Here is a 57,671-nt window from a genome sequence, read left to right as displayed (position 1 = left end):
ATGAAGCAGATTTTAAGTAATGAATTTGAAACGCATATTTCGACAACCAGCCCGGGAGAATTAGGCGTTATTGAGCGCGGATGCGCTCACTTGCAAAAGCAATATCTGAATACGGTTCATGATCTTAACCAGCATATTGAAGTTGCTACCGCGGATCTGCAACAAAGCCTTGAACTGCTGGAAGAAAAAAATATCCAGTTATCGCTTGAGAAAAAGAAAGCCGAAGAAAAAAGCCGTCAGAAATCCGAGTTTATTGCCAACATGAGCCATGAAATCCGCACTCCGATGAATGGCGTTATTGGTTTTACCAACGTGTTGCTGGAAAGTAAACTTGATCCGCTGCAGCTTGATTATGTTAAAACCATTAAATCATCGGCTCAGGATTTATTGACAATAATCAGCGATATTCTGGATTATTCCAAAATGGACGCCGGCAAATTGCATCTTGACTGCATACCGCTTGATTTACGTGCCTGTATTGACGAGGTACTGGCGCTGGCGGCTCCAAACGCGCATAAGAAAGGTGTGGATTTGATCCCTTCAACCAATATCAAAGTTCCCAAAACCGTACTTGGCGACCCGCTGCGGATTAAACAGGTCCTGACTAATCTGGTCAGTAACGCGATTAAATTTACTGATCATGGTTATGTGTCTGTCCGTACTGAAGTTGAACAGGAAACTGATAAAGATTATCTGCTTTGTATTTCAGTCACAGATACCGGAATTGGTATTTCAAGCGACGATCAGACCAAATTATTTAATGCTTTTAACCAGGCTGATACCTCCATTACCCGTCGTTTCGGCGGAACAGGGCTGGGGCTTGTGATTTGTAAAAAGCTTGCTGAAGCAATGGACGGGCGAATTAATCTGACCAGCGAACTGCATAAAGGCTCTACCTTTACTGTCCGCGTCCGGCTTGAAAAACTTGCCGCTTATGAGGTGGAAAAAAATCAGACTCATCGTTTTGAAGGGCTGAAAGCGTTGTGTTTTGATGACAATCCGTTACAGATGGAAGCAATGTGCAATGGCATTGGCTGCCTCGGTATTGAGTGTGTGCGAATCAGTGCCTTTAATCAGCTGGAAGAGGCCTTTGACCAGCATCCGGAGTGTTCTATTGCTTTTATTAACGTCAATGAGGGCTGTGAAAAACAGGTAGCTCAAGTTATCAGCAAGCAAACCATACCTTGTGTATTGGTTTCCAAATGGCTCATAAACGATCCGGAAGCCCTTGGCGCCAAAGCGTTTCTATACAAGCCTATTGGTATTCAGAAGCTGCATGACACCATAGAAACACAGGTCAATAAAGCCGCTCAGACTGTTACTGTAAATCCAGAAATCGATATGCTCCGAAAGCAGCTTCGCCTGATTTATCCCGATATTCTGATTGCTGAAGACAACCCGGTTAATCGGATGCTGTTAAATTCTCTGCTGAGAGATCATGCTAATATCGAAGCGGTCAATGACGGCGATGAAGCCGTGACAGCCTGCCATGACAAGCGATATCATGCCCTGCTGCTTGATTTACAGATGCCGCGCTTAAACGGTCTGGAGGCTGCACGCCAGATTCGCCAGGAGTCAATGTTGAACAAACGGACGCCGATTATAGTAATTAGCGCAAATACCAGTGATTTAAGCCAGGAGCGGATGCAGAAATCAGGTATTGATTTAAGCCTGCAAAAACCAATCGATGAAAAGCAGCTGTTAACACATCTATTAAGGATTTTGAACAAGGCCAAAACTGGCGCTATTGACTGGCCGTTATGCGTACAGAAAGTCTCTGGCAATCAGGCTTTGGCCGAAGAGTTTCTGAGTAAATTTGTCGAGGAGCTTCATATCAGCCGTAAAGATTTGGCACAATTATTTCAGGATGGCGCGCTGAGCGGCCTGGAAAGCGCTGCTCACAAACTTCATGGCGCGTGCTGCTTTTGCGGCGTACCGCGCTTACAGGTTCAGGTAACACGCCTTGAAAAACTGGCACGGGAAGCGTCATCCGTTGATGAGTTGAAAACCAGTTTTGCTGAACTGATTCAAAGTATTGATGAAGTCATTGATGAATTTGATAATGTATACCGGAAAAAAACGCCGGTTTGATAAGATTTTTGTTTTTTTGGAGAAATTATGTCGGTAAAAAATGCAATTTATGCACAATCAGGCGGCGTAACCGCTGTTATTAATGCGTCGGCATGCGGCGTTATCCAGACAGCGCGTCAGTATCCTGAGCAAATCGGGAAAGTGTATGCGGCCGAAAATGGTATTATCGGAGCTCTCGAAGAGCGTTTGATTGATACTTCACTGGAAAGCGATGAAGCGATTGCTGCATTGATGCACACGCCTTCTGGCGCGTTTGGCTCTTGCCGATATAAACTGAAAGACAGCGGCACTGAATACCAGCGTCTGATTGAAGTTTTCAAAGCGCATAATATCGGCTATTTCTTTTATAATGGCGGTGGAGATTCACAGGATACAGCCCATAAAGTTTCGAAAATCGGCAGTGAAATGGGTTATCCTATTACTTGTATTGGTATTCCAAAAACTGTAGATAACGACCTGCCTTTCACTGATAATTGCCCGGGTTTTGGCTCTGTTGCCAAATACGTTGCTGTTTCTACCCGTGAAGCGGGCTTTGATGTTGCGTCTATGGCTGCGTCTTCTACCAAAGTTTTTATTCTGGAAGTAATGGGCCGTCATGCCGGCTGGATTGCCGCTGCCAGTGGTTTGGCCAGTGAGCAAGCGGATCAGCCGCCGCATGTCATTTTGTTGCCGGAAGTGACTTTTGAACCAAGCCGTTTTCTGACTAAAGTGAAACACTGCGTTGAACAATACGGTTATTGTGTTGTGGTAGTATCCGAGGGAATACGTAACAGCGACGGCAAGTTTTTAAGTGATGCCGGCTTACGTGATGCGTTTGGCCATGCTCAGCTAGGCGGTGTAGCCCCTGTTCTCGCTCAACTGGTTAAAACTGAACTGGGTTATAAATATCATTGGGCAGTAGCAGACTACCTGCAACGCGCAGCGCGTCATATCGCCTCTCAGGTCGATCTGGACCAAGCGTATGCACTGGGCAAAGCGGCCGTTGAGCTGGCAATCACTGGACATAATGCAATAATGCCGATTGTTAAACGTGAGCAAGATAGCCCATACCGCTGGTCTATCGGCCATGTGCCTTTAAAGGACGTTGCCAATCAGGAGAAAGCCATGCCAGCTGAATATATCAGTGAAGATGGCATGGGAATTACAGAGGCATGCCGCAGGTATCTTTCGCCCCTGATTCAGGGTGAAGCATATCCTCCTTACCGTAATGGCTTACCTGACTATGTAAGGCTTAAAAACCAATTGGTAGAGCAAAAACTGTAGGTTGATACTCTATCAAGCTCCCGATTCCTACGCGCCGCGGCTTGTCCGCGGCATCCATTGGATACTGAATAAAGAAAAAAATCCGGGGGAGTATGAAAAAGATCGATGGTACTCCTACTGCAGTTCTGATCTTAACGGTGGATGCCTCGTGAGATGCTTCAGGCTTCTTAATCATCAATAAGCTTGCACACCACATCTACAATCCCAGCTTCCTAAGCAAGTAGTGTTAGCCGAGTAAAAATACCATCATTGATAAAACGATAGTACAATTATTAATCAATTGCAAATTAAAATACCCGCCAAGCCTTGCCTATACTGGATCGTATACCAATAAGCCATTCATAATTCAGTCAATTTATTTTTGTTATTTTTGGTAAATATTTTGTAAGTAGCCTTGATGCAACGTAGTGTAATCAAGGTTTTTTTACAGCCCGTAGCCGACAGGTTTAAAGAAATTAAATTCCCGCATTCACTACATCGTTCGGGCTGAGGAAGCGCTCTAGCGCTGTCTCGAAGCCTTGGTACAGTGCCAAGCCTTCGAAACAAATGCTTTGCATTTCCTCAGGGCCGAACGGTTATGGACTGTAAAGTCCAATCTACACTTTTTAATCAACAATTTCTTCTTGTCTTAACGCTTCTTCAATCCAGGCTTTATGGCGTTTCTCATCATGCAGGCCGCGTAACAGGATATCCTCAGCGTCTATCCATTTATCCTGGCGGTTATTAAGGCGCTCATAGGCGATATTGGTATCAATTTCGTTAGAAAGCATGGCTTTCAGGATTGCGCTGTCGCCAAAAATATTGGCAAAAACAACTTTTCCTTCAGTCAGAATTTGCTTGGGACCTGGTCCTGCCGGAGCTTTTAGATTGTGCCTTTCCAGTAAATTGGTAATCTCTTCGATATGACGTAAATGATCTTGCTTAAAGGCAGCCAAACGGGTTTTATAATATTCATTATTAATGCGATTTATCGCTGCTTCATACGCCTCAGCCGCATCGTAATCTAACTCACAAAGCTCATAAAGTGCATCATGAAATTGTTCTTGATTTCCAACAAATGTAGTCATTTTATTCCTCCTGGAGGTTTGTGAAATTTTAGAATACATCATGTTTTTATAACACGCAATAAAATACTTTTGTTATACTTAAAAAAAGAGAAAAATATTTGGTAAATTTAAAGGAGAATTATCATGAAAAACAGAGATAAAAAATTAAGAAATAAATCAATGAAAAATAAAAAGGAAAATGAAAGCGTTTCCAGCAAGGAAAAGAAAATTGATGACACATTAAAAGATAGCTTCCCTGCAAGCGATCCACCAGCAAATTATTAATAGCAATCAATTGAGATCGAAGGTTTTATTTCCTTTTTTTCCAGTTCAAAAAGCAAGGACAATCCAAATGAACTGGAAATTTTATTTGCCAGTGCTTCAATTGTAACTGTTGACTGTTGCAAATCTTCTGACTGAATTTCGGAACGAATGACAAACTTGCCTTGCTTATCAAAATACTCATTTAATCGTTGATCAAAAAGTTCAGCAGCTTCTAAATTAATATAACGGTTTACTGGCAAGCCTATTGAAGACACGAAAGCTTTCAGCGTTTCGGGATTATGTGCGTTGCAAGGCGATGACTCACAACATGAATAAGCCCTGCTCTTAAGATCCCAGCATACCACCTGATTGTTACAGAAAATAATTTGTCCGCCTCCTACCGGTTTTTCCATATCAGCAATTTTTTTTCTGATATTATTTTCCTCAAAAAAAGCGGATCCCTCACCTTCTGTATATTTTTTCAGATAATTCTTTTTAAACGTTAAAAATAACTGACTTAAACCAGAGTGATTACTATAATAATCAACAAACGGTTGCAGTGCTAATTTTGTTTCCTTTTGAAAAGAATTTTGATACAAAATAAAAGCATAAATTCCAGAAAAATTTTGCACAGGTTTGAAGTGGTCATCCAAGATTAACAGTGGCAGCGAAGATAACGATGTTGGAGCAAACCAAAAATACAACTTACACATAAATATACTCCTTACTCATAGTCAAGAAATATAACAATTTGTAAGTTTTATCAATAGATTTTTAAATTATTTTTTAGAATAAAGTAGCCTTGATGCAGCGCAGCGTAATCAAGGTTTTTTCACCAAAAATTTTAATAACCAGCGTAGGTTGGGCTGTAAAGCCCAACACTCTATTTCTACACAGGAATAACCTTGATTACGCTGCGCTGCATCAAGGCTACTTTGTGTTTAATTTATTGATGGGATTGTCGATAACCGAGTGAGGGCCCGTATTCCATCTGACAGAATACTGCTGACGCTGCTACCGCCAAGAAAATAAGCTGAGAGATAAGAGACTGGTAACGATGAAGTTATGGCCGCAGGATAAGACCAGGTTGTTCCACCATCCTGACTTAACGCTAGCAACGGTAATTCGGTCAAGCCATTACTATAATAGCCACTTGCGGTACAAATCAATCCTTGGCATTGTGCGCCGCCTATCAGATAACCGTAATTAAAAGGCGATGGTAACGCACCTGAGCTAATAGCCGCTGGATAACTCCAGCTCACGCCGCCATCCTGACTGAGCGCCAGCAACGGCCTGTTCTGAATGCCGTCATTGTATGTGCCGCCTGCAATGCAGACACTCCCACTGCAACTTGCTCCCTTACCAAAAAAGCCATAATTAAACGGTGACGGCAATGCAGTACGAATATCCGTTGGGTAAGTCCAGGTAACACCCCCATCCTGGCTTAATGCCAGTAATGGCAAGATCACTGTACCATCATCATAATAGCCTGTGGCGATACAGGTATTTCCACTGCAACTGGCTCCGCCGTTAAAACCGCCATAAACGAAAGGTACAGGCAATGACGTTGAAGAAACATCAGCCGCATAACTCCAGGTATTTCCACTATCCTGGCTTGCTGCCAATAATGGATAAGTTGATATGCCATCGCTGTACATTCCTGCAGCAATACAATTACTGCCAGAACAATCTGCCCCACCGGAAAAATAGCCGTAAGAGAATGGGGCAGGCAAGCCGCTGGACGTGATCGAAGCTGGATAGCTCCAGTTGCTGCCGCTATCAAGGCTAACTGCTAATAACGGATACGAAGTTAAACCATTATCAAAATAACCTGCTGCAATGCAGGTATTACCGCTGCAACCTGCTCCACCGCTTAAGTTACCCGCTGTCATTGCAGGCGGTAAATTGGCTGGTGTATAGATAGCTGCCGGATAACTCCAGGTCGCTCCGCTATCCTGTGTTAAAGCCAATAATGGATAAGAAGACATCGTAGTATTTGAAATATAGTAACCTGTCGCAATACAAGCACTGCCGCTACAAGCAGACGGACCACTGAAATACCCGGAATCAAAATCAGCCGGTAATGCCGAGCTTGTAATATCGCCTGGGTAACTCCAGGTAATTCCTTTATCCAGGCTAAGCGCCATTAAAGGCCGCTCTACAGTTCCATCGCTATAATAGCCAGTCGCTACAAAGGTATTACCTGTACTGGCAGTGCCATTATTGAGATAACCATAACTAAAATTAACGGGTAACGCCGAACTGTAAACATCCGAGGGATAACTCCAGGTAGTACCATCATCAGAGCTTACGACGATCAACGGAACCAGGCTGAACATGGTATTAACAAAATAGCCGGAAGTAATTAAAGTAGCCGGAGCAATAAAGGATTCAGGCGTATTACTAGCAGCCCAAACACTACTGGCGTTTATTCCGGTACAAACAAGAATTGAAAATGGAAGGATCCGATCTATACGCATATAAATTCCCTTTTTGTTGTATAATCAGAAATATAGCATAAAAATCCGATTTTTGATGTAGGTTGGGCTTTTTATAGCCCATGGCCGTCAAGCTAAGGAGTTTTGTGTATTTTTATACTAAACCAATTCACTACGTACCGCGGCTTGTCCGCGGTATCCATGATACAGAGTGCGCGATTTAGTATCCAATGGATGCCGCGGACAAGCCGCGGCACGTAGGAATCGGGGCTTAGCTTGATGGTTATGGGCTTTTTATAGCCCAACATATGTTTATTGAGGCGCTACCAGGTTTTGTTGAATTGGTAATTCGTTTAAGAATTCAATAAGCGATTTATTACCTAAATAGGGTTTGATAGTAATCCCTAAATCACCCTCTAACGCGATAGCCTTGTCTAAATATGTAAACCCAACCGCTTCACCGTTACAGCGTTTGATAATTTTATCTACCACAGCAAATTTTTCTGTTTTACTATAACCGCCAAAAAATCGGCTGAATGGCGCACAGTAATATTCTTTCGATGTACGCTGTTCTCTATTTACCTTATAAGCTTCTAAATCAGCCATGAGCTGCTCTTTAGAATTACTCAAACCCGCAACTGCTTTGGGCAGTAATTCTGGATCAACGGCTTCAATAACCTTCCGCACATGATCGGCATTAATGAGAGTGTTTATACCAGCCAATTTTTTCATTATTTCATGAAATTGATTCTTGTCTGCCCTTTGTGACACATTTTTTAGCATTTGTATTGAACGCTGATAAGGCGCCTTGGCAGCCAGAACCCCTAAGTTCATTTTTGCCGTATCAAAATCCTTACACATACCTTTTCGCATGATTAATATCGTGTCTGGCGTTAAAACAGGCGGCAAATAGGCAATGGCATGTTGTGGAAGACGAGCAGATAAGGTTGTCTCATAGGTGCAGTCGTATGCTCTATAGGGTTGATTTACAAAATTTACTATTGATTTCCGGGGTAACAGTTCGGCAATTTGCTTAAAAAAAGCCTCACCGCTGCTACCTACTGTCTGAAGAAGCTGGGGATTTTCAGCAAAAACAGGATAACGCTCATCAACAGGCAGTAACTTGAACAATTCAACCACACATTGAGGATCAGTGTCCATAAGATTGTTCTGTGATAATATTGAGTCAAGGCCAGCTTTGACCTTGGAATTAACATCCCATTGCTGCTCTTGCTCCAATTCGGGCAAGCGTTTAGTGAACAGAGGCAGATAACGCAGAGAACGCGGTCGTTTTGCTAAAATATCCAATAAGCACTCACTATTCCTATCTTTAAAGAACACAATCCATTTTAACACTTCTGGCTCCGTAATTTGTTCCAGATAAAAAGCTAGCGCTGCCGCAGGAAGTTGTCGATACTGAGGCAGTTCCAGGTTTGCCGGCAAGAACAAGTCGGCAAATGGCAGGCTTTCAAAGATGCGGCGTGTATGGCTATCTAATCGGTTTGTAGCTTCCAAAGTGAATAAAAAAATATCATTTGTTGGGAAGTGCTTTAAAAGGGCAATAAGAGCATCACTATAATTTTTAGAATAATGACCATAGTTATTCTTAAGATGTGTGAAAATTTGTTGTTTAACATGTTCACGATTATCTGGCGGCATTAACCCAACTACCTTCTCCAGCTCAACAATAATATTCCTATTGCGGTCATTTATTATCATAATAGAAATTAATGTTTTATAATCAAAAACTTTTTTCTCGTCCTCATTAAGTAATGAAAGCAATTGGGCTGCATTGTTACCGTCTATTAATAAATGGATAATATAGAGTTTATTTTTTTGCTCAAGAGCTTGTAAGAACGCTATAAAGTCTTCCGACTTCACAAGAACGTTTTTCTTGCTCTGAAGATAATCCTTCACACTGTTATGAATGAAGCCGTGTGTTTGAGCAATAAGCTGAGTAAATTGCGTGATGTTAATAATTTTATAAATATAATCAAAGAATTGATTAAACAGACCAGAACCTTTCAAACCCTGTTTAAAAAGATTATGTTCAAAGAGCTTATTTAATTTGTCTGCCGGATAAAGCTTAAAAAAAGGAAGAAACTCTTCGGCGCACGTAGAAGAGGATAATATGGTTACCAGTTGCTCAGCAAATATATGAGTAGCATTCTCGGCCAGTTCATTTTGTAACAAACTTTTTAATACCCTATCATCAGCATGAGTTGCTTCTGGCTTACTTTTTAATAGCTCCTCAGCCTGATCCTGATATTTACATGGTGCCTTCGCCGCTTTTAAAAGCGTTAACAATTGCTGAATATCTGCTTTAACCTGGGACATATACCACCTCTGATTATGAAATCTTTACGGCATATTGTATCATAAAAGAACAAAAAAGAGTATTATTTAATTTTATCCATGCGTTAAAATCAGAGCAAGCACATTACCAGTCTCTCAGTAAACTCTTTCCTTTAAAGACTTTTGCAAACCCTCAGATGCCAAGGGATGGCATCTGGGAGCGTCAGGATGACTTCATGCGTGTTTGCAAAAAGACTTTAAAGGAAAGGGTTTACCCGCTCTGAACTTGCAAGGCATCAGTGCCTAAAAGCGCAATAGATACTTTGATTACAATTCGCTGCATCAAGACTACTTTAAATTCTATAACCAAAAATAGAGTACAAATAGATAAAGAAGAAGCATGCCAACGACCGGAATAACCAGAAAAGCCAGAAATACATGAGTCTGGATTCTGTTTTCTGCAGAGGAACGATAAAATTTTTTAAATTTTTCAAACATAGACATCTGGCACTCCCCTTTCAGAAACTCATTCCATATCAAAATCATGCGCCAGAAGACGCCTGTGAGCACGGAAATAAGAAATCGGCGACTGCTCGAGCAAATCGGACAGCTTTTCCATGTAAATACAGGCAAAGCGATCAACCTGATAAGCAAAATAGCTCTCTTCCGCCCCAGCGCGGAAAACCCTTCCCCAACGATGATTATAATAATCTCTTTCTTCCTGCAGCAAACCAGCAATCTGGGCATCAATCATCTTGATTTGCTGCTGGTAATTACTGATTTCATCAGAGTACTCATCGCTCTGTTCATCAAGCGATTTGGTGCATAAATCAATATACTGCTGTTCCAGTACTTTTTTGATATCCATTGCCGCGATAATTTTCTTTTCAGCAGGCAGCGCCTTTTTCTGCGATGCAACCTCTTCTCCCAGCTCTTCCACAACCAGCGCAGTACGCCAGTTACAATCTTTTTTCAAACGCAGGATATCGCCATAGATATGGTCGCCAATATAAAGGATCTGGTCACCGCTAATCAGCAAGTCTTCAGTAAATTTCCGCGCGCAGCCGCCCTGATAAACACCAGGCGTAATCGCACCTGTCGTATTTGTCATGGTGCCGGTTTCAGGATCAATTGACAGAAAACGCGGTGTATCATAGAAAAAGCGCGGTTTACTTGCCAGAGTGATGACATATTCAAACAGATCAAGCCAGCTTTCTCCCTCTTTGAGAAACGGGTTAATTGCATAATCCAATAGCAGTCGGGTGTAGTAAAACTCCGAGTTTGTCAGAACAAATATTTTTTTGCCATGACGGATATAACGCTTCAATCCCTCAACAACTGCTTTATCTTTGATGACAAAGTGATCCAGATTCTCGGCGATATGGCTCTTTAAACTACCATCAGAATGCACTGTGTCCACGCAATTTAATACATCAACCGCAATTTCCGAGTAAGAAGGCAAATCATTAGGATTTGAATCTTTTAAATCAACCAATTGGCTGTATAAAACGCAAAAAGCAATTGAGAACGAGGTATCAATCACCATGTAATTCGGGTCTTTTAAATCAACATAAATACTGCGGTAAAACTTTTTCTGTTCGGCATAACTAATCAATCGGGTACCGTGATAGCTAATTCGGATAGCGCCATACCGGCTTAATTTCAGGATATTGCCATTCTTGCTGTCAATAATTAATCCGCGGATTGCATCATTAAAATTAAAATGCAACGCTTTCAGTTCAGCTGGATAATTTTTTGTTGTAATCAGCCTGTCTATAACCAGCTGATAAACCAGGCTTTCAAAATTTTTAGTGTGATAACGAATAAGGGTATGATCCATATCCAGGCCGATATACTGTATTTTTTTCATATTCAGAATACGGTTCACAAATACTGTTTGATTAGCCATGTTGTCCCTTTAAATGCTGTAGGTTTTCTGTAAATAACGGGCTATTGCCCTGATAGCCATTGCTTCGCCGCCCTCCGGTTTACCCGGTTTGCTGCTGACATTCCAGGCCATGATATCAAAATGCGCCCAGGAAGTATCTACAGGAACAAATCGTTTTAAAAACAACGCTGCTGTTATCGCGCCAGCATAGGATGAGGCGCTTGAGTTAACCATATCAGCGATTGGTGAATCAAGCATGGAATCATAGCCGGCAAATAAGGGCAGGCGCCAGATTGGATCATCACACTCATGCGCTGATTTTGCCAGTTTTTCCGCGAGTTTTTCATCATTGGTGAACAGAGCCGCTATTTCAGTACCGACAGCTATGCGAGCCGCGCCAGTAAGGGTAGCAAAATCAATGATTAAATCCGGTTTGCTTTCAGCGGCTTTAGTAATCGCATCCGCCAACACTAACCGGCCCTCCGCGTCAGTGTTGTCGATTTCAACGGTCATCCCATTGCGCATGGTCAAAATATCGCCTGGACGAAAGGCATCAGGCCCCACCGCATTTTCAACCGCAGGAATCAGGACTTCAAGGCGGACTGGCAGTTTATTCGCCATAATCCAGCTTGCCAGCCCAAGGGCATGCGCAGCCCCGCCCATGTCTTTTTTCATTAAACGCATAGCGCTGGACGGTTTAATATCCAGGCCGCCGCTGTCAAAACACACCCCCTTTCCAACCAAAGTAACAATTGGGTGTTTTTTCTCGCCCCAAGTCATTTTAATCAGACGCGGCGCACTGGCAGAAGCCCTGCCAACAGCATGGATTGCGGGATAATTCGCGGTTAATAATTCATCCCCTACCCACTGTTCATACTGGGCATCGTATTGACCAGCAAGCGTTTTGGCAGCTGCTGCCAGTTGTTCCGGCCCCATGGCGTTTGTTGGGGCGTTAATCAAATCGCGAACCAGAAAAACCGCTTCAACCTGCGATTCAATCTGCTGTTGCTCTTTCTCTTTAAGTACCAGAACACGCGGTTGGGAGTCATTTTTCTTATAGTGATCGTAACGATATTGAGCAAGCGCCCAGTTTAACAGAGCAGACTCTGGTACAGCCTGCTTAAGCCTATAGCTGCCGGGAGGTAATTTATTGGCCGCATTGGCCAACGCCAGGGCGTAGTTATCGTTACCAATACCCAAATAAACCTGACTGATTATACCTTGACTATTGGCGATCACACCCAGGTCGCCTGGTTTTGCTTTAAATTGTTGATTGGCAAGCTGATTGCGCTCATTATCTTTCAGCGCTGCCGACGTTTTCTCCCAGTGGCTTGCGCTGATCAGATTAATGGCAACCGTATCCTGGCTGGCTGCTGATTGATAATATAATTTGCTCCGCATTGCTTACTCCCTGACTAAACCGCGAAAATCACTGACCCGGATTCCTGCTAACCACAAACCGGCAAAATAAATAATTACCGCAACGATAATATGTCCAGCCAATTGCAGCAACCTTGGTAATGGCGTCAATGCAACCCAGTCGCTGGCATTGCCTGCCATAAAATACAAATAAACAGCAACTCCAGCATTGGCCAATAGTAGCCTGATTAAAAATCCCCACCAGCCGCTTGACGGTTGATAAATAGACCGCCTTTTCAGCAAAAACCACAAGATACCGCAATTGAGATAACCGGCCAGCGAGGATGCCAGAGTAAGACCGGCATGCGCTAACCAGCCAATAAATATAGCGCACAGCACACTGTTTACCACCATTGCCGCAGCACCAACCTTGACGGGTGTTTTTATATTTTGTCGGGCATAAAATCCTGAAGCCAGAACTTTTACCATCATAAAAGCAGGCACTCCGGCAGCAAGTGCAATCAAGCTTTTTTGAGTCTGCAGCAAATCACTTAAGGTAAATTTACCATAAGCAAAACTACAGGCGATAATCGGCGCGGAAAAAAAGGCCAGGCCAACAGCCGATGGCACACCTATCAGCAGCAATGACTTAAGCCCCCAATCCAGAGCCTGCGAATATTTTGTCATGCTCTGCTCAGCATGACGGCGGGACAAATGGGGCAAAATCACCGTTGAAATGGCAACTCCGAAAATTCCCAGTGGAAAATCAGTTAATCGATCGGTGAAATAAAGCCAGGTCACACTACCAACTTGTAAAAACGACGCAAAAATAGAATCGACCATTAAATTGATTTGGGCGATTGAAACCCCGAAAAGGGCCGGGATCATTAATTTCAACACCCGTTTTACTCCTTCATCGCCACGCGCAAACTGTGGTTTAACCAGTAGATTGCGTTGGTAAAGAAAAGGCAGTTGAAACAGAAATTGCGCAATTCCGGCAATTAATACTCCCCAGGCCAATGCCTTGACTGGCGGTTGACTGAGAGGCCCTAAATAAAGCGCTGCCGCTATCATACACAGATTCAGCATCACTGGCGTAATAGCAGGCACGCCAAAATAACCATAAGTATTCAGTACCGCTCCGGCCATTGCAGTCAGAGAAATAAGCATCAAATAGGGAAAAGTAATCCGCAGCATTTCAGTAGCCAGGACTGAACGGGTACTTCCCTCGCCAAAGCCGGGAGCAAAAAGCAATACAATAAGCGGTGTTGCGATCATGCCGACAGCAGTCACCATAGACAATACCGCAGACAAACGCCCGGCCACCCGGGCAACAAACGTGCGCACATCTTCCACGCTTCTGGTTTGCTGGTATTCAGCCAATACAGGAACAAACGCCTGGGAAAATGCGCCTTCGGCAAACAAGCGGCGCATAAAATTTGGTATTCTGAATGCAACCAGAAACGCATCCATACCGGCCCCCGCTCCAAATAGCTGCGCAACCACCATGTCGCGGGCAAACCCGGTCAGGCGCGACAAAAAGGTCATCAGCGAAACTAAAGAAGTGGATCGGAGCAGACTTTGGCGTTTGGGTATCATGGCTTCTGTTACAGACATAAGTGTATTAAATAACATTAAGGAGCATTAATCATATTTGGTTTAGAACTATTATGCACGTAAATCTTTTTTTAAATCGCTATAGATATTGACAAAAATCGATGCATTGTGCATGATCGCAGTCTTTTGTAGTTCACTGAAAGAGTGGAGATTCCAAGTGGCAAATATTAAATCAGCGATCAAACGCGCCCGTCAAAACGTTAAACTGCGTAAGCACAATGCCAGCGCGCGTTCAATGTATCGTACTTATATCAAAAATGTTGTTAAAGCAATTGAAGCAGGCGATCAGGAAGCAGCTCGTGCAGCTTATAACAAAGCGCAACCAGTTATCGATAAAGCGGCTGGTAAAGGCCTGATCCACAAGAATAAAGCTGCCCGTATTAAAAGCCGGTTAGTTGCTAATCTTAAATCAATGGCTTCTTAAAATAACCATTTTCCAAACGCTCTAACCGTTATAAATATCAACGAACCGTATTTTATATACGGTTCGTTTTTTTTAGGTTTGAATAATATCTTAAGCGTAGGTTGGGCTAAACGAAGTGCAGCCCAATCTACGCTTTTTGATCCTGCTTTTCCTGAGCGTTTTGTCCCAGCAAATCTTTACCCATATGCTGGTTAAGCTGCTCATAAGCGCGTTTTGCCGGAGCGAATTGCGGGTACTGGGTTCTGAGTTTGTCGAGAATCATTCTTGACATGGTTTCATCACCGCGGTTCCATTCATTCAACGCATCCATGTATATCAAGTCAGCTGGCTGATTGGCAAGCACAGGCGCCTGATTGACAACCACTGATTCGATAAAGCTTGCGCGCGGCTCTTGTAGAGCAGTCAGGCGTTGTACCAGTTTTTGGGCCTGGGGACTACCGTTTACACTGGCACGTTGTAATAATGTCTTACCTTGCTCTGGTTGTCGCTGACCTAACGAACCATCAAGGTAAATCATTGCCAGTTGGTATTGGGCGTAGGCATTATGATTCTCTGCCAATTGCTTGTAGATGTCAGCGGCATGCTGCATATCCTGAGGTACGCCAAGACCATACTGATACATCCTTGCCAGCGCCATTTTGGCTTTTTCATTACCCTGTTCTGACGCACGCTGATAGAAATTAACTGCACCAGGGTAATCAAGCTGGGTTGCAACCCCGGTTTCTGACAACAGGCCAAGCTGGTACAAGGCGTCATTATCATTCAGGCTGGCCGCTTTCTTATACCAGGCTAGAGCCAGTTCCTGATCGCGCTTGCCGTTGATACCATAGAACAATAGATTTGCCAATTGGCTCATCGCCTTGGCATAACCCTGCTCTGCCGCTTTCTGGTAGTAAAGTTTGGCTTTTTCACGATCAACCGATTGTCCTTTACCATTTTCATAAATCAGCCCCAGGTCGTACTGGCCAATTGCATCACCGGAATTGGCAGCCAGAATGTAGTTTTTGGCAGCATTGGCGTAATCAGCATCTACCGTATCATAGATATACCCCAGTGCGACAGACGCGGGTGTATAGCTTGCCTGGGCAGCTGCATACCATCTTTTAGCCTGAGCATAATCAGGCTCTTTATCTATTCTGCCCATTTGATACATCTGGCCAAGCAAATATTGGGCAATCGGTTGTCCTTGACCTGCCGATAAATTGTACCAGTAAGCTGCCTGAGCGACATTACTTTCACCGCCAAGGCCGCGATCATACAGAAACGCCAGTTTAAGTTGTCCGTCCTTGTCGCCTTTGTCAGCAAAGAACTGATAGATATCTCTGGCCTGTTTCATTTTGTCCGGATTATTAGCCTGTTGCAGATAGTAGTCCGCCAGCAACAATCCGGCTTTGCTATTGCCCAGTTGCCTTGCCTTATCAAGCTCAGCCAGGAAATCCTGCCCTGTTTGCTGCTGCAGCACCGCCAGATTGAGGTTAGCATAGGAGAAATTGGCATTGGCTGCCTGCTGTAAAAGCTGTTTCCCTTTGGCTACATCTTTAGGCAAGCTGATCCCTTCACTGTAATAAGTACCTAAAATAAAATTGCTTACCGGGTTACTGCCTGATTGCTTATACCAACGTAACGCTTCGGTTTTATTGGCGGCCACACCCAGACCGCGCTCATACATCATACCAGTCAATAAAGCAGCCTCCTGATTTCCCTGTTCTGCCTGTTTTTTGGCTACAGCGAATGCCTGAGCCTGTTTGGCCGGATTAGTATCCATGGCATTATAAAACGCCAGCGGCAGCACCGCTTCGGCAATGCCTTCTTTACTTGCCCCTTCATACAGACGTTTAATAAGATTATTACGGTTTTGGCGTGCAGCGACGCTTAAGCCAGCCCATTTCTCTTTAACCAGATAATCAGCCAAGCGGTATTCTGCCGGCCCAAAATGGTTAGACGATGCGAGATAATACATGGCCATTGCCTGCTGGTGATCAGGATTAACCACGACAGCGCCAGCCGGATCTTTAAGCCCTTTTTCAAAAATATTGGCCAATGCGTATTGGGCGTAAGGGTTGCCTTTAAAAGCTGCATCAGTCATCCATTCAATACCACGCTGATAATCAACCGGATTTGTCTGCCCTTCGAGGTAAATAATCCCGAGATTGTATTCAGCGCGTACGTCTTGCTGCAGCGCGGCCAATTGATAATAGGCAATGGCCTGTTGCGGATTTTTAGCCACAATTACACCATATTGATACAATTGACCTAGCTCAAATTGTGCTGCTGAATCGCCAAGGATCGCCTGGCCATAAAGCCTGCTTAATGCAGTCTGATAATTTGAATACTGCTTCCATCCTGCGGTTTTTTCTTTGATATAATCAAATGGCTTTACCGTATTTTCCTGTGGCTGCGTTTTGTCTTTATCAAGCAGGGAAGTATTCGTATCATGCCTTAATACCAATGAATCGTTTTTCAGCAGCGTCATTATCTGGTCATCTAATGAATACCGGGGGAATGACCAGTCATTCGATTCTGCACCGCTTAAGGTAGGCGCAAGAATATCAAAATATTCATTAACAGGAATATCGCCAGGTTGAGTCATCACAAACTGGGGCTTATACAGAACCTTGCGAGTGATTACATCCATTTGCGGCGGTTGATTATAATTGTTTTCTTTTAAAGCTGATGGATTAGTCCAGGCAGTATAAATTCCGCCAAGCTTATAAGCGTCTTCAAAATTATCATCTTTGCCATTGCTCAACCACCTTGCCACGTTAACGCTTGCGATGACATCAGTTGGCTTGGCTTGTCTGGCCTGCGCCATTAATTGCCAATGGGCCGCCTGTTTTTCATCGGCAGTAACACCTAGTCCATCTTTATACATTGCTGAAACCGCGAGTTGGGCTTTTGTTGAGCCCTGTTCGGCCGCTTTAAGCATTAAGTCAAAACCGTTCCTGGCATTATAAAACGGACTGTTTTTATCGGCATAAAGATTTGCCAGAGCCACTTGCGCATCAAGATTCTTTTTCTCAACTGCCTTGCTAAACCAATCTTTAGCCTGTTGCAGGTTATTCTCTTTCTGGGCGATATCACCAAGCGCAATCATTGCTGGTACATAATCCTGATTAGTAGCGGCAAGGAGTAGTTCTTGCGCTTTGGCTGGATCTTTGGCAACCAGTGTTCCAGTCGTGTAAAGTTCAGCCAGTTTGGTTAGCGCCATTGGATTACTCTGTGCGGCAGATTTGCCCAGCCAGATAACACCAAGTTTCTTGCTGCGGTTGTCTCGACTATCCAGAAAATTACGGGCAAGGGCATATTGGGCAATCGCGTTACCGTTTTTTGCCGCTTCAATATAATAGGCTCTTGCCGCGTCGGAATTTGCCCTGGTACCGTAACCAAACAAATAGGCTGCAGCACAGTACATTTGCGCTGTAGTATCATCTTTGGCGGCTGCTTTTTTGTACCAGTAAAGCGCTTGTTCAGGGTTCACGGCTTTAGTCAGATAATAACTGGCTAATAACTTTTGCGCCGGCAAAAACCCTTTCTCTGCTGACTTGGTAAAGTAACGGAGCGCCAACTGGTTGTTTTTTAATTCGCCGTAGCCGTAAAGGCGCATCATCCCCAAATAGTAATTGACTACCGGATCCTGACTTTCCGAAGCCAGGCTTTGCGCAGCCAGAGTAAAATTTCCTTGTCGATAAGCATCGATACCCTCAGCAGCAAATGCCTGACTACCAGCCGCTGCAACCAGACAAAACCATGGCGCAATTGTTTTCATGGCGATTTCCTTTATTATTTTGTTAACGGCAGCGAATTCTTATTTATACGCCAGGAATAATGCCATAATGCACTACTTCCCGTATCGCACCATTTTTTGTATTACTGTTTACCAGCCAGTAATTCCCTCGATTATTCAAGCCATATTTAACATTAATATACTCGCAAACCCGCAACATTTCGGAACAATCGGTAATTTTACCGTAGCGTGATTTTGAATCAGGCGTTGCGCAGATATATTTCATTTTTCGTTCACTGGTTGACAGCACCGCCCACTGTTTACCGCCAATCGCATGATTTAAATACATGCTTCGTGAACTGTCTTCGCCTCGCATCTGATACAGGGTGACTGTCTGAGGAGAAGAATTGTAAATAAAATACATCGATTGTCCGGCACCGGCGTTGTGCGGCAATAATTGTAATGTTTTCAAATCAAACTGGTAGCCAACGTCACGACATCCAATCGGATTGCGGTCATCTTCTTTCTCTGCCGCAAATGCGTTTGCCGCAGTGAACGCACAAAGTAGAATGCTTAAGCTGGCAATTTTTTTCATGATTGTTTATCTCCAGTTGTGACGACAGGACGCACAATGATTTTTGTGCCGGCAAAATTTGCCTTGGGATTGGCAACTTCGACAAACTCATGGTTTAACCACAATGCATCCCGGGTAAACATACGGACGCAACCATGGCTTGCGCGATATCCCGGAATATCATCTGAACCGTGTAACGCAAACCCTTTATGGAAATACATGCAATAAGGCATTTTAGCGCCGCCTTTTCCGACAGGATAGACATTGGAACGGCATTTTTCATTTTCTTTACTGAAGAAGTGGAAAATACCAGTCATTGTGCGGCAAGAACGGTTACTGTCCGAGCACTTGTCCCGGCCAGAAGAAATAGGACCCCATTTAACCAGCTTGCCATCGATGTCATACGCAGCCCAGGCCAGTTTATCCTGGTCGACTATGATTTGTTTTTCACCGTCTGGTTGAATGGTTAACGGAAAAGGCGAGAAATCCAACAGCGTTTTATTTTCCATATTACGGGGAACAACAATTTCCTTACCTGCCCATAAATAGTTATAGCTGCGGTTAAGCCGTTGAACAATATCCCGCTGTTGTTCATCGGGAAACATAGTATCCCAGCTTTGGTTTTTGGATATTTTAATGCATTGATATTGGGGATATGCGCAAAGCGCAGTTCCAAAGTAACTTGCTGCATTGACGGAAAATGCAGACATTAGCATTCCAATCACAACCAGTAGTCGTTTCATCGTGATCCCCCAATCATTATTAGTATTATGCATCATGCAAGAAGCATGCTTAAATTTCAAAACGTCTGCTACAAATTTTTCGGACGTTTATAAAAAAAGTTTAGTCATAGTGTTCAATATCGACAAGTTTATATAATAAAAGGTCTTTAAAGGGGCACAGCCTACAAAAAAATTTTAATATAAGCAATAAGTTAGAGGAATGGTTGTGGAAAATGCCCTCTCCTTGGCTCTCCCAATATGAGAGGACTAAGTGGAAATACCCTCTCCCTGGCTCTCCCAATATGGGAGAGGACTAAAATACCCTCTCCCTAGCCCTCTCCCGATACGGGAGAGGGGACTTCAGGGGGAAATGCCCTCTCCTTGGCTCTCCCAATATGGGAGAGGACTAAAATACCCTCTCCCTAGTCCTCTCCCGATACGGGAGAGGGGACTTCAGGGGGAAATGCCCTCTCCCTTGGCTCTCCCAATATGGGAGAGGACTAAGTGGAAATACCCTCTCCCTAGCCCTCTCCCGATACGGGAGAGGGGACTTTAGGGGGAAATGCCCTCTCCTTGGATCTTCCGATATGGGAGAAGGACTAAGTGGAAATACCCTCTCCCTAACCCTCTCCCGATACGGGAGAGGGGACTTCAGGGGGAAATGCCCTCTCCTTGGCTCTCCCGATATGAGAGGACTTATATTTGCTCCCTCTCCCGTATCGGGAGAGGGTTGGGGAGAGGGAGAAAAAGAGTCTTTACCTCATTGATGGAAATGTTGATAAATACGAATTGCCAGTTCAGCACTGATCCCTGGCACTTTGGCAATTTCATCCTGCGGCGCCCGGGCAAGCTCCCGCAGACCGCCAAAACGTTGTAATAATGCCTGACGACGTTTTGGACCAACCCCTTCAATCAATTCAAGACTTGATTCAAGGCCCGCTTTTTGCCGCTTTTTACGGTGCCAGGTAATAGCAAAGCGATGCGCTTCATCGCGAATATGTTGTAATAAATGCAGCGCAGGAGAGTCAGCGGGCAACGTGATTTCTGTACCTTCCGCCGCCAGAAGCAACCGCTCCCACCCAGCCTTACGATCAGGTCCTTTGGCAATGCCAAGTACAGTAACACTCTGCACTTCTAATTCAGCGAGCACTTGCTGTGCAATAGCCACCTGCCCTTTACCGCCATCAATAATCAAAATATCCGGAAAATCCTGCTGACTAACCAGCCGTTTAAAACGGCGGGTCAATGCCTGTTTCATCGCAGCATAATCATCACCCGGAGTAATGCCTTCGATATTAAAACGGCGATATTCGCTTTTTTTAGGGCCCTGACTATCAAACACAACACAAGAAGCAATCGTTGACTGGCCTTGAGTATGGCTAATATCAAAACATTCCATGCGTGCAATATCACATGGAAGATTAAGTAAGTTAACCAAAGCCTGATAGCGGCGTCTTATGGTCGCAGCAGATGCCTCGTGCTCAGCTATAGCCAGTTTTAAATTATTACGCGCAAAATCAAGCCAGCGTGCTTTAGTACCGCGGGGTTTAGTCTGGATAGTCATATTTTTTCCGCGTACCCCACTCAACATCTCTTCTATCATGGTGAGATCAGGCAAGGCCTGGTCCAGGATAATCAAAGCCGGAATACGCTCGCTGTAATCAAGATAATAAAATGCTACAAACGCCTCCAGAACCTCCTGCCGTAAATCATCTTCATCAAGCTGAGAATAAGGTACTACAGGGAAAAAGCTCTGACTGCTGATTACTTGACCTTCACGTACCGTAACACATTGGACACAGGCAAAACCAGGTTGCGCCTCAATAGCAATCACATCTGCATCCCCGCGTAACTGGACAATCCCCTGTTGCTCCTGCACCAATCGCAAGCTTTTAATCTGATCGCGCAAGACAGCCGCCTCTTCATAGGCAAGCCTTGCTACTGCATCATTCATCCGTGCGGTTAATTCAGCAATAATCTGTTGGCTTTTACCCTGAAGGAAACGTATTGCGTCATCTACCGATAGCTGATAATCCGCTTGCGAAATATATCCGGTACAAGGCGCTGTACAACGCTTAATCTGGTATTGCAGGCAAGGCCGTGAACGGGCATTAAAATAGCTATCACGGCAATTGCGGATTTTAAATACCTTTTGAATGGTGTTCAGCGTTTCCCGGACAGAGGAAGCGCTTGGATAAGGGCCGAAATAAATGCCTTTTACCGGTTTTTTCTTACTACGGTATAACTCCATGCGCGGGTATTTATTACTATTGGATACATGAATATAGGGATACGACTTATCATCCCGCATTAAGACGTTATATTTTGGCCGCAGCTGCTTGATAAGGTTGCTTTCCAACAGCAAAGCTTCTGTTTCACTGCGGGTAATGCTGATATCAATATCGACTATCTGATTGACTAGCGATCGTGTTTTAGCGCCGGTATTCTGTTTGGTAAAATAACTACTGACCCGCTTTTTTAAATTGCTGGCTTTACCGACATACAAGATATTATTATCCGCATCCAGCATGCGGTAAACGCCTGGTTCCTGAGGCAGGTTTGCAAGTAAAGCGGTTAAATCTTTCATAAATCAATGGCTCCCCGCCTTCGCGGGGATGGCAGGTTAATTATCTGTTTGTTCGTCGTTAGGACGCTCTATAACGCGATGCTTTAAGGCCAGGAAGGTTAATTCGACATCGTTTTTGATATCTAGTTTCTCAAAGATACGGTAGCGATAACCATTAATTGTTTTCGTGCTTAAAAACAGCCTGTCGGCAATATCCTGAACCGTCATACCGCTTGTTATCATAAACATGACTTGCATTTCGCGTTCGAACAATATGTCAAACGGTGAGTCTTTAACCTCTTCAAGACTACTGATCGCCATTTTCTGAGCAATTTCGGCACTTAAATAACGCTCGCCTTTGGCAACACGGCGTATTGCCGCAGCCATCTCTTCCGCGCCTGATTCTTTGGTAATATACCCCATCGCGCCAAGCTGAAGAACTCTTGAAGGCAATGGCTCAGTGCACATCGCTGTCACAGCAATAACTTTAACGTTGGGATTCGACTTTTTTAATCGTCTGGTTACTTCCCAGCCATCAATACCTGGCATTTTCATATCGAGCAGTACGACATCAGGCTTGTGAGATTTTACCAATGACAAAGCCTGCTCTCCACTCTCAGCATCCGCTACAACATCCATGTCCGGTAAATCGTCTAAAAGTCGTCGAATACCCATCCGAACCAAGGCATGGTCGTCAACAATGAGTACTTTAATCAACTGAATGCTCCTTGACTATATGTCAATGAACACAAAAGGTATACGGATATTAACAAGACTAACCGCTCATTACAATCAGATTAGCAAAATCGCTATCTGCCGTAAATCACTTTTGTGTCGGCTTAACTTAACTATCCTGTAAGCGCATATCTCAAACCGTCAACAGGCAAGAATATGAATGCTGGGATTATTGGCATCTACCGGAAACATCGGTGGAAATTCACCCAGCTCACGGGCGCGTGCAATCAGAGCATTGATATCCTTGTTTACAAAATCATAAAGTTGCTGATAATCATCAATTACAAAATAAATCTGTTGCAACATGTCAATCCGGTAAGGCGTACGGAAAGCAGTAACTGGATCAAACAGAACCCGCATCGGGATATCGCTTTCCACACTGTATGCGGTTTCACTGATCGAAGACAAAATACCGCCGCCATAAGCGCGCAGGCCATCTTCATTTTTGATTAAACCGAATTCTACTGTAAACCAGAATAACCGCTGCAACAATGGCCATTGATTTTCCGGAAAAGTTAAAACCTTGCTGGCATATTGATGGATAAAATCCGCATAAACCGGATCAGTCAACATCGGGCAATGGCCAAATATCTCATGGAAAATATCAGGCTCTTTTACATAATTCAGTTCTTCCTGGCAGCGGATAAAAGTTGCGGCAGGAAAACGTTTATTGGCCAATAGCTCAAAAAAAGCACGCGCTGAAATTAACGCAGCCACCGGCTCAACCTGCCAGCCAGTCAGTACCTTGAGCTTTTCACTGATATCCGGAAGTTGCGGAATATGGCTCGCCTCAAGGTTAAGGCATTGCAAACCTTTCATATACTGCTCACATGCCCTGCCTGGCAACACTGCCATTTGCCGATCATATAACTGTTGCCAGATGTGATGCTCTTCACTGGAATAATTGATCAAGCCACTTTTATCTGGTTGATGAGAAACATAACGGCTGACAAATTCCATAATTACTCCCAATATCTTGCTGTTCTTAATTTAATATTATACGTATCATTAGTGGTTTGCGACTTTTTGTCTGCAAGTCCTCTGATATATCATCTTATTAAGTCATTTAAAACTAACTGAATAAGAAAAACGCAAAAAAAGATAAAAGACAACCGATACAACAGAACCTCCAATGCAACCGACACAGGTTTATTACGAACTTTTTCAATCATTGCCAACAGTATCGAACCGCCATCAAGACCCGGAATCGGCAGCAGGTTAACCAACCCCACCGAAATACTCAGACAAGCGATAAAATACATAAATGCCGCGATACCCAACAAAAAAGAGTTCACCGAGGCGGTCAATAAACCAAGCGGGCCTATTAAATAGGAAAAAGGGATGACGCCAAATACCAACTGCTTGATTGAGATCAGGAAAAATTTAATCAGTTGAACCTGCTTGTACCAGGCATGGCTTAATGCCGCAGGCAAAGATTCCCCTGCCATCAATTCCCTGGCATCACTCGGCTCAATTCCCAGGATTGCTAAGAAATTCTTTTTTTTCTGGGCAAGAGGAGCATTTAAATCAAGGGTTAGATGACGCGTTGCCCCCTCCCCGGCTACAGTAAGCGCTACTTTATCCTTTCCCCAGACCTGGATAAATTGCATGGCAGTTTCCTGCCAGGAATTGACCGGCACACCAGCTACTGCCAGGATGCGGTCATTGTCGGTTAAACCAGCGTGTGCAGCAATAGTGCCAGGAACAATTCTGGAAATAACAGGAGCCTGTTGCGTGTGTCCGGCCATGAAATAGATCGTCAGCGCTATCCAGGCAATAAAAAAATTCATCAGGGCACCGGATACCAGAATCAGGCACCGTACACTGACAGGCTGTTTATCAAAACAAAAAGGCAATTCATCCGGCCTGACTTTCTGAATACGGGAATTAAGCAGCCTGACATAGCCGCCCAGCGGCCAGACAGCCCACACCCATTCGCGCTGTTGTTTATCAAACCATGACATAACCGGTTTGCCAAAACCAATTGATATACGCTGAATCTTTACCCCAGCAAGATAAGCCGCAATCGCATGACCGGCCTCATGCAGACCAATCACCAATATCATCATTAAAACAAAGGCAAAAAAACCCGACAGCATCCTCTCTCCAATTAGCGAGTATTATCAACCACTAATTGCAACATGGGACGGGGTTTTCGTCCAGCAGATAATTCATGGCCGTGACGATATACTTCAAAAACCCGATAAATCTGGGCCGTATCGCTATCAACCAGTTCAACATCATCGCCATTGTTATCAACCAGCGTGACCGTCAAGTGCATTTCACGGAACTGGCTTATCTGATACTGGTCTTTAAATAGCCTGAGTACGCTTAATAAACTCTCTGCGGCTTCTTCGCTATCATGCTTACCTTGAAAGATAATGTCCATTTTCAGCCCCCCTCTGCGAGTCTTATCCTAATTAGCGGCCAAACTAGGCAATACTTGAGCATTATGGAGCTGAAATTTCGTACTATTTTTCAGCAGTTACCAAATAAATAGAAAATTCGAACAAATACTTACCGTTGTAATGTTCATGGCAATACACTTCAAACGCATCCGCCATTGCCTGATTAATTTTTTTAATTTCCTGAGCCGAAATCTGCTTGTCATAGAATGGAATTCCGTTAACAAATTTACTGTAGATATCCAGACTCGGCAATTCCAGCAATTGCTGACAACGCTCTACTTTAAGCGACTTGAAAGCAAATTCGGCAAGCTTTTGTTCCAGATTGACGAACTGGGCATAGTTGATTGGCAATTTAAACTGGTCAAGACTTGAAAACCGGCCAGAATTTCTGACAGCCTCATACATGGTCATTAATGGATCATCACCCGTTGGAAACAAGGCAAAAACTTTCGCTGAATCTTTTAACGCCTGATGAATATGCCTGAATGAGGCCATAATATCTGCTGACCATTGCAGGCACCAGAATGAAACCACATAATCAAATTCATTATTAAATGCCATAGCAGCCATATCACCGCAATGAAATTGTACATTGGGATAATCAACCAGGGTTTCCCGGGCAAGTTTGAGCATGTGGGGCGAGGCATCTAATCCGACTAAAGAGCCCTGGGGAATCCGGCTTAAAATTTTACGGCTATATGCCCCGTTACCACAGCCCACATCCAATACTCTGTGCGTTGGTTTTAATTGCAAACGGGATAAATAATTATCCGCTACAGTCGCCTGGATATACGAACCTATCGCATAATCATCAGCAGGCCAAGTCAGGTTTGTCATCTGCTTTCCTTATCTTATAAAATCCCGGAAATCTATATTGGCAGTAATTACTGCTGAAAGCAAAGCCAGCGGCATCACGAAGTCAAACCCTGCACAGGTTCTCCTTTACGAGCAGCTACCGGATCGTTTACAATCCGCTAATTATTCTGCAATGCTAAATATCTATGGTGTTTGTTGCCTGTGGGCTTAATCATAAAACAGCTCCGCTTGAGGTGCGTGAAAAATTAGCTTTCACGCCCGGAGTAAATGATCAAGTGCTTCGTAATCTGGTGGATTATACTACCATCGATGAGGCAATGATTCTCTCTACCTGTAACAGAACCGAAGTCTATTGCGATACCGATGACGTGGAATTGCTGCTTACCAGACTTGCGCATGAGCACCAGCTTGCCCCGGATTCAATTTTACCCTACTTTTATGTGCATCAAGGCTCGCAGGGGGTGCGCCATACCTTACGTGTAGCCAGCGGTCTTGATTCAATGATGCTTGGCGAACCGCAAATTTTCGGCCAAATGAAACAGGCTTATCAGCATGCCTGTCAGGCGGGCACAGTCAAACACAATCTGCGTTCAGTATTTGAATACGTTTTCAGCGCCAGCAAACGAGTGCGTACCTTAAGCGGTATCGGTAACAATCCGGTATCTGTCGCTTATGCCGCCGTGCAGTTGATTAGCCAGTATTTCAAGGATACCGGCTCATTGCGGGTTTTCCTGATTGGCTCAGGAGAAACGGCCACGTTAGTTGCCAAATATCTCCACAAACAAGGTGTCCGCCAATTTAATGTGGCAAGCAGAACCCGTGAAAATGCCATGCAGCTTGCAGCAGTGTTTGACGGTAAGGCACTTTCAATTGGCGATATACCGCAATACCTGTCTCAGGTTGACGTGGTAATTTCAGCTACCGCCTGCCCGTTACCTTTTATTGATAAAAGCCTGGTAGAACATGCAATGGGCCAACGGGAAAACGCACCGATGTTTTTCCTTGATCTGGCAGTACCGCGTGATATTGAACCTGATGTTAAAGAGCTCGACAATGTCAGGCTGTATAATATCGACGACTTGCAAAACCTGATTACCCAGGGGATGGATGAGCGCCGGACAGCAGCTCTGCAAGCCGAACAACTGATTAACAGCGAGCTGGATAATTATATCCGCTGGCACCGTTCACTGCGCGCTAAAGATATTATTTGTGATTACCGCGATCGTATGCAAAACCTGGCCGAACTGGAACTGGAACGCGCCCAGCAAAAACTGTCTGCCGGTATCTGTGAGAAGCAGGTATTACGCGAACTATGCGAGCGCCTGGTTAATAAATTAACCCATATACCCACTGTAGGCTTTAAGCAGATAGCCTGGGATGGCCGAGAGGAGTTACTCGATCTCGCCCGTTATCTTTTTCAAAATACCGATGAGACAATGCCTCTATGAAACAATCTCTCGAATTAAAACTTGAGCAGATGCTTGGGCGCTTTCAGGAAGTAGGACGTCTATTGTCCGAAGCGTCTGTTATCGCCGATCAGAATCAATTCAAAAATCTGTCGAAAGAATATGCCCAGCTTGAGCCAGTTGCCCAATGTTATGATCAATATCTTCAGGCAAAAAACAATGTCGCCTCCCTGGAAGAGCTGATAGCCAGTGATGATAAAGATCTGGTTGCAATGGCTAAAGAAGAAATTGATGCGGCCAGAACGTCAGTTGATGAACTGGATGAACAATTGCAATGGCATCTCATTCCCAAAGATCCGGACGATTCCCGTAATATTTATCTGGAAGTCCGCGCCGGTACCGGTGGTGATGAGGCGGCAATTTTTGCCGGCGATTTATACCGTATGTACAGCCGTTATGCTGAACAGAAAGGCTGGCAGGTAGAAGTTATCAGCGCCAGCCATGGTGAACATGGCGGTTATAAAGAAATTATTGCGCGCATCAGCGGCAGTGATGTTTATTCCCAATTAAAATTTGAATCAGGCGCTCACCGCGTTCAGCGTGTGCCGGAAACGGAATCGCAAGGCCGGGTACATACCTCTGCCTGTACCGTTGCAATCATGCCTGAAGTTGATGAAATTGATGACATCGAAATCAATAGCGACGAGCTGCGCATTGATACTTACCGCTCTTCGGGCGCCGGTGGACAGCACGTTAACAAAACCGACTCAGCCATCCGCATCACGCATATCCCAACCGGTGTAGTAGTTGAATGTCAGGACGAGCGTTCCCAGCATAAGAACCGGGCAAAGGCCATGGCTTTATTAAAAACCCGTCTGCTGGATGCTGAGCAGAGCAAACAACGCCAGCAACAGGCGCAGACCCGAAAATCGCTGGTCGGCTCAGGCGATCGTTCCGAGCGAATTCGTACCTATAATTTTCCGCAAGGCCGATTAACTGATCACCGGATTAATCTGACTCTCTATCAACTGACTGATATTATTGCCGGCGATTTATCACCGGTGGTAGACGCATTAAAGCGTGAGTATCATGCTGAATTGCTTGCTGAACTGGGCAAACATGATTGAGATTAAATCCGCACTGGAACATGCCGCCAGACAACTGGAGCCCTACAGCGACACCGCAAGGATAGATGCTGAAATCCTGCTGGCGCATATTCTGCTGAAAACTCGAACGTGGTTGTATACTTATCCTGAGTATCAACTAACGACCCAACAGATACAAACGTTTGAAAGCCTGGTAGCGCGCCGCTCACTGGGAACGCCGATTGCCTATCTGACCGGTACGCGCGAATTCTGGTCGCTGCCGCTCCGGGTTAATCAGGAAACCTTGATTCCAAGACCTGAAACAGAATTGCTGGTTGAACTGACTTTGTCCATGGTATCGCCGGATGCAGGCGCCAGAATTCTGGATCTGGGTACTGGCAGCGGTGCGATTGCCCTGGCGTTGGCTAAAGAAAGACCCGAATGGGATATAACTGCTTGTGATCTCAGTGAAAGCGCATTACAAACCGCACAAGATAATGCCAGGCTCCTTGGCATCAATAATATCCGCTTCTGCCGCTCGAACTGGTTTTCTAATCTTGAAATATCTGCGCCCTTCGATGCCATTGTTTCAAACCCGCCCTATATTGCTGCGAACGATCCTCACCTTACAATTGGCGATGTGCGTTTTGAACCAACGCATGCGCTGATCAGCGGCAACGATGGTTTAAGCGATATCAGACATATTATTGAACATAGTCTTGCTAGCCTTGTTAAAGGCGGGCTATTATTAATAGAACATGGTTATCAACAAAAACTCTCTGTTACGTCTATGCTTAAAGAATATGGTTACGTTGATATAGCAAGTTGGAAAGATTGGCAAAATAATGATCGGGTAAGCGGTGGCCGCAGCAATTATTAGTTGAAGCAATCTCTGTTTTTTGATATACAGACTACCCGTTGCATATTATATTAATAAAAAGACGCGACTTTAGTAGCGATTGAAATAATGGGAGGCAGTTATGCCAGAACAATTAATTAAATCCACAAACGATAAATTAAAAAACGTTAAGAATGACGCTGTGGGCAGCATGGGTATCGCTCCGTATCAGGAAGCAGCAAACGAAGAGTACATGAATGAGAAGCAATTAGCGCACATTGAAAGTATTCTTTTAGCCTGGCGCCAATCTTTAATGGAAGAAGTTGACCGTACCATGTCACACATGAAAGAAGAAGCAGCCAACTTTGCCGATCCGAATGATCGCGCCAGCCAGGAAGAAGAGTTCAGCCTGGAACTGCGTACCCGCGATCGCGAACGCAAACTGATTAAAAAAATCGAAGATGCGCTTGAGCGTTTACGTGATGACGATTTTGGTTATTGTGAAGCATGCGGAATTGAAATTGGTTTACGCCGCCTGGAAGCCCGTCCTACTGCTACGCTTTGCATTGACTGCAAAACCTTGTCTGAAATTAAAGAAAAGCAAAATCAAGGCAATTAAATTGAGTGTTGGGCTAAACAAAGTGCAGCCCAACATTCCTCGCGATATTGCAAAACCGAATCAAATCCGTTCATCCTGAGGAGGAGCGCAGCTCCGTCTCGAAGGATTACATTATAACACTTTCAATTCGGGCAATATACCTTGCAACCGCCCCTTTATTACTATCAAGCACCTGACTGGCATTTGCCACCAGTTTCTCCCGGGCTTCCTTGTCATTTCGCAATTTGATAATGCGCTGCATTAAATCCTCTGCGTTGGCAACCATTTCTATTGCCTGTGCCTGTTGCAAATCCTGACAGATGGTTTTGAAATTATGGATATTCGGTCCGCTGAAAACGGGTGTATTCATGGCGATCGGTTCAAGAACATTATGCCCGCCTACTGAAACAAAACTTCCGCCAACAAACGCATAATTACTGACATGATAAAAGCCCAACATTTCTCCCAGGCAATCAAGAACAATCACTTCACTGGCAGTAGAAATTGTTTCTGCCTGACTGCGCAGAGCGGTATTAAACCCCATCTGACAGGCAAGCTGATAAACAAGCTGAAAACGCTCAGGATGGCGTGGTGCAATTAATAATACCGCATCCGGAACCTCAGCACGCAGCTGCCTGAAGCCAGTAAGAATTTGTTGCTCTTCATTATCGTGTGTACTGGCAGCGATGACCGCCATGCGCTCGTCTCCCCAGGCCTGCTTAATCTGTTCAAAGAACGGTTTGTCAATATTACGGGTTTCCAAATCAAATTTAACATTACCCAAAACCGTTACCCGCGCGCTTTCCGCGCCCAGATGCCTAAAGCGTTCTGCATCATCTGCAGCCTGCGCCAATATCCCTTGAAACTGATTTAAAACGGGCTTGATTAACCAACGGATTTTTTCATAACCTTTGCACGACCGTTCAGATAAACGAGCGTTAACCAGAAGCAGCGGAATGCTCGCTTTACTTGCTTTATCAATCAGGTTCGGCCATAACTCTGTTTCAACAATAACACCGACTCTGATCTGGTTAGCTTTAAAAAAACGGGTTAATACAACAGGCAGATCATAGGGTACATAGCGATGGCTTACCCGCCCGCCATACTGGTTCTTTACCCGTTCAGCGCCGGTAGGCGTCATGGTGGTAACCAGGATCGTGTAATCTTTCGCTAATAGTTGATTTATTAATGGCGTCGCTGCAATGACTTCCCCCAGTGAAACAGCGTGCACCCATATATCATACCGGGCTTCAGGCAAGGCATCCAGACAAAAACGTTCGGCAATTCGTGCCCGGTACCCCGGCAATTTTCGCCCTTTCCACCATAATCTGAGCAACAGGAAGGGAGTTAACAGATACATAAAAAATGAATAAATATGTCGCATAAGCTCTAGCGGTGAAACGGTCATAATGAAGCGCAGTATACCATAGTCTACATATTAGGGCGTGTTTTTAAAGTTATTTCTGGGCTCCAAAAAAACTTTAAAAAGCACGCCCTAACAAATAAACAGTATTATCTAATCGATTTTCGAGCTAGAATTTAACTAACGTATTTCAAATCCTGATTTAACGGAATATAGCTTTTAATGAATCTTCGTCAATTTTTCAGTTCCAATAACTGGTGGGGTAAGCTGCTTGGCGCTTTCTTCGGATACTTGATTGCCGGGCCGGCGGGCGCGCTTTTTGGCATCCTGATAGGCAATTTTTTTGACAAAGGCTTAACCAGTCATTTTACCAGGCCGCACTGGTCTTATTATGAAGAAAAAAGGCAGGCTGTACGCAAGATTTTCTTTGATACGACTTTTACAGTTATGGGCCATATCGCCAAGGCTGATGGCCGGGTAACCGAGAATGAATTGGACATGGCTCGTCAGATGATGCGTGAAATGCGATTAAATCATGAGCAAAAGGCCTTGGCCAAACGTTGTTTCAATGAGGGTAAATCATCGGATTTTAATCTGGGGCAAACGCTGTTTCAGTTGAAGCTGGCCTGCCGCGACAATCCGGAATTATTGAAACTGTTTCTGGATATCCAATACCGCTCTGCCAAAGTTGACGGCTTAACCGAGAAAAAAGTACAAGTACTTAACTCAATCTTTCAAAGCCTTGGTTTTGCTCCGCTTAATCAGCAAAACCGCTTTTATGAGGAGTTTGCCTATCGTTCGTCGTCATCACAACAAAGACGGGACAATTCGTATAACCAACGTAATTATCAACCACCGCCACTGAATACTCTCGCACAAGCTTATGCCATTCTGGAAGTTCCTGATACGGCAGGCAAGCAAGAGGTCAAACGCGCTTACCGGCGATTAATCAGTCGCAATCACCCTGATAAATTAATTGCTCAGGGCTTGCCGGAAGAAATGATTAAACTCGCTAATGATAAAACCCAGAAAATTACCAAAGCGTATGAGCAGATTTGTGAAAGTAAGGGATGGTAAGGTCTTTATGCATTATACCAATAATTTATATGTATCAGTTGGTATACTCGCTGAACAAGAATACATACTTTCCTTTAAATAATCAGAAATGACCTCATTTTTTAAATATTTTTCAAATAATTTAATAGATTCAGTTTTATCTGGATTAAATATACTCAAAAAACCTTGGAAAATACGTCTGTGCAATTTTAATGTGTCAAAGGGATTTTCATCGTTGTGCTTAACGTAATTTCTATGCCAACCTTCAACCAGTTCAGTTCGGCTCATTCCGTTTTCGGCGTTAGTGAGACAATAGTGTTTAAAACTTTCTAAAATCTGCGTTTTTTTGGGCGTTAATTGTGATTCTAAAAAACGAGTTGAGATATATTTTATTTTATCAAATAAGTAATCATAAATTCTATGTTGTGTCTTCAGGACTATCTCTATCATTTTATTAATGCTAATACAGTTCCAGTGCGTGCTTGTTGTGCAACATTTAACCATACAGATCAACCCTTATATTTAAAGCTTAATTTATTCGACGCTATCAATTTGCTAACCCAGGCTATTTATGACTCAAGGGCCGAAGAACTAATTATCGACCCAAATGTCATCAGATGCTAATTAGACCCATTACCTGTTTACGGGGGGTTTAACCGGGGCTTGAGCCAGTTTTTCTTCGGTCAGTTTGGACATCCAGCCGCCAAGATAGGCTGCCAGCATTCGTCTGGTATACGCGTAATCATGGCCTGCGCCCGGAAATATCAGGCTTTGATAGCTTTTTACTGTTTGCTCAGGATTAGCATTCTCCACCGCCTGCTCCGCCTGTTGGTGCACACGAGCTTTCATTTGCAGCAGGACCTCTGGATAATCAAACTGACCAGCAATATCAAAAACAGGAAATCGGAGTTTATCTGAAATCATCATCTGCTCTTTAGGCAGAGGAATATCATAGGCAGACAGCAGGATCAGTCCGTTTACCTGCTTCGCTTGCAATTTGTTAAAGTATTCCAGAGTTTGCTGCGCCTGAGCCCCATAATGAACAACCACTATTCGTTTAATTTTCTGTTGCCTCAAGATAGAAAGTCCTTCCGGTAACTGCTCAATCCATGGTGTACCGGTCTGTTGCGTATTAAGCAAAAGCACTGACCATTCCAATTTTGCCAGAAAACCGGCTAACGAACGCAGAAATATCGAGCCATGGGCCGGCTCGCCGCCTTGAATAATAAGCACGCCGCCCAGCGCTTTATGCTCGGCCTTCCAGTAAGGCAATGCAATTTTCTGCTGCTTGACCTGAATTTCCAGAGTCTGTTCCGCCAGAGCAGTTCCTTGCCAGGTAATGAATAACAACAGCAATAGTACCAGAGGCATTATGCGAGTATCCATTTTGTAGAGTGTATTTTTTTTGATGCAAGAAACTTGCCTGATTGCAGAGTGAGTTGTATGACCCAGAACTCGAGCATCAATTAAGCAAAGGCTCAACCTATTTTTTCAATAATCGACTCACTTCAGTTTTTGTTTCGGCAATCACTGCGAGCAGATTCTGATAAAGTTCCTCGACCTGATCAATCTGATCCGCTTTCAGCACACCCTCCAGATTCTGACAGGCATATTGCAGTTTTGAAGTACCGCAATAAATAGCGCCGCTTTTCATTTTATGTACCAATTTACGCATTCCGAGCCAATCCTGATGTTCAAGATGCTGCTCAAGCAAAGTCTGATCTTCGATCAGATTTTCTTCAACTAGTATTAACAGTAATTCTTTTAACAGTTTTTCGTCTCCAAGCGTATTAACGCCTTTTTCAAAATCGACAACCTGCTGCTCAGCCAGATTCACCAAAGTAACTGTTTTAGGCCCCTCGGCATGAATATTTTGTTTCATAGGTACAAACTCTTCTATCACTTTTTTCATTGTTTCCAGATCGACAGGTTTTAATAATACTTTATTCATTCCTGCTTTTTGCCATTCAGTATCATTCTCCTGCATCACTTTAGCAGTCAGACCAATAATGGGTACTGGCTTTTTCCCTGCTTCCTTTTCCTGTTTTCGAATTGTCCGTGCCAGCTCCAGTCCTGACATTCCGGGCAAACCGAAATCAGTAATAATCAGATCAACGGTTTTGTTTTTGATCATTGCAAGCGCCTGTTCGCCATCAGGCGCCGAGCAAAACTGACAACCCGCCTGTCTGGCAATAATTTCCGCCAAATGAAGCGCGATCAGATTATCTTCGACAATCAGCATAACCGGCGCGTTATTGTTGTATTCAACCGGTTTGGGTTCAGCAATGACAGTATGATGGATTTCGGGGATAGTGTTATATTCTGAAGTATTTTGGTCAAGCTCGGAGTCTGTACTCACCTCTTCCGCTTTTCCTGCTTCAACTGAAAGAGTAAAAAAGAAAGTTGTGCCGACACCCGGCGTACTTGTCAGTTCGATTTTACCGCCCAGTAACTCGACATATTTCTGAGCAATATGTAAGCCAACGCCATGTCCCCGGTGTATCCCTTTAATCGAGGGGTTTGCCCTGAAAAAACGATCAAAAATCTTATCCTGAATATCAGCCGGAATACCGACGCCAGTATCAATAACCCGAAACTGCAACTGCACTTTTGAGTCCTTGCGGTCAATCAGTTTTACGGTTACGCCAACATGCCCCTGCTGGGTAAATTTGATCGCATTGCCTAATAAATTAAGCAAAATTCGGTGCAATTTGGTTTTGTCTGTTTTAATAAATTGCGGTACTTGCTGCTCAATATCTATTTTAAAATCAAGATTACGCAGCTTTACAGTCGGTAATTCAAGCCGGGCAATGCCATCCAGACTTTCACGGAGATCGAAGGTTTCCAGACTGATATCATCTTCGCGTACATTATCAGCCGACACCACATCAAGTACGCCATTTAACAAATTCAGCAATTGCACACCGCTCTCATTAACCCAGCTGGCGTATTGGCGTTCTTTTTCCGTTGAGGCATGCTGCTCAAGCAATTTTGATATTCCGACAACACCACTTAATGGCGTACGGATATCATGACTCATATTAGAAATAAATTCAGTTTTGGCAAGATTAGCCTGTTCTGCCTGGTTTTTAGCCTCCTGTAATGAGACTTCCATCCTTTTACGCTCAGTGATATCGATGAAAACGCCCAACAGGCCGATGACTTTATTTTTTGAATATAAGGGGATCTTATTCGTTAATAAGGTAATGACATGGCCATCAACCGATGTTTGCGGCTCTTCTATGCCAAGCTTGGGCGTCCTGCTTTCAATAACCAGATAATCGTCTCTGCGGTAGATATCTCCCTGATATTTCCCCCAGGGTAATTCGTAATCCGTTTTTCCTACAATTTCATCGGGCGAAGATAAGGATGCCATATCAGCAAATTGCTGATTACATCCCAGATAAACGGAATCAGTGTTTTTCCAGAAAACCGCAGCGGGTATCTGATTTATCAGTTCAAAGATAAATTCTTTTTCAATCCAGTATTTTTCATTCTGATCCATGGAAACATCCAAAGATATAATCTAGTTATTACTTAAAGTATATTATAAATTATACAAAGACGGGTATTAATTAATATTATTACCCGCTCTCACGTATCGAAAGGGGTAAAGGAGAGGGGAACTACATCAAATTGGAATCGGTAAAGCAACCGAAGCAGACTTTTTTTCAGTGCGGCTATTCTCTCCCTTGCTACATAAGTTAAATAATGAGGATCGGTTTTTTGCCAGGGACACCGAGCGTATACCGCTATCAATCGACTTATTAATTTCCCCCAAAGTCGAGGTATAGCCAAATAACCCCCTGATTTGACGAACTATCCATAATTTGCTGCGTAACTGGTGGATAAATTGCAGTTCAGGCTTGCGCTCGTTCAATGCGTTTTTAAAACCTTTCAAAATCTGTTTGAAGTCTGCTTTGTCTTTGTTATCAGTTATAAACTGCTTGACGCAAAGCGCGGCAATTTCCTTTTTCATTTTTAAGCAGTAACGCTGGTCTTCACCAATATTGCGGATTGCATTAATCAATTCCTGCGTAGTTCTTGCATTACCGGCGTTAGTGGCGTGCTGGCTAGGTAATGAATAGCATTCTATTTGCTGTTTAATAGCTTGCGGTAATTCACGATAGCTTTTCGTTTCATGCACGCCTTGCCGTAACAGAAAACGGATAATCATTACCGGATTATTTCCAACATCATCATCTCGCCAGATCTTTTTAAAATTATTATTCACTTGCTCTTTTGAAAGGTTTTTAATATCTTTGTTCAATTTCTCTACCGCAATATCCAGCGCAGTTTGATGTTGAATGTTTTTATCTTCAGCAAATTTTCCAAATGAATGCCAGGTATCATCGAAACGGAAATCTCCATTACGGATAGCAATATGGAGAGGGGTATCGTGTTTTACCACTGAAGAAATCAAACTATCCCGATTATCTGATGCGTAATGAGATTCCATAGTACGCTTGATTTGTCGGGTAATTTGTTCTTTTTGTTCCTGGCTTATGGATTGTGACGCCGAATTAACGATTTCATTAACGATTGCGCTTTTCTCATTGTTGCTCAGAATACGAACAAACTCGCGAAACTGTCGAGTTGAAAAAAGTACTGCCCGCAAGCGCGCCTGTCGAGCCAGAACCGCTTCGGTAATCAACGCAACCTGGGCGCGCCCTTCTGCAGTCTCTTCCGTATATGCATTCTGCAATGAGTCAATAATAAGCGTTTGCGGAATTAAAATATGCTTATAAAGATTCAGCCATTTTTTCTCAATAAAATCTTTATCTTTTCTGATTTTAATAAAAGCATTGATATCGGAATCATCTTTATAAATACGATTTGAAGAAGAGGTAGTCGCCAAATAGCGCTTACGGGTTGGCCAATAATGATTTTGGGAATCGATCAGCAAAGGATTTTTCTTGATATCACGTTTAGTAATATCAAAGGCATGCGAGCCAAAGATAATATTGACCAACCGTGACCCAATTCGCGAAATCAGACTGTCGCACATCATCAGATCATGATCAATCTTGAAAAAAACAACCTTTTTAATCGGCTGCCCTTCTTTATTTCGATCTTCAACAATATAAAAACCAAAATTTCCTTTGTGAAAATCATCTTCTTCAAGGGTATAAGCTGTGGTTAATACGCTTGCCAGCGAATCAAGATCGAAAGCCAGTTTGCCTTCATCCCGTGCCTGGCATAATTTGGCAAAAAAACCACGTGGATATTGATGAAAAAAGCGATACGGAATCTGTTCAGGGTTAGTCGGTCTTATGCCGTCATCAAACCCAAGCTTATTATCCTCACAGTGAGCCAGGTAGAAAACATTGCTATTTTCGCGTTGCTCAATTGCATAACAAATATTATCGCAAATAACGCCTTCAACGCTGTGAGAATTGTCGTCCAGCTTGTTACCAGCCAGATACTGGGGCGAGGTCAGGTTCGGTCTTAAAAACAGTCGGGCCAGTCCGGTAAAGGCAACTTCCATATAAGACAGGACAGGTTTGCCATTTTTATTGAGTTTATAAATGACTTTCTTGCGCTGATTATTGACTAATAATGACGCATTGGGATAGACCTCATGTCCAGTAATAATGGATGAGCCTAAATCAATTTGTTTAACATCAATAATAAAGGACATGATCATTTAATAGATACACACATTGTCCATTATTTTACCACAACAAATTCATGCTTACAAGATCATTTTTTGTTTTTTGTGATCAAATTTTATATTTATTCACCTTCTATAGTCAAATCAGGGGCTTGATCAAAACCTTTTTCTTCCGATAACCTGATTTGTAAACCAACATTGTTTTTCGAATCGGCAAAGCGTATCGCATTTTCCTGACTGATTTTACCCTCTTTATACAAATCGAATAATGCCTGATCGAAAGTCTGCATTCCTTGCTCACGGCTGCGAGCCATCACATCTTTAATCTCATCAACCTTCCCTTTTTCGATCAAGTCAGCGATATAAGGCGAATTAATCAACACTTCCACTGCCGGTATTCTTTGTTTTTGCAAACCGGGAATCAGGCGTAAGGAAATAATTGCCCGTAGATTTAACGAAATATCAAGCAATAATTGCTGTCTGGCTTCTTCAGGAAAGAAATTTAATATCCGATCCATGGTCTGGTTTGCATTATTGGCATGCAGAGTTGACAGGCATAAATGCCCTGTTTCAGCGTAGGAAATCGCATGTTTCATCGTACTGCGATCTCGGACTTCACCAATCAGAATAACATCTGGCGCTTCACGCATGGCATTTTTCAGCGCATTATCATAGCTTAAGGTATCCAGGCCGACCTCCCGTTGATCAACGATGGATTTTTTATGTTGATGGATATACTCAATCGGATCTTCAATCGTTAAGATATGGCCGCGGTGGTTTTGATTGCGATAATCGATCATCGAAGCCAACGTGGTTGATTTACCGGAACTGGTCGCGCCGACAACCAGAATCAAACCTCGCATTTCCATAACAATACTTTTTAACACAGGCGGTAATTGCAAATCATCCAGCGGTGGAATAATCCCTTTAATATAACGAACCACCATTGCGATTTCACCCCGCTGGCGAAACAGATTGATCCGGAATCGGCCAACTTCATTCAGTGATATCGCCATGTTTAATTCCATGGTCGCTTCAAATTCCTTGCGCTGATCGTCACTCATAATTGACGCTGCGATCTCAGCCATCTGTTGCGGTTTTAACGCCGCCTGGCCCACTGGCGATGTAATCCCTTCTATTTTAATATTGGGGGGAGCGCCCACGCTAAAAAACAAATCAGAAGCCCCGCGATCCACCATCAGCTTAAAAAATGGGGTGATATCCATATTGCATCTGCCAGTGATTTTTATATTTTAAGTGTAGATAATATGGATAAAACCGCAACTATATTCCCTCTCCCCTACCCCTCTCCCGATACGGGAGAGGGAATTTTATGCTATCCCGTACCGGAGATAATAAATCCCCTCTCTCCCGTATCGGGAGAGGGCTAGGGATTTTATTCTATCCCGTACCAGAGACAATAAATCCCCTCTCCCGTATCGGGAGAGGGCTAGGGATTTTATTCTATCCCGTACCAGAGATAATAAATCCCCTCTCTCCCGTATCGGGAGAGGGCTAGCGATTTTATTCTATCCCGTACCAGAGACAATAAATCCCCCTCTCCCGTATCGGGAGAGGGCTAGCGATTTTATTCTATCCCGTACCAGAGACAATAAATCCCCCTCTCCCGTATCGGGAGAGGACAGGGATTTTATTCTATCCCGTACCAGAGACAATAAATCCCCCTCTCCCGTATCGGGAGAGGGCTAGGGATTTTATTCTATCCCGTACCAGAGACAATAAATCCCCCTCTCCCGTATCGGGAGAGGGCTAGGGGAGAGGGCTTTACATGCTTTTCTGGATGACAAGCCAAACACTACAGGTTATCATCATGCCTATCATCCAGCACCATAACTATTATGACTAATAATGACACAGCTACTGCAGCCCGTTTTGCCGCAGCAATATTCTTTGCTATTTATTCATTACTATTCCTGCTCTTTACCAAATATACCCTGCTGTCATTACAGGAAAGCAAATTATTACCCCTGTTTCCGGCTCTGCTCATAACCCCAATCACCGGCGCTTTTGCAGGCTACCTGTTTGGCGCCGCAATTGCCCGGCAAAAGCAGTGGTATAAAGCCCTGCTGCTAGGCTTCCTGCTGGCCATTATTGCCATATTACTCATTAGTCTGGTGCTTCTTGGTCATGGCTATTATTATGAGGCGCCGATTTTCCAGCAGGTAAAGGACTGGGAAGACTGTCTGGTTTTATATGGGGCAATCTTGCTGTCGATTACGCTTATAGTCGGGTTATGGTTAATCCCGATAACAGGTCTGGCAGCAGTTTACTTTAACCGGCATTTTTTCCCTGGGCTGCTCACCGCAAGCGGAATAAAGCCTGCTCAGCCGATTGACCAATCCCATGACTGATCGTACCGCTTTTTTCGACCTGATGGCGCAAGGCGCCATTGTTATTACTCCGAATAACCATCTGGCATACAGTCTGCTGGAGGATTTTCTGAACAGCCAAAGCCGGACTGTCCTTGAAAAACCCTGCTGTATTCCCTATCAGCAATACCTGCAACTCCTATTCAGGAACTACAGCCACCAAAACCCGCAAGCCAATTTGCCAATCTTGCTGACACAACAGCAAGTGCGTTTTTTATGGGCGGAGATCATTAAACAGGATTTTCCTGTTAATCAAGGTTTGATCGATGAAATTCAGGAAGCCTGGAACCGCTGTATTCGCTGGCAGCAGCCCATCGATGACACAGCTTTTGGCCTTACCGCTCAGACTCGGCAGTTTCAACTCTGGGCCCAGTGCTTTCAGCGCCGCCTTGATGAACTCAATGCCATTACTACCGAGCAAATTGCAGATTATCTGATTCAATGCCGTTTCAAAGCTACACACCAAACCCAGATTTGGTATTGTTTTGACGACTACACACCGCAACAACAAAGTCTGCAGTCTTATTTAAACAACCATGGCGCGCCTGTTTTGCATCTGGATTTGGCCGATCAACAGAATAGTCCTCTCTTTTATAGCGCAGCAGATGAATTGAATGAATATTCCCAACTCATCGCCTGGCTTGAACGGCAATTAGCGTCTGGCAAGCAAAATATCGGAGTTGTTCTTCCTGATCTGGAGGAAAGAGCCTCATTATTAAATCGATTATTATTGCAGAAACTGCCAGAAACCAGTTTCAATATCGCATACAGCCAACCATTGTTTAATTATGAATTAGTGGCGCATGCCTTGAATTGGTTAAGTATTGACGGTAAAACTCTGACCAACCACCAGGCACGATTATTACTGCAGTCGCCCTACTCCGGCTCTGCCAATTCTGAAATGCTGGCTCGCGCAGAAGCCTTGCAAAGCTGTTGTGCCCTACAAGAGCAGAAAATTGATATGGAATTACTGCTTGGCCAATTAAACAACCACGCGCCGAAATTATGTGAGCTGTTAAAAGCAGTAAAGCTTTATCCTGATCACGCTTCGCCCTCAGAATGGACTGAATTATTTAAAAACCGCTTGTTCCAGTTCGGCTTTCCCGGCGATTATCCGTTAACTTCAGCAGCCTACCAATGTTACAACCGCCTGCTGACTTTATTCGATGATTTACAGCAATTTGGCTTTTTAAACCATACCATGACCTGCGCACAGGCACTTGACGCCATTTCCAATTTGGCTAAAACCACCCCTTTTCAGCCGGAAAAATCTTCCGCGCCCATCCAGATAACCAGTTTGCTGGAAGCGGCTGGGACGCTTTATGACAGCTTATGGGTAACCGGCATGACCGATGAAAATATACCGCAGAAATCGCGTCTGTCAGCCTTTATTCCCATCGAATTGCAACGACAAAGACAAATGCCGCATGCGGATTTACAGAAAGAACTGCGCATGGCGCAAAAAACATTGCAGCGATTTAAAAATAGCAGCGCCAATACGCTATTCAGTTTTTCGCAATTGAGCAAAGACAAAGTTAATCTGCCAACGCCGCTATTAACTGATTTGCCAGCCTATATTCCTGAGCCGGTCTCTGTTTCATCTGCTCAAAATAATCTGGAAATGTATCACGAAGAGTACTTATTTCCGTTATTGGCCGATGAAACGACTACTGGCGGCTCCGCTTTGCTCGCCAACCAGGCAAAATGCCCATTCCGCGCATTCGCAGCCCATCGCCTTCATGCCAAAGACAGGCCGGTCAGCGCTTCAGACGGCCCGGATCGGATGGAGCGCGGCCAGATTATCCATAAGGTGATGGAATTATTGTGGCAAGACATTCAGGACCAAAACACTCTGCTTCAACTTACTGATGAAGCGCTTGAACAAAAAATCCGACAGGCCATTCATAACGCACTGTCTTCAGCCCGGCAATTACGCCCCTACTCTTTTTCCTCCCTGATTCAACAGGTTGAAACAGCGCGGCTGACCCGTCTTGTTGAAGCAAGTTTTGAATGGGATAAGCAAAGACCGCCCTTCAGTATTGCAGCGTTAGAACAGGAGTTTAACCTACAATTGGGAGATATCAACTTCAAATTACGTATTGACCGGCTTGATCATGTTGAAAATGGCAAAAAATGGGTTATTGACTACAAAAGTTCATTACCCACTGGCACGCCCTGGGTTGAAGATCGCCCCAAAGAACCGCAGCTATTACTGTATGCCCTGCTGGATGAAACGATCAATACCATAGTATTTAACAGCCTGAAACATGGTCAGTTAACCTGTAAGGGGTTTAGCGAAGAAACCAAATCAAAAGGCATTAACGCCATCAAGGACGATGAAAGCTGGCATGATTATCGGGAAAAGTGGCGCGAACAACTGCAGGCATTAGTCAACGAATATGCCAGCGGATTTTGTGCGCCCAATCCAATCACTGCCACCACCTGTCAACAATGCGACTTTAATGGGCTTTGCCGTTATAGGGCCGATGCATAAACATTCAACTTCCCAACATAGTCAAACCTTGATTGCTCTGCAATGCATCCGGCGCCTGCACAGCCTCCGGATTAAGCAATAATTTTTTATATTCTTTGGCAATAAACAACGTTCGAGAAGCTAATGAGCCAGGGTGGTTGAAAAAGTCAATCTGATAAAGTTTCTCTAAAAGCTGATCAACATTCACAATCTGCTTTCTCTTCACCATAGCCAAAATCCGGTTTACGTCCTCAATATGGTGACGGTTCCAATGACCGGTAAAAAAACGCAGGATACGCGAATCGCCCTTTGTGTAATCAACTAGCAACGCACATGCTTTATCCAGTTCCGAACCCTCACATCTCTGATAGCAATCCTGGTAAGCACGAGGCAAATTAAAATATTTATTGAGAATCTTCGGACCGTAAGGGGTGGAATAGCTATATATTTGAGTTGCTGGCAAGGCCTCTCGTATCATTTGCTCAGTACAATATTTACTACCCATAATTGGATAAGCCAACGCGGGATAACTACTAACCAGAGCAGAGACAAGGGCATCGCGCAATCCGTTTTTAACCCGCAGTACTTCCGATGTCATCAGGGGACTTTGTAACAACGCCTGTAAAATTTGTGGATTTCTTTGGCCGACACCTCTTGCTATCGCTGCGTGCAACGTAGTATTGTTCAGGCTTCGCTGTCCATAATCATTTTTATAAATAAAAAACGACTCTGCTTTACAATGGCGGCTATCCAATGCCAAACGTACCAGTTCCATAATCCCTGATTCAACTGCTCTGAATAATGTAGACGAATCCTGAAAATGCCGCTGGGTAAAATAAGGACTGGTAATAATGCATTTTATCATCTCAATAACAGGTAAATCGGAATCACGAACAGGTAGTCCCAGTCTTGCATTACTACTTAATCCTGAAAAAATTAATCGCTCGAGTACATATTCATGATACTCGTACTCGCCAAAAAAATTTTCAGCTTTGGGAGATAAAGCGGCAAAACGGACAGCATTTACATTACGGGCTTTTACGGCATTGGAAAAAAATCGACTATCGAGCTGATTGTGTTCAATATGGCTTGCTTTGATGCCAGGGTTTGCAAAAATGCCAGTTAAACGCAGATCGCAGTTAATAAATTCAATATGAGTTAAATCAACCGTACTTAAATCAAAACCACGCAAATCCTTATCTTTTATAATAATAAGCTGATTACATTCCAAATGATTGATATAGCCCTCCTCCAGTCCAAAGATAAAGGCATCTTCAATCAGAGCATGCTCGCTGACCTCAGTTAACGAATAGCCATATTTATTCAATATCTGTTGAGAAAAATTTTGTCTTGTCGACTTGGGCAAGGTATTAAACCATTTAGCAAGAGCGCTATCCTGACCGAATTTTTCAATTAACATATCTGCCAGTGTTAACCAGAAATAGCGCGGATGAGTCAGGTTTTTGTTTTCACTGATTAATTGAATGCATTTCACCTTAAGATGATTCAATCTCTGTTCAGTCTGCTCAGGCGTCAAGCGCTCAAACAAAGACTTCCAAAGAGCGCCGCTTTCACCCGTCAGTAGACGCTCTTTTAACGTAGCCGACGTGATTGCCTGCGGCATGCAGTCAATGACCTCAGTTGTCATGGTTTGAATGAAATCAGTCGATTGAGTTAACATGCCGCTACAATAGTGCGTAATAATCTGTTCGACTTTGATTTGCAAATCAGCCTTGGAAGAACCAAACAAGTTAGTCCCCAGCGACACATTACTCTCAAACAGATTAGTCAGTATATTTTCCAGCTTCTTCAAACCAGCTATTAATTGGGATTCCAATCCCCCTGTTTCACTGAGCGAATAAGGATCCCGCAAGAGCGCCAGTAACGAGTCAAACTTTTCCGAAGTGATTTGCCGTTGTTCAGGTTTTACACTTTGGTAATAACCCCTGATCTCGCTCTCAAACTGGTCATGAGCAGCAACCACCCAATGTTGTAAATCCTCTGGTGTTTTCTCATCCTGCCGGCAGCCCCCCGGCAATCCCCGCAAGTGATAAAAACGCAGATAATCCCGAAACAGTTTCGGTTGTGTTTGCGCTAACTCTTCAAGCCGTTTTTTACTGTAAGCAATATATTGATATCCTATCCATTTTTCAGTCACTGCCACTTCCTGAGCAATTTTGACATCGATATGGATAGCATCAAGGCTGCTGACGATCTGGTTTCTAGTACCCATCCAGCAGGCAGCATGGTTTGTACCATACTCATTTTGCGCCATGGCAAGATGCTTGACCAATTGATATTTGCGCATCAGAACTTCAGTGGGGGACATGTCGATACCGGCAACAAACGCCTGTGGATTGGCGTCATTAACAGCCTGCCACAACAAATTCAATACCTGCTGATTAGTCAGAAACGTTTTTTCTGTTTCAGATACTGCATACTGACGATTTTCCGGTTGTGTTTTAATCCGGCTACAAGCTATTTTGGCTGCTTTTATTTCTTGCCCTGAGAGATGATTATCGGGCTTTAATTGACTTAAAAAGCTATCAAGGCTTTGTACCGGCATTGCAAGCCGTTGATAACGTTGATAAAGCGCAACAATACTGCTATCGACAGCTCTGACTACAAAGCTGTCATGCGTATTTTGCCCATCATTTGCAAAACGCTCTAAAGCGCCCTCATTTTCAATCACATGCTGTTGCTGATAATTATTTTCATAAACGCAGAGCACCTGAAATAACCAGTTGGCTGGCATTTCCCTAAAGCGGGTTTTGTCAGCAACATACCATGTAGCAAATGTGTCTGCATATTCCTGAAAAGGATCAATTTTTCCAGTATTCAGGAGACAGTAAATTATTTCTCGTGCCGGTTGTTTACCCGCAGGCGGATGTAATGCCCACCATAATATAGAAAGCTTGTTAGGGGTAATGTGATTTAAATCAAGATCCTGATTTTCATTTAATAACCGTTTGAGGACATCGACATCCTGAATATCAACAGCCTGTTTAATTTGAGAGATTATAGACACATTGAGAGACCATGAAAAAATCAATATGCGACATTTTAAAACACAAATACATCCTATCACAACCACCAGAGTTAATTTTATTCAGAATGCAAATTTCCATTCGTCTGCTATCTTTAAATAGCTTACAGATTTTCTAATAATAATTTTCAACTAAGGAAAGATCATGTATAAAAAATTATTAGGAGTTGTTGTTCTGGCCTCTTCTTTTGCCCTGAGCCAAGTCACATTTGCCCATTCAGGCAGCTGTGGGGAAGGCCTTAAAGAAATGATTTCCTCTTTAAAACTCGATAATAGCCAAAGAGAAAAAATCAAACCCGTTTTAGATCAATTAAAATCAACTATTAAAGACAATGCAGCGCAAATGCAAGATCTGAATACTCAAATTCAGCAGCAAAGCATGTCTGCTTCTATGGATCAATCAACTGTGAATGGCCTGGTTGATAAGAAAACAACTCTGATTGGTAATATGATCAAAGCCAAGATCAATGCTAAAAATCAAATTTTTAACGTGCTGAATGCTGATCAAAGAACAGCGCTGCAAAGCAAAATGCAAAAAATGGAAGAAAAAATGGCAGCTAAATTCAAAAATTGCCATCAAGACGACTAAGCAGTTATTGTAGTGTGGGGCTGCAAAGCCCAACACTCAATTTTTCAATAGGGTTAAAGCTTGATTATGTTGCTCCGCATAATGAATTATTATTAAATTAAAACAAAAGATTTGTGTTATCGAGAAACCTAAACGTTATGCTAGATACACCTAATAAATTAATCGTCATTTCTGGTTGTTCTGGTGGTGGAAAAACAACTCTTATTAATGAATTAAGCAAAATGGGTTACGCTGTCGTTCCAGAAGCTGCTACAGAAATTGTGAATCAACAATTAAATAAAAATGGACAAAATACTCCATGGCAAGATCGTGGCGGCTTTTGTAAGCTGCTTATCGAAAAATCACTTGATGATTTTCATCGAGCCAAGGCAATGACTGATATATATGACAATACAATATTTTTTGACAGGAGCTATTTGGAAGGAATACGTTACTACAAAAGTTTAAATACAATAGACTCAGATAAGTATGACTTTTTCATTAACAATTTAAGATATTTTCATGCTGTCTATATAACGCCTCCATGGGAAGAAATTTACTGTCAGAACGAGACACGAAAGCACTCATTCAAAAAGAGTGTTGACGACTTTGAAAAGGTCGTATCTTTCTACCTCAAGTGTGGATATCAAACTATAGAGCTACCTAAAGTAGATGTAAGAGCTAGAGTTCAGTTTATTCTGTCATCTATAAACCAGTACCAATCTCTGCAGTAAGCCCTTTCCTTTAAAGGGCTTACTGCTCTGAACTTGCAAGGCATGAGGGACTAAACACGCGATTGAAACCTTGATTACGCTTCGCTGCATCAAGGCTACTCTCTAGAAGTGACGCAGCTTAATAGATTTGATCATCCCAGCTTCAAATTATAGATTAGAAATGAGCACAGCAATTAACACCACAAATCCCAGTGTGCGGCGAAAGTAATTCACTCCACTGGATATCTCCAACCATGCCCATGTAAAGATAAACCCAAACCGGAGCATATGAAAAAGCAAACTCACTCTTGACTGACTGCTACTCCAAAGAAAATCCAATAGCGTGAATACAAACCACAAGATTAAAGGCCAGTTAGGAAATTGGAATATTACTACTCGGTTTTCACTGTCTTTAAAAAAATCAATAAATTTATACATGTTTATTTACTTACTTAAAATGGGAGGTCAAATTAGAACCGCTAATTCTTATTGATAACACGCACCCCACCCCTTTGCAATCATTGGCTTAGAAATGATTAGCTTCGTTATTAGAGTTAACTTATTTTCAACCTTCCTAAAGTTATTTTTTGTTTATTTAAAGCACAGATTTTTAAATTTACCTCGATCTGCCCCCTCTCCCGCGAAAGGAATTTGAATAGTATACTGATGGTTCATCGCGGGAGAGGGTTGGGGAGAGGGAAGTGGACAAATCGATACTAAGGCAACGCGCAAAAAAGTTACGTAGGCAAAGTATCCTTACAGAGCAGCATACTGAGTCCACCAACACTATGTCCTATTGCCATAGTCTAATGGTAAGTCACGCCAAGCAGCCCCTGTTCGAAGGATCCAGCAAACAGCTTCCAAAAATAAGCGATCATCTTTCCCATGCCTCCCTTGAGGCTTTGGTAATAATTCGTGACATTCCCTCTCCCCAACCCTCTCCCGCGAATGATCATCAGTATACTATTCAAATTCCTTTCGCGGGAGAGGGGGCAGATCGAGGTAAATTTAAAAATCTGTGCTTTAAATAAACAAAAAACAACTTTAGGTACGTACCTAATTTTTACTTTAAAGAACTACCTATGGATAATATATGCTTCAGAACGATTTGAGAGAGGAAGGCTTATGTTATTTTATTATAAATTAATCAGTTACGTACTAATTTGAACTATGGCGAACAATTACAAATTGTGTAATTGGTGCCCAGGGCCGGAGTCGAACCGGCACGGACTTTTGGTCCGAGGGATTTTAAGTCCCTTGCGTCTACCTGTTTCGCCACCTGGGCATAATCTTGGAGGCTGAGGCCGGAATCGAACCGGCGTACACGGCTTTGCAGGCCGCTGCATAACCACTCTGCCACACAGCCAAAATCAGTTTGATCACTAAAAAAAAAGCGACCATCTTGTCGCTTAAATTCTGGAGCGGGAAACGAGACTCGAACTCGCGACCCCAACCTTGGCAAGGTTGTGCTCTACCAACTGAGCTATTCCCGCGTCGTTATGGTTTGCCATTTTACCGAAAAAAAAGGTAGTGTCAACAACTAAATTTAATTTTTTTTCGTTAATTCCGGCCAGGCAATAGTCAGATAAATTATCATTGACCAGATAGTTAAAATTGCTGCCGCATAGAGCATAATAAAGCCGATTACACCCCACCACGAATGCGCTGGGTGAAAGGCAATTAGCAATAAAAGCGCAGCCATTTGCACGGTTGTTTTTACTTTTCCGATGTAACTGACGGTTACGCTCGCCCTGCTGCCGACCTCCGCCATCCATTCACGCAAGGCTGAAATTACGATTTCACGGCCGACGATAACGATAGCCGGCAAGGTAATATAACTAATGTCTTTAGCGCCAACTAATAACAGTAACGTACAGGCAACCAGCAATTTATCGGCAACCGGATCAAGAAACGCACCGAACGGCGACATTTGCTGGAGTTTTCGGGCCAGGTAACCATCCAGCCAGTCAGTAAAACAGGCTAACGCAAATATCATGGCCGCCAGCACATGCCCCCACTGAAAAGGCAGATAAAAAGCAATAATGAAAATTGGGATTAGCAAGATACGCATTAGCGTCAAAATATTGGGTAAACCACTAATATTGCTCACAACACATCCTTATTCTTCTGATAAATTTAAAAATCTGGCAATTTGCTTATAATCATGAAAAACGCCCAAAGCCCCTTCCATCATCAACGCACTGGAATTCTGGTGATAAAAATCTACGCCTATCGCATCAACTCCAATACTTTTCGCCATTTTGATATCGCTTAATGAATCGCCGACCATTAACGCTTCTCCGGCAGGCAGGCTATAAATTGCCAAAATCTCTTCCAGCATTTGCGGTGATGGCTTGGGCTCTGATTGGCTGGCTGATTTAATCACTTTAAAATAGTCATCCAGGCCTGACTGTTGCACCGCACGCATCAGGCTTTGCTGGCCTTTATTGGAGGCGATTGCCAGATCAATGCCTTTTTGGTGCAACTGTTCAATCGTTTCCTTCGCGCCTGGAAACAAATAAAGCTGCAGACCGCGTGAAACCAATACAGTTTGTACAGCATTGACAAGTTCATAATGCTGCTCAGGCGACAGATGAGGAAAAACTTTGCGGATAGCGTTATTTAATCCCAGTTCAACAGATTGGCTCGCGATTTCCCAATCCAGCTCGCCGAAATTCAAACGCCTGGCTTCATTTTCTACACAATGAATCACCTGTCCGAGGGTATCGCAGAGAGTTCCCTCCCAATCAAATACCACAAGACGATACTGTTTACTCATGATTTAATTGATTCCTCGCTCTTAACAATTTCAACGTCTGCGCAAACCGTTCATCCGGTTTTGCCTCAAAACGCAGCACCTTGCCATTCAGGTTAAATTGAATTGCGCGCGCATGCAAATAAAGTCGTGATTTTCCTATATCAAGTTTTTCAATTACCGCCGGATCGCCATATTTATCGTCACCGACGATTGCATGGCCGATATGAGCGCTATGAACCCTGATCTGATGGGTTCTGCCTGTTTTAGGCATTGCCTCCACCCAACAGGCATCCTGATAATTTTCAAGCAAACGGAATTCGGTTTGTGATGGTTTACCCTGATTCCTATCAACCGTTACAATACGCTCGCCTGATTTCAAAGTATTTTTATGTAACGGTGCATCGACTAGCTGATGCTTTGCTCCTGTCCAATGGTCTGCCAATAGCGCCCAATAGGTTTTGGTAACCTGCCGGTTGACCAGTTCAGCCTGAACAACGCGCAAGATGCTGCGTTTTTTGGCCAGCAACAAACAGCCTGACGTTTCGCGATCAAGACGGTGTACCAATTCAAGATAAGTAAGCTCCGGCCTGAGCTTGCGCATCGCCTCAATCATTCCAAGGCTTAGGCCACTGCCGCCATGCACGGCTATACCGGCAGGCTTATTAACCACCAGCAAGCCGTTATCCTCAAACAGAATGCATTCATTCAACCTTTGCTCCAGCTTCTCCCCGACGTGGATTTCCTTGTCCTGCGCAGTCCGTATTGGCGGAATGCGCACGATATCGCCGGCAGCCAAGCGGGATGATGGTTGCGCCCTCTTTTTATTAATCCGGACTTCACCACCCCGAATAATCCGATAGATGTGGCTTTTGGGAACTCCCTTTAAAATCCGCATCAGATAATTATCCAGGCGCTGCCCATCCTCCTCAGCGCTAATTTCGTTATAACGTACTTCACCCATTCTGATAAACCTATTTGCTGTCGCTGTTTTTTTTGGTACTATACTTACTTGTAAGAGTCAGGAAATTACAAGCCTGTACACTCTTGCGGACGAATTATAACGCATAAACCACTAAAAAAGGTTTAATTGCTGATTATTTTAGATAGTTTAAAAATAAAACGCGCTTCCCTTAGTTGAAGATATAAGGAAGCAGCCTAATATCAGAGTCAAATTGAACAAGAACTCGACAGATACCTGTGCATGTCAGACATACCTGACACGGTTTCAGCCTGTTTTGCATACAGCAAAGAACAGATTCCTTTCTTTTATCCAAAAAACCCGTGAGAATCCTGTAATGCAAAATACGCTGGTCCCAGTGCTTATGATAAAGGTGATGCATTTTCAAGAGTGAAGATGGCATGCATATGGTCTGAGTGGATATTGGTTATGCTTAAAGAAGTTTTTTTGTTAAGTTGCTGAGACGTTAATTGATTTGGATAAACCGTTTTTTTATCCTCGATTACGCAAGCAGAACTTGCCTGTCAGGCATTAAGCCGTTGTCATTTTAATATAAAATAACAGGTAATAACGGATCGCGACTGAATAAAAATAACTGCCTTACACTGTCTCAATTTAAGTGTGTTGCGCCCTGAACGGGGTTTAAGAATGGCAATGGAAAGAATGTTAATAAATGCAACCCAGATGGAGGAAATCCGGGTTGCACTGGTTAAAGATCATCATTTATATGATTTGGACATTGACTGTCCAACGGATATTAAGAAAAAAGGCAATATTTACAAGGCGGTTGTAACCCGCCGCGAACCAAGTCTGGATGCGGTTTTTGTTGAGTATGGCGCCAAACGCCATGGCTTCTTGCCGCTTAAGGAAATTGCGCCTGAGTACTTAAGCAGAAATCCGGAAGAATTTGGCGATGACAAGCCGCCTATCACCTCACTGATACGTGAAGGCCAGGAGTTGCTGATTCAGGTAGATAAAGAAGAGCGCGGAACCAAAGGCGCTGCTCTTACGACCTTTATCACGCTGGCTGGCTGCTATCTGGTACTCATGCCCAATAATCCCAATTCAGGCGGCATATCACGGCGTATTGAAGGCGATGATCGCGACGAATTGCGTGAAACCCTTAATGGGCTGCAATTACCGGAAGATATGGGGCTGATTATCCGTACTGCGGGTGTCGGCAAAGGCACTGATGAGTTACAGGCTGATCTGGATATGCTTTGCAATCAATGGCAGGCTATCCGTCATGCTTATTCAACTCAATTGGCGCCCTGTCTGATTCATCAGGAAGGCGATGTTATTATCCGCTCTATTCGTGATAACTTACGGAAATCGATTTCTGAAATCATCATTGACGATCAGATTTCTTATGTAAAAGCAAAACAATACATTGAACAGGTTAAACCTGACTTTTTACCAAACCTCAAACTGTATAATAACGCCGTTCCGTTGTTTAATTTCTATCAGGTTGAAAGCCAAATCGAAACAGCGTATCAGCGTGAAGTTCCACTGCCGTCAGGCGGTGCTCTGGTTATCGACCGAACCGAAGCGCTGGTATCAATCGATATTAACTCGGCGAAAGCAACAAGCGGTTCAGACATCGAAGCGACTGCACTGAATACCAACCTGGAAGCAGCCGATGAAATTGCCCGTCAATTACGCCTGCGCGACCTGGGCGGCCTGGTGGTTATCGATTTCATCGATATGAGCTCTGCTAAAAATCAGAGAGAAGTGGAAAACAGGCTTAAAGAAGCGTTACGCGCCGATCGTGCGCGTATTCAGGTTGGCCGTATTTCACGATTTGGTTTACTGGAAATGTCGCGTCAGCGCTTAAGGCTCTCTCTGGGTGAAAACTCACAGGAAGTCTGCCCGCGCTGCGAAGGCCGTGGTACTGTACGCAATATTCAATCACATGGCTTGTCTATTGTCCGCCTGATTGAAGAAGAAGCCTTAAAGGAAAAGACCGCTGAAGTACAGGTTCAATTACCAGTTGATTTGGCTACTTTCATTATGAATGAAAAGCGTGATTTCATCCTGAATATTGAAAAACGCCATAATGTTCATGTTCTGATTATCGCTAATCCTTATCTGCATGCGCCGCAATACTCAATTACCCGTTTAAAAGAAGATAACGTCGGCAAGAACAAAAAGCCAAGTTATACGCTGATTCAGCAACCTGAATTGGAAATTGCGCGTACCAATCAATCAGCGAACAAGCAGGATGAGCCTGCTGTTAAAGCCTTTACCAGCACCAAATCAGGTACCAGAGTGCCAAGTTCAGGCCTTATCAAACGCTTGTGGAACAGCATTTTCGGGGTTCAGAAAGAAAATGAAACGGATTCAACAGGCAGTGCAGGCGGCCATCGCCATAAAAAACAGCGTCCTAACCAGCAAAACAAGCAGCAACAAGGAATGAGAACGCCTAACAGCGGCGACAAGCGCAATCAGGCCAATCGCCGCCGCCGTAACCCTGGCAATCAGCAGAACAGACCCAACCAGGCTGCTTCTGGTAATATCAACAATAATAACCAACAGCGTAAACGGCCTGCAGGTAATATTACTGCAAATCGTGTTGTTCCGCTTAAAGACGCCGCTGCCAAAAAGAAAGAAGCGGCAAGCCGGGAATCAACGGAAGGTTAACGAATAAGGCGACCTGCTATTTGTAGTTTGAGTTGGGTCAAACGACCCAACCAACACCTGTAATTTAGAAAGTAGAGCAACCTACTTCCAGCCCACATTTCTCCAATTTTCATGTTATAATAAAACCATACTGACCAAATTTTGAAAACCATGAACCCAGCTATTATTCAGCTCCGAACTGCTATTGATGAACAAAATCATGCTTTAGTTGGACAGATTCTACAAGATAATCCAGATCTTGATATTAATAATGTAACGCCAAATGGCTTATCAGCTTTTTGGTGGGCATTGAGTCCTCCAGCCGGAAAGACAACCTCTAATGCCATACTTAGCTTGTTAGCTAATCATAAAAATACCAATATTGATCAAACCTACGGCAATTTGGAAATTAATCAGATTTATTCAAGGCCTGTAAATCTGGATTATGAACATAACAGCCTAAAACCGGCTTCAGATAAAATAGAAATCCCTTCCGACATTCAGGAACTTCTTGATAAAGCAAGAGATAGTAAAGTTGAATTTAAAGACCGGGATTTGCGGGGTATTGATTTAAGCAATATCAATTTGGAAAATGTGACATTTACCAATTGTAATCTACGTCTGACCAATATTGGCAGAAATCCCCGAATAAAAGCCAGACATCTGGAAAATAATACTACTGATTTATATTTTTTCCATGCTGCAGTCGTTACACAGCAAGAACAGACTGTTAAAGCTGTGCTCGATCGTAACGATTTTGAGTCAGAAATTTTAACCAGCCATTATCGTGGTTATACTCCGTTGCACTATGCCGTAATAAGCCAAAATAAAAACATTGTTGTGGCCATTCTGAATAGTAAGCATTGTAATGATAACATTGTTAACGCTAAAGTCAGAGCCAGTGACACACCCGCGATCCTTGCGGCGAAGCAGCAACAAAAAGAAATTTTTGATTTATTCCTTCAAAGCCGATTTAGTCTTGGAACTGCATTCGAAGCCCTTATTGATATCGCCCCGCCAACCCCAGGCAATGCCTCACTGGGAATGCGACCGGAGAAAAATCAGGGGACTCTTTTGCATTTGCTAATTCGTGATAATGATATTGAGAATGTAAAAAAACTGCTTGCGCATAAAGAATTTACAACCAATTTATTAACAATTGAAACCAAATCGGGTAATCCTGATAATAAATTAAACGCCCTGCAATATGCTATTCAGTCAGGGCGGATTGAAATTGTTCAGGCGATACTTGACAGTGATGTTTGTACTACGGAATTCTTAAAAGATACAAATGCGTTGACTCATGCCGTTAAGCAGGGCTGTTCTTTTGAAATCTATCAGGCAATCCAATCACATAAAAAATTCACCCCCGATTTATTAAAGCCTTCTGGGTATGCAGGTTCGGTATTGCATGTATCAACTAGATGGTCTGATAATGAAGAGCTAGTCAAAGCTATTTTGGCTTCTAATCCTGAGCTTTTAAGCTCAAAAGCGGGTGCTTGGAGTAATACTCCCTTGCATTGGGCTGTCGAAAATAACAACCCGAAAAATGCCAGATTGCTACTCAGCCACCCCAGCTGCACTTCCCATGTTTTAGGGCAAAAGGATAATAAAAATCGCACTGCGTTGCATTTTGCAATTGAGCTGTGCAAGAACGAATTTGTTCAGGAAATACTGGCAAGCCCTGGCTGTACAGCCAGCTTTCTGGCTAAGGAAAATTTTCTTAATGACAGGTTTGTTAAGAGGGATTCAGAATTATCGAAACTAATAAAGCGCCACTTAAGCCCTGAGAAATATAACCAATTCTATCAGGGGCAAAAATCACAAATCGAAAAAGCCTGTGATTTGCTTGCTGATTATTGCAAGCTGAATTCTGTTGTAGGTCCATCCGCAGGCTTGTTTTTTACCGGACATTTAAACCGTCACCACACTCAGAAAATATCAGCCATCGTCAATAAATATCGTAATGATAAAACGCTTACTGTCAGTGATTTAGTCAAAGAAATTGATCAGGAAATCGGGTTAAATGAGCTGAATCCCATAGGATCTCTGGCAAAACGCATGACATTTATTATTAAAGAATATAATCGTTCAATCCAGGGAACCAATAATACCATGCTCAGGTTTGACTCCCAGAACGACAATGCGGATTTAAATGCTGCTTCGACACAAGCTGTGCCTCACCAGAGTCCTCCGCTATTGTAAGAGATCTGAAGCTCATTTTCTAAAATTGACTCGTTAAAAAAGGCTAATTCATGATTTACAGAATCGGAAAAAGCCTTTTCCATTGCACTATGTAATGCTGCTGATTTGCCGCAGCCAATTTCATTGACCATGTCCGCCATTTGCCGGGTCGCCAGTAGGAAATCGTTGCAGACGTAAGTGTCTATCCATGCTTGATAACGGTTCTCAGGCTGCGTTTTTAATCGTCGGCCCAGTTCACAGTATATCCAGAAACAAGGTAATACACTTGCCATTGCCTCTTCAACTGATTCGTGTTTTACTTTTGCGTAAAGATGGTTCAGATAATCCTGTATAGCTTTCTCTATCGGTGCCGGTTGTGACAAATCGCTTAGATAGGTTTTCTGCATTTCTTGTTCAGCAATAACGACATCGTTTGCAAACCGCTCAAATAAGCTGGCATATTGGCTGTATTGCGGCTTAAGGCGAAGAGCAATCTTCGATAGTATAGATGCATAATTTTGAAGATAACGATGATCCTGACGTAAATAGTAGGAAAAAGATTCCGGCGCCAGACTGCCGGAAAACAATTGCCGATTAAATTCATGGCTATAGATACGATTTAATGACTGCTCATTATTTATAAGAAAACGCTGAACCAAATTAAAATTGAAAAGCAATGATGGCATTACACTCTCCCTTCGCTGGCATTACCCAGAGCAGGTTAAAAGGGTATTTCTCAGCCTGCGGCATACACTGCAAGCACCCCTGGTTAAATGAAGCAGTACCATAACAGAATTTCAAATAAATGCAAGCCAAAGCAGTTATAATACATGCACATAATTAAGGCTACTGAATTGACCATAAAGATCAAATAAAGTATATTGTTGCCATTTTTTGCCAGAAAATATTATGAATAAAACGAGTTATTTAATTTTTTTAAATTTTGCACGCAACGGCGATATCATTGAAGAAAATTTAACTATTGATGATTTTTACAGGAATTTTGAAAAACTGATGGAAGAGCGTAAAAGCATCGCTTACATCAGGTCTTTATCTGGCCTTAGCATATTCAATCAGGATGTAAACTACAGTACCGTATGTGATAATACTAACATTAGTAGAATCCAGCGCTTTGTTGTCTCTCTTAATATTGACAGTGCTGAAGGTAATATGCGTTTATTTCAGCAGGAATATCGTTTTTTGAAAGCAAAATTTTCTGTCATTCAATTACAATCAAGCACAAAAGATATCCCGCAATGGCAAATTGAAACAACGCTGACTGCACCTGAGATGGACGCAGATAACTGCGTGATTGATATTCTTGAGCCATGCTTTTCTGACAATTGCACACCCGCTCAATTAGGCGTTTGTACGATATTATAACCAGGTGGCATTAGTTATTCCTGTTGAAACGTTGAGTGTTGGGCTTTACAGCCCATAGCCGTCAAGCTAAGGAATTAAATTTCTATATTTCACAATATCATTCGGGCTGAGGAAGCGCGTTAGCGCTGTCTCGAAGCCTGTGGTACAGTGCCACGCCTTCGAGACAAATGCTCCGCATTTTCCTCAGGCCGAACGAATATGTGCTGTAAAACCCATAGCAGGCAGTTAAGGAATTTTGTACATTTACTATTCTAATTTCCTGTGTACCTGGCTTAGCTTGACGGCCATGGGCTTTACAGCCCAACCTTCTATGAGAAGACTTTTGTCAACCCTTTTTTTATAGTCAGTCAAGCCTGCGCGATTAGCGCACCCGCAGGGCTTGGGCTTGA

The 57,671-nt window shown here is 43.3% G+C and carries 43 protein-coding genes, 3 tRNA genes, 2 pseudogenes and 1 riboswitch (1 of these 49 running past the window's edge); of the genes and pseudogenes, 16 read left to right on the top strand and 32 right to left on the bottom strand.

All coding sequences use genetic code 11. From position 1 onward, the window contains the following. Together letS and ACFORL_RS08920 are read left to right on the top strand one after the other, a co-directional pair. Positions 1–2,091: the 3' portion of a two-component system sensor histidine kinase LetS gene (gene letS / locus ACFORL_RS08925; RefSeq protein ID WP_382343176.1), read on the top strand. Its footprint begins 648 nt before the window's first position; only the last 2,091 of its 2,739 coding nucleotides appear in the window; its start codon lies beyond the left edge, outside the window; its stop codon occupies positions 2,089–2,091. Positions 2,092–2,118: 27 nt separating this feature from the next. Continuing rightward, a complete protein-coding gene (locus tag ACFORL_RS08920; RefSeq protein ID WP_382343174.1) occupies positions 2,119–3,354 on the top strand; it encodes a 6-phosphofructokinase in 1,236 nt (411 codons plus the stop codon). A 605-nt stretch (positions 3,355–3,959) separates the two neighbouring features. Here the strand turns inward: ACFORL_RS08920 and ACFORL_RS08915 are convergent. Continuing rightward, positions 3,960–4,421 (bottom strand): DUF2383 domain-containing protein, encoded by a 462-nt coding sequence (locus ACFORL_RS08915; protein WP_382343172.1) that lies wholly within the window; start codon positions 4,419–4,421, stop codon positions 3,960–3,962. Between the two features lie 123 nt (positions 4,422–4,544). Between ACFORL_RS08915 and ACFORL_RS08910 the strand changes: the two genes are divergently transcribed. Beyond that, positions 4,545–4,685 (top strand): hypothetical protein, encoded by a 141-nt coding sequence (locus ACFORL_RS08910; RefSeq protein WP_382343170.1) that lies wholly within the window; start codon positions 4,545–4,547, stop codon positions 4,683–4,685. On the opposite strand, the gene ACFORL_RS08905 is transcribed toward ACFORL_RS08910, so the two are convergent. From ACFORL_RS08905 to murJ, 7 genes are all read right to left on the bottom strand, one after another. After that, positions 4,682–5,377, bottom strand: coding sequence for a hypothetical protein (locus tag ACFORL_RS08905; RefSeq protein WP_382343168.1), 696 nt, complete (start codon positions 5,375–5,377; stop codon positions 4,682–4,684). The two genes, ACFORL_RS08910 and ACFORL_RS08905, sit on opposite strands and share 4 nt — an antisense overlap. Before the next feature lie 228 nt (positions 5,378–5,605). Further along, positions 5,606–7,144, bottom strand: a complete 1,539-nt coding sequence (locus ACFORL_RS08900) for a hypothetical protein (protein ID WP_382343166.1) — start codon at positions 7,142–7,144, stop codon at positions 5,606–5,608. A 270-nt stretch (positions 7,145–7,414) separates the two neighbouring features. Continuing rightward, positions 7,415–9,130 (bottom strand): hypothetical protein, encoded by a 1,716-nt coding sequence (locus ACFORL_RS08895; protein ID WP_382343164.1) that lies wholly within the window; start codon positions 9,128–9,130, stop codon positions 7,415–7,417. Positions 9,131–9,757: 627 nt separating this feature from the next. After that, entirely contained in the window at positions 9,758–9,901 is a 144-nt protein-coding gene (locus ACFORL_RS08890) for a hypothetical protein (RefSeq protein WP_382343162.1), read from the bottom strand. 22 nt (positions 9,902–9,923) lie between these two features. Further along, a complete protein-coding gene (locus tag ACFORL_RS08885; RefSeq protein WP_382343160.1) occupies positions 9,924–11,306 on the bottom strand; it encodes an HAD-IG family 5'-nucleotidase in 1,383 nt (460 codons plus the stop codon). A gap of 9 nt (positions 11,307–11,315) precedes the next feature. Then, a complete protein-coding gene (locus ACFORL_RS08880) occupies positions 11,316–12,686 on the bottom strand; it encodes a leucyl aminopeptidase family protein (RefSeq protein WP_382343158.1) in 1,371 nt (456 codons plus the stop codon). A gap of 3 nt (positions 12,687–12,689) precedes the next feature. Continuing rightward, entirely contained in the window at positions 12,690–14,261 is a 1,572-nt protein-coding gene (gene murJ / locus ACFORL_RS08875; protein WP_382343208.1) for a murein biosynthesis integral membrane protein MurJ, read from the bottom strand. A 157-nt stretch (positions 14,262–14,418) separates the two neighbouring features. Here murJ and rpsT point away from each other — a divergent pair, with 157 nt between their 5' ends. Continuing rightward, positions 14,419–14,685, top strand: a complete 267-nt coding sequence (rpsT, locus tag ACFORL_RS08870) for a 30S ribosomal protein S20 (protein ID WP_382343156.1) — start codon at positions 14,419–14,421, stop codon at positions 14,683–14,685. A gap of 127 nt (positions 14,686–14,812) precedes the next feature. Here rpsT and ACFORL_RS08865 read toward each other — a convergent pair whose 3' ends face one another. From ACFORL_RS08865 to ACFORL_RS08825, 9 genes are all read right to left on the bottom strand, one after another. Continuing rightward, on the bottom strand, positions 14,813–18,451 hold the full coding sequence (locus ACFORL_RS08865) for a tetratricopeptide repeat protein (RefSeq protein WP_382343154.1): 3,639 nt from the start codon (positions 18,449–18,451) through the stop codon (positions 14,813–14,815). 43 nt (positions 18,452–18,494) lie between these two features. Beyond that, positions 18,495–19,004 (bottom strand): endopeptidase IV, encoded by a 510-nt coding sequence (locus tag ACFORL_RS08860; RefSeq protein WP_382343152.1) that lies wholly within the window; start codon positions 19,002–19,004, stop codon positions 18,495–18,497. After that, the gene (locus ACFORL_RS08855) at positions 19,001–19,726 is read right to left on the bottom strand and encodes a L,D-transpeptidase (protein WP_382343151.1); all 726 of its coding nucleotides are present in this window, start codon (positions 19,724–19,726) and stop codon (positions 19,001–19,003) included. The genes ACFORL_RS08860 and ACFORL_RS08855 overlap by 4 nt, the downstream gene beginning before the upstream one ends. 739 nt (positions 19,727–20,465) lie before the next feature. After that, the gene (uvrC, locus tag ACFORL_RS08850; RefSeq protein ID WP_382343149.1) at positions 20,466–22,292 is read right to left on the bottom strand and encodes an excinuclease ABC subunit UvrC; all 1,827 of its coding nucleotides are present in this window, start codon (positions 22,290–22,292) and stop codon (positions 20,466–20,468) included. Positions 22,293–22,328: 36 nt separating this feature from the next. After that, complete coding sequence (letA, locus tag ACFORL_RS08845; protein ID WP_382343147.1) at positions 22,329–22,988, bottom strand: two-component system response regulator LetA; 660 nt, start codon at positions 22,986–22,988, stop codon at positions 22,329–22,331. Between the two features lie 159 nt (positions 22,989–23,147). Further along, on the bottom strand, positions 23,148–23,966 hold the full coding sequence (gene phhA, locus ACFORL_RS08840; RefSeq protein ID WP_382343145.1) for a phenylalanine 4-monooxygenase: 819 nt from the start codon (positions 23,964–23,966) through the stop codon (positions 23,148–23,150). A gap of 89 nt (positions 23,967–24,055) precedes the next feature. Then, a complete protein-coding gene (locus ACFORL_RS08835; RefSeq protein ID WP_382343143.1) occupies positions 24,056–25,105 on the bottom strand; it encodes a M50 family metallopeptidase in 1,050 nt (349 codons plus the stop codon). A gap of 11 nt (positions 25,106–25,116) precedes the next feature. Further along, entirely contained in the window at positions 25,117–25,395 is a 279-nt protein-coding gene (locus tag ACFORL_RS08830) for a hypothetical protein (protein ID WP_382343141.1), read from the bottom strand. Positions 25,396–25,477: 82 nt separating this feature from the next. Then, positions 25,478–26,251: a class I SAM-dependent methyltransferase gene (locus ACFORL_RS08825; RefSeq protein WP_382343139.1), complete on the bottom strand. Its 774-nt coding sequence runs from the start codon at positions 26,249–26,251 to the stop codon at positions 25,478–25,480. Between the two features lie 164 nt (positions 26,252–26,415). On the opposite strand from ACFORL_RS08825, the pseudogene hemA reads away from it, so the two are divergent. The 4 genes and pseudogenes from hemA to dksA all read left to right on the top strand — a co-directional run bounded on the left by hemA (position 26,416) and on the right by dksA (position 30,178). Then, a pseudogene (gene hemA, locus ACFORL_RS08820) lies at positions 26,416–27,703 on the top strand (glutamyl-tRNA reductase). Continuing rightward, entirely contained in the window at positions 27,675–28,763 is a 1,089-nt protein-coding gene (gene prfA / locus ACFORL_RS08815; RefSeq protein ID WP_382343137.1) for a peptide chain release factor 1, read from the top strand. The pseudogene hemA and the gene prfA overlap by 29 nt, the downstream one beginning before the upstream one ends. Further along, positions 28,756–29,601 (top strand): peptide chain release factor N(5)-glutamine methyltransferase, encoded by an 846-nt coding sequence (prmC, locus tag ACFORL_RS08810; protein ID WP_382343135.1) that lies wholly within the window; start codon positions 28,756–28,758, stop codon positions 29,599–29,601. Before prfA ends, prmC begins: the two co-directional genes overlap by 8 nt. Positions 29,602–29,701: 100 nt before the next feature. Continuing rightward, positions 29,702–30,178, top strand: coding sequence for an RNA polymerase-binding protein DksA (gene dksA, locus ACFORL_RS08805; RefSeq protein WP_382343132.1), 477 nt, complete (start codon positions 29,702–29,704; stop codon positions 30,176–30,178). 106 nt (positions 30,179–30,284) lie between these two features. Here the strand turns inward: dksA and waaA are convergent, their stop codons facing one another. After that, the gene (gene waaA / locus ACFORL_RS08800) at positions 30,285–31,541 is read right to left on the bottom strand and encodes a lipid IV(A) 3-deoxy-D-manno-octulosonic acid transferase (protein WP_382343130.1); all 1,257 of its coding nucleotides are present in this window, start codon (positions 31,539–31,541) and stop codon (positions 30,285–30,287) included. A 201-nt stretch (positions 31,542–31,742) separates the two neighbouring features. On the opposite strand from waaA, the gene djlA reads away from it, so the two are divergent. Further along, entirely contained in the window at positions 31,743–32,597 is an 855-nt protein-coding gene (gene djlA, locus ACFORL_RS08795) for a co-chaperone DjlA (protein ID WP_382343128.1), read from the top strand. A 12-nt stretch (positions 32,598–32,609) separates the two neighbouring features. Here the strand turns inward: djlA and ACFORL_RS08790 are convergent, their stop codons facing one another. From ACFORL_RS08790 to ACFORL_RS08770, 5 genes are all read right to left on the bottom strand, one after another. Continuing rightward, the gene (locus ACFORL_RS08790) at positions 32,610–33,026 is read right to left on the bottom strand and encodes a hypothetical protein (protein WP_382343126.1); all 417 of its coding nucleotides are present in this window, start codon (positions 33,024–33,026) and stop codon (positions 32,610–32,612) included. Positions 33,027–33,209: 183 nt separating this feature from the next. Next, positions 33,210–33,947, bottom strand: a complete 738-nt coding sequence (locus ACFORL_RS08785) for an alpha/beta hydrolase (protein ID WP_382343124.1) — start codon at positions 33,945–33,947, stop codon at positions 33,210–33,212. Positions 33,948–34,059: 112 nt separating this feature from the next. Beyond that, complete coding sequence (locus tag ACFORL_RS08780; protein WP_382343122.1) at positions 34,060–36,081, bottom strand: ATP-binding protein; 2,022 nt, start codon at positions 36,079–36,081, stop codon at positions 34,060–34,062. Positions 36,082–36,207: 126 nt separating this feature from the next. Then, a complete protein-coding gene (ankK, locus tag ACFORL_RS08775) occupies positions 36,208–38,217 on the bottom strand; it encodes a Dot/Icm T4SS effector AnkK/LegA5 (RefSeq protein WP_382343120.1) in 2,010 nt (669 codons plus the stop codon). 95 nt (positions 38,218–38,312) lie between these two features. Next, positions 38,313–39,416, bottom strand: a complete 1,104-nt coding sequence (locus tag ACFORL_RS08770; protein ID WP_382343118.1) for a PilT/PilU family type 4a pilus ATPase — start codon at positions 39,414–39,416, stop codon at positions 38,313–38,315. 633 nt (positions 39,417–40,049) lie between these two features. Between ACFORL_RS08770 and ACFORL_RS08765 the strand changes: the two genes are divergently transcribed. Together ACFORL_RS08765 and ACFORL_RS08760 are read left to right on the top strand one after the other, a co-directional pair. Continuing rightward, on the top strand, positions 40,050–40,562 hold the full coding sequence (locus ACFORL_RS08765; protein WP_382343117.1) for a hypothetical protein: 513 nt from the start codon (positions 40,050–40,052) through the stop codon (positions 40,560–40,562). Next, positions 40,555–43,074: a PD-(D/E)XK nuclease family protein gene (locus tag ACFORL_RS08760; protein WP_382343115.1), complete on the top strand. Its 2,520-nt coding sequence runs from the start codon at positions 40,555–40,557 to the stop codon at positions 43,072–43,074. The genes ACFORL_RS08765 and ACFORL_RS08760 overlap by 8 nt, the downstream gene beginning before the upstream one ends. Positions 43,075–43,078: 4 nt before the next feature. Here ACFORL_RS08760 and ACFORL_RS08755 read toward each other — a convergent pair whose 3' ends face one another. Further along, positions 43,079–46,081, bottom strand: coding sequence for a DUF5617 domain-containing protein (locus tag ACFORL_RS08755; protein ID WP_382343113.1), 3,003 nt, complete (start codon positions 46,079–46,081; stop codon positions 43,079–43,081). Positions 46,082–46,244: 163 nt separating this feature from the next. Here ACFORL_RS08755 and ACFORL_RS08750 point away from each other — a divergent pair, with 163 nt between their 5' ends. Then, positions 46,245–46,688 (top strand): Spy/CpxP family protein refolding chaperone, encoded by a 444-nt coding sequence (locus ACFORL_RS08750; RefSeq protein WP_382343111.1) that lies wholly within the window; start codon positions 46,245–46,247, stop codon positions 46,686–46,688. Between the two features lie 137 nt (positions 46,689–46,825). Then, positions 46,826–47,401: an AAA family ATPase gene (locus tag ACFORL_RS08745; protein ID WP_382343109.1), complete on the top strand. Its 576-nt coding sequence runs from the start codon at positions 46,826–46,828 to the stop codon at positions 47,399–47,401. Positions 47,402–48,175: 774 nt separating this feature from the next. Here ACFORL_RS08745 and ACFORL_RS08740 read toward each other — a convergent pair. From ACFORL_RS08740 to ACFORL_RS08710, 7 genes and pseudogenes are all read right to left on the bottom strand, one after another. Further along, a pseudogene (locus ACFORL_RS08740) lies at positions 48,176–48,283 on the bottom strand (transposase); the annotation flags it as partial. 294 nt (positions 48,284–48,577) lie between these two features. Beyond that, a tRNA-Leu gene (locus tag ACFORL_RS08735) sits at positions 48,578–48,665 on the bottom strand. Positions 48,666–48,672: 7 nt separating this feature from the next. Beyond that, positions 48,673–48,746 (bottom strand) — tRNA-Cys (locus ACFORL_RS08730). A gap of 51 nt (positions 48,747–48,797) precedes the next feature. Beyond that, a tRNA-Gly gene (locus ACFORL_RS08725) sits at positions 48,798–48,873 on the bottom strand. Positions 48,874–48,926: 53 nt separating this feature from the next. Beyond that, entirely contained in the window at positions 48,927–49,490 is a 564-nt protein-coding gene (gene pgsA / locus ACFORL_RS08720) for a CDP-diacylglycerol--glycerol-3-phosphate 3-phosphatidyltransferase (protein ID WP_382343107.1), read from the bottom strand. Between the two features lie 9 nt (positions 49,491–49,499). Then, positions 49,500–50,159 (bottom strand): HAD family hydrolase, encoded by a 660-nt coding sequence (locus ACFORL_RS08715; RefSeq protein WP_382343105.1) that lies wholly within the window; start codon positions 50,157–50,159, stop codon positions 49,500–49,502. Then, positions 50,152–51,099, bottom strand: a complete 948-nt coding sequence (locus ACFORL_RS08710; RefSeq protein ID WP_382343103.1) for an RluA family pseudouridine synthase — start codon at positions 51,097–51,099, stop codon at positions 50,152–50,154. The genes ACFORL_RS08715 and ACFORL_RS08710 overlap by 8 nt, the downstream gene beginning before the upstream one ends. A gap of 651 nt (positions 51,100–51,750) precedes the next feature. Between ACFORL_RS08710 and ACFORL_RS08705 the strand changes: the two genes are divergently transcribed. Together ACFORL_RS08705 and ACFORL_RS08700 are read left to right on the top strand one after the other, a co-directional pair. Next, complete coding sequence (locus ACFORL_RS08705; RefSeq protein WP_382343207.1) at positions 51,751–53,736, top strand: Rne/Rng family ribonuclease; 1,986 nt, start codon at positions 51,751–51,753, stop codon at positions 53,734–53,736. Between the two features lie 150 nt (positions 53,737–53,886). Further along, complete coding sequence (locus ACFORL_RS08700) at positions 53,887–55,920, top strand: ankyrin repeat domain-containing protein (protein ID WP_382343102.1); 2,034 nt, start codon at positions 53,887–53,889, stop codon at positions 55,918–55,920. On the opposite strand, the gene ACFORL_RS08695 is transcribed toward ACFORL_RS08700, so the two are convergent. Then, positions 55,896–56,585, bottom strand: coding sequence for a TenA family protein (locus ACFORL_RS08695; protein WP_382343100.1), 690 nt, complete (start codon positions 56,583–56,585; stop codon positions 55,896–55,898). The genes ACFORL_RS08700 and ACFORL_RS08695 overlap by 25 nt on opposite strands. Further along, positions 56,576–56,676: riboswitch (TPP riboswitch) on the bottom strand. Its footprint overlaps the gene before it by 10 nt. Before the next feature lie 132 nt (positions 56,677–56,808). On the opposite strand from ACFORL_RS08695, the gene ACFORL_RS08690 reads away from it, so the two are divergent. Continuing rightward, positions 56,809–57,282: a hypothetical protein gene (locus ACFORL_RS08690; protein ID WP_382343098.1), complete on the top strand. Its 474-nt coding sequence runs from the start codon at positions 56,809–56,811 to the stop codon at positions 57,280–57,282. Positions 57,283–57,671 lie beyond the last annotated feature (389 nt).

Origin of the sequence: Legionella dresdenensis, from assembly GCF_042649825.1 — a bacterium.
GTDB lineage: Bacteria > Pseudomonadota > Gammaproteobacteria > Legionellales > Legionellaceae > Legionella_C > Legionella_C dresdenensis.
The sequence above is the reverse complement of the archived record's forward strand: the minus strand, read 5'-3'. Positions and strand labels throughout refer to the sequence as shown.

Excerpts from the sequence above, each read along its gene's own strand:
- dksA (WP_382343132.1), top strand. The coding sequence starts at position 29,702 with ATGCCAGAACAATTAATTAAATCCACAAACGATAAATTAAAAAACGTT.
- ACFORL_RS08770 (WP_382343118.1), bottom strand. The coding sequence starts at position 39,416 with ATGGATATCACCCCATTTTTTAAGCTGATGGTGGATCGCGGGGCTTCT.
- ACFORL_RS08855 (WP_382343151.1), bottom strand. The coding sequence starts at position 19,726 with ATGAAACGACTACTGGTTGTGATTGGAATGCTAATGTCTGCATTTTCC.
- ACFORL_RS08695 (WP_382343100.1), bottom strand. The coding sequence starts at position 56,585 with ATGCCATCATTGCTTTTCAATTTTAATTTGGTTCAGCGTTTTCTTATA.
- prfA (WP_382343137.1), top strand. The coding sequence starts at position 27,675 with ATGAAACAATCTCTCGAATTAAAACTTGAGCAGATGCTTGGGCGCTTT.
- ACFORL_RS08880 (WP_382343158.1), bottom strand. The coding sequence starts at position 12,686 with ATGCGGAGCAAATTATATTATCAATCAGCAGCCAGCCAGGATACGGTT.
- ACFORL_RS08715 (WP_382343105.1), bottom strand. The coding sequence starts at position 50,159 with ATGAGTAAACAGTATCGTCTTGTGGTATTTGATTGGGAGGGAACTCTC.
- ACFORL_RS08900 (WP_382343166.1), bottom strand. The coding sequence starts at position 7,144 with ATGCGTATAGATCGGATCCTTCCATTTTCAATTCTTGTTTGTACCGGA.
- djlA (WP_382343128.1), top strand. The coding sequence starts at position 31,743 with ATGAATCTTCGTCAATTTTTCAGTTCCAATAACTGGTGGGGTAAGCTG.
- phhA (WP_382343145.1), bottom strand. The coding sequence starts at position 23,966 with ATGGAATTTGTCAGCCGTTATGTTTCTCATCAACCAGATAAAAGTGGC.
- ACFORL_RS08790 (WP_382343126.1), bottom strand. The coding sequence starts at position 33,026 with ATGATAGAGATAGTCCTGAAGACACAACATAGAATTTATGATTACTTA.
- ACFORL_RS08920 (WP_382343174.1), top strand. The coding sequence starts at position 2,119 with ATGTCGGTAAAAAATGCAATTTATGCACAATCAGGCGGCGTAACCGCT.
- ACFORL_RS08705 (WP_382343207.1), top strand. The coding sequence starts at position 51,751 with ATGGAAAGAATGTTAATAAATGCAACCCAGATGGAGGAAATCCGGGTT.
- ACFORL_RS08765 (WP_382343117.1), top strand. The coding sequence starts at position 40,050 with ATGACTAATAATGACACAGCTACTGCAGCCCGTTTTGCCGCAGCAATA.
- uvrC (WP_382343149.1), bottom strand. The coding sequence starts at position 22,292 with ATGAAAGATTTAACCGCTTTACTTGCAAACCTGCCTCAGGAACCAGGC.
- ACFORL_RS08700 (WP_382343102.1), top strand. The coding sequence starts at position 53,887 with ATGAACCCAGCTATTATTCAGCTCCGAACTGCTATTGATGAACAAAAT.
- ACFORL_RS08760 (WP_382343115.1), top strand. The coding sequence starts at position 40,555 with ATGACTGATCGTACCGCTTTTTTCGACCTGATGGCGCAAGGCGCCATT.
- ACFORL_RS08890 (WP_382343162.1), bottom strand. The coding sequence starts at position 9,901 with ATGTCTATGTTTGAAAAATTTAAAAAATTTTATCGTTCCTCTGCAGAA.
- ACFORL_RS08835 (WP_382343143.1), bottom strand. The coding sequence starts at position 25,105 with ATGCTGTCGGGTTTTTTTGCCTTTGTTTTAATGATGATATTGGTGATT.
- ACFORL_RS08780 (WP_382343122.1), bottom strand. The coding sequence starts at position 36,081 with ATGGATCAGAATGAAAAATACTGGATTGAAAAAGAATTTATCTTTGAA.
- ACFORL_RS08905 (WP_382343168.1), bottom strand. The coding sequence starts at position 5,377 with ATGTGTAAGTTGTATTTTTGGTTTGCTCCAACATCGTTATCTTCGCTG.
- ACFORL_RS08865 (WP_382343154.1), bottom strand. The coding sequence starts at position 18,451 with ATGAAAACAATTGCGCCATGGTTTTGTCTGGTTGCAGCGGCTGGTAGT.
- prmC (WP_382343135.1), top strand. The coding sequence starts at position 28,756 with ATGATTGAGATTAAATCCGCACTGGAACATGCCGCCAGACAACTGGAG.
- ACFORL_RS08825 (WP_382343139.1), bottom strand. The coding sequence starts at position 26,251 with ATGACAAACCTGACTTGGCCTGCTGATGATTATGCGATAGGTTCGTAT.
- waaA (WP_382343130.1), bottom strand. The coding sequence starts at position 31,541 with ATGCGACATATTTATTCATTTTTTATGTATCTGTTAACTCCCTTCCTG.
- ACFORL_RS08830 (WP_382343141.1), bottom strand. The coding sequence starts at position 25,395 with ATGGACATTATCTTTCAAGGTAAGCATGATAGCGAAGAAGCCGCAGAG.
- murJ (WP_382343208.1), bottom strand. The coding sequence starts at position 14,261 with ATGTCTGTAACAGAAGCCATGATACCCAAACGCCAAAGTCTGCTCCGA.
- ACFORL_RS08745 (WP_382343109.1), top strand. The coding sequence starts at position 46,826 with ATGCTAGATACACCTAATAAATTAATCGTCATTTCTGGTTGTTCTGGT.
- ankK (WP_382343120.1), bottom strand. The coding sequence starts at position 38,217 with ATGTCCTTTATTATTGATGTTAAACAAATTGATTTAGGCTCATCCATT.
- ACFORL_RS08915 (WP_382343172.1), bottom strand. The coding sequence starts at position 4,421 with ATGACTACATTTGTTGGAAATCAAGAACAATTTCATGATGCACTTTAT.
- ACFORL_RS08910 (WP_382343170.1), top strand. The coding sequence starts at position 4,545 with ATGAAAAACAGAGATAAAAAATTAAGAAATAAATCAATGAAAAATAAA.
- ACFORL_RS08690 (WP_382343098.1), top strand. The coding sequence starts at position 56,809 with ATGAATAAAACGAGTTATTTAATTTTTTTAAATTTTGCACGCAACGGC.
- ACFORL_RS08860 (WP_382343152.1), bottom strand. The coding sequence starts at position 19,004 with ATGAAAAAAATTGCCAGCTTAAGCATTCTACTTTGTGCGTTCACTGCG.
- ACFORL_RS08750 (WP_382343111.1), top strand. The coding sequence starts at position 46,245 with ATGTATAAAAAATTATTAGGAGTTGTTGTTCTGGCCTCTTCTTTTGCC.
- ACFORL_RS08710 (WP_382343103.1), bottom strand. The coding sequence starts at position 51,099 with ATGGGTGAAGTACGTTATAACGAAATTAGCGCTGAGGAGGATGGGCAG.
- ACFORL_RS08785 (WP_382343124.1), bottom strand. The coding sequence starts at position 33,947 with ATGCCTCTGGTACTATTGCTGTTGTTATTCATTACCTGGCAAGGAACT.
- ACFORL_RS08885 (WP_382343160.1), bottom strand. The coding sequence starts at position 11,306 with ATGGCTAATCAAACAGTATTTGTGAACCGTATTCTGAATATGAAAAAA.